54 protein-coding genes, 1 pseudogene and 1 riboswitch (2 of these 56 cut by a window edge) are annotated in these 57,671 nt (G+C 34.0%); of the genes and pseudogenes, 8 read left to right on the top strand and 47 right to left on the bottom strand.

The genetic code is table 11. The features are described from left to right. Together LrDSM24759_RS05075 and LrDSM24759_RS05070 are read left to right on the top strand one after the other, a co-directional pair. Positions 1-2,093, top strand: the 3' portion of a protein-coding gene (locus tag LrDSM24759_RS05075) for a mucin-binding protein (protein WP_117118413.1). The gene continues 1,294 nt to the left of window position 1, outside the view; 2,093 of the gene's 3,387 nt are visible here — the last part of the coding sequence; the start codon falls outside the window, past its left edge; it ends in the stop codon at positions 2,091-2,093. 145 nt (positions 2,094-2,238) lie between these two features. Beyond that, positions 2,239-2,529 (top strand): type II toxin-antitoxin system Phd/YefM family antitoxin, encoded by a 291-nt coding sequence (locus LrDSM24759_RS05070; RefSeq protein ID WP_117118407.1) that lies wholly within the window; start codon positions 2,239-2,241, stop codon positions 2,527-2,529. 44 nt (positions 2,530-2,573) lie between these two features. Here the strand turns inward: LrDSM24759_RS05070 and LrDSM24759_RS05065 are convergent, their stop codons facing one another. From LrDSM24759_RS05065 to LrDSM24759_RS05050, 4 genes are all read right to left on the bottom strand, one after another. Then, a complete protein-coding gene (locus LrDSM24759_RS05065; protein WP_117118406.1) occupies positions 2,574-3,917 on the bottom strand; it encodes a replication-associated recombination protein A in 1,344 nt (447 codons plus the stop codon). A gap of 4 nt (positions 3,918-3,921) precedes the next feature. Next, positions 3,922-4,995: a tyrosine recombinase XerS gene (gene xerS, locus LrDSM24759_RS05060; RefSeq protein WP_117118405.1), complete on the bottom strand. Its 1,074-nt coding sequence runs from the start codon at positions 4,993-4,995 to the stop codon at positions 3,922-3,924. 897 nt (positions 4,996-5,892) lie between these two features. Further along, positions 5,893-6,822 (bottom strand): glutaminase A, encoded by a 930-nt coding sequence (glsA, locus tag LrDSM24759_RS05055; protein ID WP_117118404.1) that lies wholly within the window; start codon positions 6,820-6,822, stop codon positions 5,893-5,895. Between the two features lie 92 nt (positions 6,823-6,914). Continuing rightward, positions 6,915-7,355: an 8-oxo-dGTP diphosphatase gene (locus tag LrDSM24759_RS05050; RefSeq protein ID WP_117118403.1), complete on the bottom strand. Its 441-nt coding sequence runs from the start codon at positions 7,353-7,355 to the stop codon at positions 6,915-6,917. A 130-nt stretch (positions 7,356-7,485) separates the two neighbouring features. Between LrDSM24759_RS05050 and LrDSM24759_RS05045 the strand changes: the two genes are divergently transcribed. Both LrDSM24759_RS05045 and LrDSM24759_RS07835 read left to right on the top strand, forming a co-directional pair. Further along, positions 7,486-8,199, top strand: coding sequence for a C39 family peptidase (locus LrDSM24759_RS05045; RefSeq protein WP_117118402.1), 714 nt, complete (start codon positions 7,486-7,488; stop codon positions 8,197-8,199). Between the two features lie 127 nt (positions 8,200-8,326). Then, entirely contained in the window at positions 8,327-8,440 is a 114-nt protein-coding gene (locus LrDSM24759_RS07835) for a type I toxin-antitoxin system Fst family toxin (RefSeq protein WP_117118401.1), read from the top strand. Between the two features lie 229 nt (positions 8,441-8,669). Here the strand turns inward: LrDSM24759_RS07835 and LrDSM24759_RS05035 are convergent, their stop codons facing one another. The 6 genes from LrDSM24759_RS05035 to LrDSM24759_RS05010 all read right to left on the bottom strand — a co-directional run bounded on the left by LrDSM24759_RS05035 (position 8,670) and on the right by LrDSM24759_RS05010 (position 13,252). After that, the gene (locus LrDSM24759_RS05035; RefSeq protein ID WP_194007997.1) at positions 8,670-9,410 is read right to left on the bottom strand and encodes an LrgB family protein; all 741 of its coding nucleotides are present in this window, start codon (positions 9,408-9,410) and stop codon (positions 8,670-8,672) included. Beyond that, positions 9,410-9,853, bottom strand: coding sequence for a CidA/LrgA family protein (locus LrDSM24759_RS05030; protein WP_117118400.1), 444 nt, complete (start codon positions 9,851-9,853; stop codon positions 9,410-9,412). Before LrDSM24759_RS05030 ends, LrDSM24759_RS05035 begins: the two co-directional genes overlap by 1 nt. An 88-nt stretch (positions 9,854-9,941) precedes the next feature. After that, positions 9,942-11,213, bottom strand: coding sequence for a peptidase T (gene pepT, locus LrDSM24759_RS05025; protein ID WP_117118399.1), 1,272 nt, complete (start codon positions 11,211-11,213; stop codon positions 9,942-9,944). 16 nt (positions 11,214-11,229) lie between these two features. Then, the gene (locus tag LrDSM24759_RS05020; protein WP_117118398.1) at positions 11,230-11,946 is read right to left on the bottom strand and encodes a YoaK family protein; all 717 of its coding nucleotides are present in this window, start codon (positions 11,944-11,946) and stop codon (positions 11,230-11,232) included. A 22-nt stretch (positions 11,947-11,968) separates the two neighbouring features. Continuing rightward, positions 11,969-12,652, bottom strand: a complete 684-nt coding sequence (locus LrDSM24759_RS05015) for a YoaK family protein (protein WP_117118397.1) — start codon at positions 12,650-12,652, stop codon at positions 11,969-11,971. Between the two features lie 9 nt (positions 12,653-12,661). Next, complete coding sequence (locus LrDSM24759_RS05010; RefSeq protein WP_117118396.1) at positions 12,662-13,252, bottom strand: peptidylprolyl isomerase; 591 nt, start codon at positions 13,250-13,252, stop codon at positions 12,662-12,664. A 102-nt stretch (positions 13,253-13,354) separates the two neighbouring features. On the opposite strand from LrDSM24759_RS05010, the gene LrDSM24759_RS05005 reads away from it, so the two are divergent. Further along, positions 13,355-14,227, top strand: coding sequence for a LysR family transcriptional regulator (locus LrDSM24759_RS05005; protein ID WP_117118395.1), 873 nt, complete (start codon positions 13,355-13,357; stop codon positions 14,225-14,227). A gap of 44 nt (positions 14,228-14,271) precedes the next feature. Here LrDSM24759_RS05005 and LrDSM24759_RS05000 read toward each other — a convergent pair whose 3' ends face one another. The 7 genes from LrDSM24759_RS05000 to parE form a co-directional block, all read right to left on the bottom strand. After that, a complete protein-coding gene (locus LrDSM24759_RS05000; RefSeq protein WP_117118394.1) occupies positions 14,272-15,234 on the bottom strand; it encodes an alpha/beta hydrolase in 963 nt (320 codons plus the stop codon). Positions 15,235-15,275: 41 nt separating this feature from the next. After that, complete coding sequence (locus LrDSM24759_RS04995; protein WP_117118393.1) at positions 15,276-16,280, bottom strand: alpha/beta hydrolase; 1,005 nt, start codon at positions 16,278-16,280, stop codon at positions 15,276-15,278. A gap of 131 nt (positions 16,281-16,411) precedes the next feature. Further along, entirely contained in the window at positions 16,412-18,925 is a 2,514-nt protein-coding gene (locus LrDSM24759_RS04990; RefSeq protein ID WP_117118392.1) for an excinuclease ABC subunit UvrA, read from the bottom strand. 53 nt (positions 18,926-18,978) lie between these two features. Next, positions 18,979-19,914, bottom strand: coding sequence for a manganese-dependent inorganic pyrophosphatase (locus LrDSM24759_RS04985; RefSeq protein ID WP_117118391.1), 936 nt, complete (start codon positions 19,912-19,914; stop codon positions 18,979-18,981). A gap of 40 nt (positions 19,915-19,954) precedes the next feature. Then, positions 19,955-20,902, bottom strand: a complete 948-nt coding sequence (locus LrDSM24759_RS04980) for a LysR family transcriptional regulator (protein ID WP_117118390.1) — start codon at positions 20,900-20,902, stop codon at positions 19,955-19,957. Between the two features lie 211 nt (positions 20,903-21,113). Continuing rightward, positions 21,114-23,597: a DNA topoisomerase IV subunit A gene (gene parC, locus LrDSM24759_RS04975; protein WP_117118389.1), complete on the bottom strand. Its 2,484-nt coding sequence runs from the start codon at positions 23,595-23,597 to the stop codon at positions 21,114-21,116. A 16-nt stretch (positions 23,598-23,613) separates the two neighbouring features. Beyond that, positions 23,614-25,563, bottom strand: a complete 1,950-nt coding sequence (gene parE / locus LrDSM24759_RS04970) for a DNA topoisomerase IV subunit B (protein WP_117118388.1) — start codon at positions 25,561-25,563, stop codon at positions 23,614-23,616. 94 nt (positions 25,564-25,657) lie between these two features. Here parE and plsY point away from each other — a divergent pair, with 94 nt between their 5' ends. Further along, positions 25,658-26,317: a glycerol-3-phosphate 1-O-acyltransferase PlsY gene (plsY, locus tag LrDSM24759_RS04965; protein WP_117118387.1), complete on the top strand. Its 660-nt coding sequence runs from the start codon at positions 25,658-25,660 to the stop codon at positions 26,315-26,317. Positions 26,318-26,419: 102 nt separating this feature from the next. Here plsY and LrDSM24759_RS04960 read toward each other — a convergent pair whose 3' ends face one another. The 13 genes from LrDSM24759_RS04960 to fakB form a co-directional block, all read right to left on the bottom strand. Then, positions 26,420-27,295, bottom strand: a complete 876-nt coding sequence (locus LrDSM24759_RS04960; protein WP_117118386.1) for an aldo/keto reductase — start codon at positions 27,293-27,295, stop codon at positions 26,420-26,422. 102 nt (positions 27,296-27,397) lie between these two features. After that, entirely contained in the window at positions 27,398-28,282 is an 885-nt protein-coding gene (locus tag LrDSM24759_RS04955) for an aldose 1-epimerase family protein (RefSeq protein WP_117118385.1), read from the bottom strand. A 20-nt stretch (positions 28,283-28,302) separates the two neighbouring features. Further along, positions 28,303-29,697, bottom strand: coding sequence for an ATP-dependent protease ATPase subunit HslU (gene hslU / locus LrDSM24759_RS04950; protein ID WP_117118384.1), 1,395 nt, complete (start codon positions 29,695-29,697; stop codon positions 28,303-28,305). A gap of 9 nt (positions 29,698-29,706) precedes the next feature. Further along, entirely contained in the window at positions 29,707-30,231 is a 525-nt protein-coding gene (hslV, locus tag LrDSM24759_RS04945; RefSeq protein WP_117118383.1) for an ATP-dependent protease subunit HslV, read from the bottom strand. Between the two features lie 2 nt (positions 30,232-30,233). Beyond that, the gene (gene xerC, locus LrDSM24759_RS04940; RefSeq protein WP_117118382.1) at positions 30,234-31,160 is read right to left on the bottom strand and encodes a tyrosine recombinase XerC; all 927 of its coding nucleotides are present in this window, start codon (positions 31,158-31,160) and stop codon (positions 30,234-30,236) included. Next, positions 31,161-32,474 (bottom strand): methylenetetrahydrofolate--tRNA-(uracil(54)-C(5))-methyltransferase (FADH(2)-oxidizing) TrmFO, encoded by a 1,314-nt coding sequence (gene trmFO / locus LrDSM24759_RS04935; RefSeq protein ID WP_117118381.1) that lies wholly within the window; start codon positions 32,472-32,474, stop codon positions 31,161-31,163. A 105-nt stretch (positions 32,475-32,579) separates the two neighbouring features. Next, positions 32,580-34,664, bottom strand: coding sequence for a type I DNA topoisomerase (gene topA, locus LrDSM24759_RS04930; RefSeq protein ID WP_117118380.1), 2,085 nt, complete (start codon positions 34,662-34,664; stop codon positions 32,580-32,582). 62 nt (positions 34,665-34,726) lie between these two features. Further along, a complete protein-coding gene (gene dprA, locus LrDSM24759_RS04925; protein ID WP_117118379.1) occupies positions 34,727-35,575 on the bottom strand; it encodes a DNA-processing protein DprA in 849 nt (282 codons plus the stop codon). Between the two features lie 55 nt (positions 35,576-35,630). Then, positions 35,631-36,386 (bottom strand): ribonuclease HII, encoded by a 756-nt coding sequence (rnhB, locus tag LrDSM24759_RS04920; protein WP_117118378.1) that lies wholly within the window; start codon positions 36,384-36,386, stop codon positions 35,631-35,633. After that, the gene (ylqF, locus tag LrDSM24759_RS04915) at positions 36,383-37,222 is read right to left on the bottom strand and encodes a ribosome biogenesis GTPase YlqF (protein ID WP_117118377.1); all 840 of its coding nucleotides are present in this window, start codon (positions 37,220-37,222) and stop codon (positions 36,383-36,385) included. Before ylqF ends, rnhB begins: the two co-directional genes overlap by 4 nt. A 12-nt stretch (positions 37,223-37,234) precedes the next feature. Further along, the gene (locus LrDSM24759_RS04910) at positions 37,235-38,656 is read right to left on the bottom strand and encodes a S41 family peptidase (RefSeq protein WP_117118376.1); all 1,422 of its coding nucleotides are present in this window, start codon (positions 38,654-38,656) and stop codon (positions 37,235-37,237) included. A gap of 15 nt (positions 38,657-38,671) precedes the next feature. Beyond that, positions 38,672-38,905 carry a YozE family protein gene (locus LrDSM24759_RS04905; protein ID WP_117118375.1) on the bottom strand — a complete coding sequence of 78 codons (234 nt, stop codon included), beginning with the start codon at positions 38,903-38,905 and terminating at the stop codon, positions 38,672-38,674. An 11-nt stretch (positions 38,906-38,916) separates the two neighbouring features. Then, a complete protein-coding gene (gene fakB / locus LrDSM24759_RS04900; RefSeq protein ID WP_117118374.1) occupies positions 38,917-39,771 on the bottom strand; it encodes a DegV family protein in 855 nt (284 codons plus the stop codon). Between the two features lie 126 nt (positions 39,772-39,897). Between fakB and trhA the strand changes: the two genes are divergently transcribed. Beyond that, a complete protein-coding gene (trhA, locus tag LrDSM24759_RS04895) occupies positions 39,898-40,563 on the top strand; it encodes a PAQR family membrane homeostasis protein TrhA (RefSeq protein WP_117118373.1) in 666 nt (221 codons plus the stop codon). A 30-nt stretch (positions 40,564-40,593) separates the two neighbouring features. Here trhA and LrDSM24759_RS04890 read toward each other — a convergent pair whose 3' ends face one another. Beyond that, entirely contained in the window at positions 40,594-41,799 is a 1,206-nt protein-coding gene (locus tag LrDSM24759_RS04890) for a CCA tRNA nucleotidyltransferase (protein ID WP_117118372.1), read from the bottom strand. Between the two features lie 88 nt (positions 41,800-41,887). Here LrDSM24759_RS04890 and LrDSM24759_RS04885 point away from each other — a divergent pair, with 88 nt between their 5' ends. After that, positions 41,888-42,778: a YitT family protein gene (locus LrDSM24759_RS04885; protein WP_117118371.1), complete on the top strand. Its 891-nt coding sequence runs from the start codon at positions 41,888-41,890 to the stop codon at positions 42,776-42,778. A 34-nt stretch (positions 42,779-42,812) separates the two neighbouring features. Here LrDSM24759_RS04885 and LrDSM24759_RS04880 read toward each other — a convergent pair whose 3' ends face one another. The 16 genes and pseudogenes from LrDSM24759_RS04880 to LrDSM24759_RS04805 all read right to left on the bottom strand — a co-directional run. Further along, entirely contained in the window at positions 42,813-44,072 is a 1,260-nt protein-coding gene (locus tag LrDSM24759_RS04880) for a tetratricopeptide repeat protein (protein WP_117118370.1), read from the bottom strand. Positions 44,073-44,170: 98 nt separating this feature from the next. Beyond that, positions 44,171-44,446: a non-specific DNA-binding protein Hbs gene (gene hbs / locus LrDSM24759_RS04875; protein WP_008470354.1), complete on the bottom strand. Its 276-nt coding sequence runs from the start codon at positions 44,444-44,446 to the stop codon at positions 44,171-44,173. Between the two features lie 192 nt (positions 44,447-44,638). Further along, entirely contained in the window at positions 44,639-45,946 is a 1,308-nt protein-coding gene (der, locus tag LrDSM24759_RS04870) for a ribosome biogenesis GTPase Der (RefSeq protein WP_117118369.1), read from the bottom strand. Positions 45,947-46,037: 91 nt separating this feature from the next. Next, the gene (gene rpsA, locus LrDSM24759_RS04865) at positions 46,038-47,228 is read right to left on the bottom strand and encodes a 30S ribosomal protein S1 (protein WP_117118368.1); all 1,191 of its coding nucleotides are present in this window, start codon (positions 47,226-47,228) and stop codon (positions 46,038-46,040) included. Positions 47,229-47,278: 50 nt separating this feature from the next. Next, entirely contained in the window at positions 47,279-47,956 is a 678-nt protein-coding gene (gene cmk / locus LrDSM24759_RS04860) for a (d)CMP kinase (RefSeq protein WP_117118367.1), read from the bottom strand. 111 nt (positions 47,957-48,067) lie between these two features. Then, the gene (locus LrDSM24759_RS04855; protein ID WP_117118366.1) at positions 48,068-48,751 is read right to left on the bottom strand and encodes a LysM peptidoglycan-binding domain-containing protein; all 684 of its coding nucleotides are present in this window, start codon (positions 48,749-48,751) and stop codon (positions 48,068-48,070) included. 72 nt (positions 48,752-48,823) lie between these two features. Next, positions 48,824-49,411 carry an ECF transporter S component gene (locus LrDSM24759_RS04850; RefSeq protein ID WP_117118365.1) on the bottom strand — a complete coding sequence of 196 codons (588 nt, stop codon included), beginning with the start codon at positions 49,409-49,411 and terminating at the stop codon, positions 48,824-48,826. 78 nt (positions 49,412-49,489) lie between these two features. Continuing rightward, positions 49,490-49,609: riboswitch (FMN riboswitch) on the bottom strand. Positions 49,610-49,706: 97 nt separating this feature from the next. Further along, positions 49,707-50,423 (bottom strand): pseudouridine synthase, encoded by a 717-nt coding sequence (locus tag LrDSM24759_RS04845; RefSeq protein WP_117118364.1) that lies wholly within the window; start codon positions 50,421-50,423, stop codon positions 49,707-49,709. A 15-nt stretch (positions 50,424-50,438) separates the two neighbouring features. Next, positions 50,439-51,023, bottom strand: a complete 585-nt coding sequence (scpB, locus tag LrDSM24759_RS04840; RefSeq protein WP_117118363.1) for an SMC-Scp complex subunit ScpB — start codon at positions 51,021-51,023, stop codon at positions 50,439-50,441. Beyond that, positions 51,013-51,759, bottom strand: a complete 747-nt coding sequence (locus LrDSM24759_RS04835) for a segregation and condensation protein A (RefSeq protein ID WP_117118362.1) — start codon at positions 51,757-51,759, stop codon at positions 51,013-51,015. Before LrDSM24759_RS04835 ends, scpB begins: the two co-directional genes overlap by 11 nt. Positions 51,760-51,762: 3 nt before the next feature. Continuing rightward, positions 51,763-52,110, bottom strand: a complete 348-nt coding sequence (locus LrDSM24759_RS04830) for a reductase (RefSeq protein ID WP_117118361.1) — start codon at positions 52,108-52,110, stop codon at positions 51,763-51,765. A gap of 15 nt (positions 52,111-52,125) precedes the next feature. Beyond that, positions 52,126-53,025 carry a site-specific tyrosine recombinase XerD gene (gene xerD, locus LrDSM24759_RS04825; RefSeq protein ID WP_117118360.1) on the bottom strand — a complete coding sequence of 300 codons (900 nt, stop codon included), beginning with the start codon at positions 53,023-53,025 and terminating at the stop codon, positions 52,126-52,128. Continuing rightward, the gene (locus LrDSM24759_RS04820) at positions 53,006-53,902 is read right to left on the bottom strand and encodes a CvfB family protein (protein WP_117118359.1); all 897 of its coding nucleotides are present in this window, start codon (positions 53,900-53,902) and stop codon (positions 53,006-53,008) included. Before LrDSM24759_RS04820 ends, xerD begins: the two co-directional genes overlap by 20 nt. Before the next feature lie 118 nt (positions 53,903-54,020). Beyond that, positions 54,021-55,451, bottom strand: a pseudogene (gene pyk, locus LrDSM24759_RS04815) (pyruvate kinase); the annotation flags it as partial. Positions 55,452-55,496: 45 nt separating this feature from the next. Continuing rightward, positions 55,497-56,456, bottom strand: a complete 960-nt coding sequence (gene pfkA / locus LrDSM24759_RS04810) for a 6-phosphofructokinase (RefSeq protein WP_117118358.1) — start codon at positions 56,454-56,456, stop codon at positions 55,497-55,499. Between the two features lie 174 nt (positions 56,457-56,630). Next, on the bottom strand, positions 56,631-57,671 hold the 3' end of the coding sequence (locus tag LrDSM24759_RS04805) for a DNA polymerase III subunit alpha (protein ID WP_117118357.1). It continues 2,079 nt past the right edge of the window; 1,041 of the gene's 3,120 nt are visible here — the last part of the coding sequence; the start codon falls outside the window, past its right edge — the gene reads right to left on this strand; it ends in the stop codon at positions 56,631-56,633.

Raw genomic sequence — 57,671 nt, 5'->3', positions numbered from 1 at the left:
CAACTGGAGGCAATGTCGTTAACACTAATGGAGGCGGTAATACTAATGCTTTGGCTTTATTCAGTATGCTTAGTGTTACCCCTCAAATACCTGATAAAGTAGAACAGCATACTTCAATTATTAAAGCAGGCGACCAAAACAGTGCTAAATTGACTGTTGTTGGTAAGCAAAAGATCAATATTAGTTATATTGATGACACTGAAGGCAAGCAGCTTGGTCAAACTGATTCAGTTGAAGGTTTACCTGGTGAAACGGCAGTTTATTCTACTGAAGATCGAATTAATGAATATAAGAAACAAGGCTATGACTTAGTCAGTGATGGGACTAAGTCTCCAGCTGGTCAAAGTACTTTAATTTACGATAATGACTATCAAACTGATCAAAACTTTGAAGTTCATCTGAAGCATGACACTAAACCTGTTGAAGATGATAGTACAGTAACTGAAACCATTCACTATATCTATAAGGATGGTACTACTGCAAGTCCCGATAAAGTTAAGACTATTAATTTTAAACGCACTGGTACTAAAGATCTTGTAACTCAGGATGTAACTTGGAATCCAGTTGAGCCGCAAACTTTTGTGAAAGTAGACTCTCCAGAAATTACCGGTTATACTCCTGATGTTGCAGCAATCGATGCAATTATAGTTAACTTTGGCGATCAGAACATTGAAAAGACTGTCACTTATATTGCCAATGATCAAAATGCGAAGATCACTTACATCGATGATACTGACAATAAAATTTTAAAAACCGATAATGCAGATGGTAAGTTTGGTAAATTAATTGAATTTCCTACTGATGTAGATGATCAAATTAAAACCTTTGAGGATGAAGGCTATGTAAAAGTATCTAATAACTTTGAATCCGATAAATATCAAGCAGATAATGCAAAAAATGTCTTCGAAGTTCATTTAAAGCATGGTTACACTACTCCTGAAAAGACTGTACGTCAGGCTACTTGGACTATCAATTATGTTGGTACAGATCATAATCCTGAATCTAAACAACAAAAAGTAACCTTCACCCGTACTGTTTATACTGATAAGGTAACTAATGAAGTACATGATTCAGGTTATGTTCCAGATAAGCAATTTGTAGATGTTAAATCTCCAGAGGTAGATGGGTATAGTATTTATAAGCTGGATGAAAATGCAGTTGTGCACCAAGATACTAAACTAGGTGAGAACGATAGTGACATTAATTATGTAACTACTGTGCCTTATCTTAAAGATCAACCAGGTACTGACTTGCCTGATCCAATGGAAAGTCGTCAATCTACTTGGACTATTCATTACGTTGGGTTAGATAAGAATCCTGATGATGTCGTTCAAATTGTCCAATTCATTAAGAAGGGTGACAAGTTTGTTCCAACTACTAACTTTAAGGATATTGATTCACCAAAAGTTGATGGTTATGATGTTGATATCAAGACTGCTCATCAAGATACTGTTTTAGGCGAAAATAATACTGATGGTAAATTTAAAACCAAGGTAATTTACACTAAACCTAAAGAATTCATTGATGTACCAGCCAAGATAGCTGATAAAAAGGGCATCCCAGGCAAGCCAATAGTACAACCAGAACTTCCTAAATTCGAAGGAGGAATTCCTGGTATTCCGTTAGAACAACCTGAATTACCATACAAGAATATTGGTATTCCTGGTCAACCTTTAGAACAACCAGATAAGCCAATTGCAGAAATCGGCATTCCCGGTGAACCTTTAGAACAACCAGATCTTCCAATTGCACCTATCCCAGACATAAACATTCCTGATATTCCAAATCCAGAAATACCTGAAAAACAAGTTCCTCAAAAACCAACACCAAGTAATCCAACACCGGATCCAGATCCAACTCCTGAAGTACCGGATGAAGACGTCCCTGTTAAATCAGGAAACATTACTTCAGATTCATTTGTTTCTGCAAGAACTAATCCAACTAAAGTAGTTCCTAAGAAATATAGAAATACTGAAAAACTTTTACCTCAAACTGGTAAAAAGAATTCCGTAGCACTTTCAATGCTTGGTCTAGCTACCTTGAGTTTGACCGGTTTAATGGGAATTGCTACAACTAAAAAGAAAAAACGCTAATAGTTATAGTTTTTTAAACACTTATCTCTAAAGGGGATAAGTGTTTTATTTTCGAGAAAAACATTGATGAACTAAAAATTTACAGTCTGGTCTGCATAACGTTAATATGTAGACACATAGCATTCTTAAACTAAGAGGTGAAAAGATGTACTATATACCTAACCAATTAAAAGTTGTCACTGCACGAGATTTACAAAACAACTTTAATAAAATTGCTGACGATATTAGTGAATACGACGATACTGTAGTGGTAGCAAGACCAAAGAATAAAAATGTAGTTATTATTTCTGAAAAACAATATAATTCATGGATGGAGACAAACTATCTTTTGAGTAGTGAGGCAAATAGAGCTGCGTTACAAAAATCAATCAAGGAATTCAAAACTGGAAAGAGTAAACTACTTACTCCTGAAGAATTTAAACAATATTCAAAATAATTACAAAAAAGGTGTTACCAGGGAATTAAACCTAGTAGCACCTTTTATTCTTGATAAGGATTAAAGTGTTCAAAATGAGATAAATCATTATTTTCTTTAAATGGCTTATCATAAATATATTCAAACAATTTTTGATATTGATAGTATAAAGTTTGTTCATTTTTGTTAGGAGCAGGTTCATAATAATGCTTGCCAATTAAGTCTTCTGGTAAGTAGGCTTGTTTAGCAACCTTCCTTGGTTGAGCAAACATATTTTTCATCACTCCCGCACCACGTAATTTATCTGCTCCACGATAATGAGAATCACGTAAATAAGTTGGCATTGGATGTTTATTAGGATGCTTGGCATCTTGTGCTGCTCGATGATAAGCTTGCATCACCGAATCGGAACGTGGACTAATAGCTAATAACATTGTTGCCATTGCTACATGAGTAGTTGCGCGAGGTAAGCCAATTTCCAAGGCAGTATTAGCCAAAGTAATTATTTGCGTTGCTCGAGCTGGATCAGCTAATCCTAGATCCAATGCACTCATATCTTTTAAACTCCGAACCACTGACTCCAAATCACCAGCTTCAAGCAAAACTGCTAAATAATAGAGCGCTGCATCGGCATCCGATCCTTCAACCGAATCACGCCAGGCAGATAAGTAATCATAGTGCTGTGTAGCATCTTTATCATAAGTTAAGTGTTGTTGTCTACTAAATGCCTTTACTTGTTCTACCGTTAATTTTTCATGATACATAGCAAAAAGCGTCTCAAGCACATTCAAACTAGTGCGCAAATCTCCATTACCAGTATTAGCAATCATATGAGCAATTTCACTTGGAATCTCATAATTGAATACTTGCTTAGCAGCACGTACAATCATTTTTTCGACATCATCAATCTTTAAAGCTTCAAATTCAAAGATCTGACATCTTGATCTAACCGCTGGTACCAAAGAAAGAATTGGATTTTCTGTCGTTGCACCAACTAATAAAATATGACCGTTTTCTAGGTAAGGTAATAAGTAATCTTGAATTGGCTTAGTTAAACGATGAATTTCATCCAATAGCAAAACAAACAATTCATGAGGATGGTGATGAATGATTTTAGTTAATTGCGATTTATTTTCAATACTGGCATTAAATTGTTCAAAAGGATAATGAAGTTCATTGGCCACTACATGGGCTAAGGTCGTTTTACCAGTACCAGGAGGTCCCCATAAAATTAATGAGGTAGGAATATGTTCATCGATAATTTGACGTAAAGGTTTACCTTCTGCTAGTAAATGTTCTTGTCCTACCATTTCTGAGAGGGAACTAGGTCTCATTTTAGCAGCTAATGGTTCTTTAAAATGGTTATTAGCTGATTCATCTTCTGGAAAAAGTGAAATATCTTCTGTCATAACTTTACTTACTTTCTTTATCTTTTTTACTAATCTTATTTAATGCTTCGCGTTGTTTGGTTTGATCAATATGGGTATAAAGATCGGTTGCTGAAGTTCCTTTTTGACCTAATTGCTGAGCAACTAATACTTGATCTTTGGTAACCGCATAAAGTTCACTAGCTACAGTATGTCGTAATTTATGAGGCGTAAGCGGATGGCCAAAGGCAGTTGAATATTTGCTAACCATTTTTTCAATGGCGTTGCTAGTTATCCGACGAGTCTTTCCATGCCATGTAGTTAAGAAAAATGCATTTTCACGATTCAACGGTGAATAAAATACTGTTCTTTTTTCAGCATAGGCTTTGATGTAGTCTAAAGTCCATGCAGCAATCGGAACACTATCATGCTGTCCACCTTTACGAGTAACTTCCAAATTAGCATTTTTTAAATTGATATCATCAACATCAACTCCAGCACACTCAGATACGCGAATTCCAGTGCCGAAAATCAATGCAATTATCGCTAAATCTCTGGTTTTATTTTTTAAAAAGGAAGTACGTGCGCGTGGACTACATTGCTTTTCATATTGAGAATTTAAAAAATCAAAGAAATCATACTTTAATTGCCCAGTATACATATGAGATTCAAGCATATGAGCACGATAATTAAGAGTTTGAGTATCATTTAAAGATTTTACTTTTAGCATTACATTCCGATAAAAGTATGGTTCACCATCTTGATGTTCAGAAGTAACAGTTAAGAACTTGAATAGTGAGCGCAAAGCATTTAACGAGCGGTTAATAGTAGTAGGAGAATTTAAATTTCCTTGCTGATTCTTAATATGCTTTAAATGGTCTACATAAAGCATTATTTGAGTTCTTTGTAAATGTTCAAGGGTAGTATAGTCAATAGCTTTATTATTCTTAGCAGAAGAAATATTCTCTTGTCTAAGCCAATCAAAGAAACGTCTAATTTCAGTTAAATATTGATACGAGGTAGCAAGTGAATGATTTGTAACTAAATTATATTCGTGTACAAATGAAGGCATTTGTTGTAATTCTGCTTTAATTAATTCAAGGTATTTACTAGTTTCCAACATAAAACTCCTAATAATGCATAATAAAAACATATGTTTGCATGCCTTAATTATAGCAAAAAAGTACAAAAAAAGTTCTGTATTGTGCGATACAGAACTTAATAATAATAGAAAAGAGGTTAAGCAATGAGTATTACTCTAAGCTTTAACCCTCAATTGTCACTTTTAATTATAATTCAAATACTCTTAAAATTTAAGTTTTAATTTAGGTAACAAGCCATATAAATGTTCATTAAAACTAATATTTTAATGAACAACATATGTAGATAACCTGATATATCAGCATTTCTACGGTATAATTTTTAGATTTATTCTATTACAGATGTATATTTTATAACTTTATATTGTCTTATTTGCTACATTAATCGTTCTAATATCTTGATTAATAGCTTTTATAGCAATAATCTTTATCTAATCATCTATAAGCTATGCTCTTTATCACTTAATACTATTGTTGCTAAAAATCTCAAATATTTCTATATTTATTGTTTTGATATTTTATGCATATATGAGCATTTAAATGAATTTAAACTGTATTTACATGAATAATTAATCAACTATGCAATTTATGAGCTAATAATAAATCCATTAAGAGATTAACTAATTATAGATATAAATGAAGTAATTCAGATATAAGAATATAAATAGAAAATAAAAATTATGCTAGTTAAAAACGATGTTGAAGCAATAAATAAAAATAATTAAATCAGTCTAAATAAAAATCGATTTGCTGAAGTAATTAGGACATCAACAAATCGATTAATAATTATCAATAAAATTAACTAAAGATCATTTATAAATAATACAGACTAAGAGAGCCTCTCTCGGAATCATATAATTTACTTTACATAATATATATTATACGAAGTTATATCAAAATGAGAGATACCTCTCTTTTTACTTGAAGATATTCAAATCAAGTTTATTTGCAACATCTTCAAGTAATGTTAAACCTGCAACACTATTTCCTTCATTATTTAAAGCGGGACTAAAGATACCAATTCCAAATTTATGAGGAGCAGCAGAAACTAAACCTCCACCAACTCCTGATTTAGTAGGTACACCAATTAAGCGTGAATAGGTACCAGATTGATTATATAAGCCAGTTGTCATCATAAGAGACTTGGTTGCAGTAGCACTTTCACTTGAAATTATGCGTTTTCCATCCCATGGTTTGATACCATCATTTGCTAAAACTGCACCTAAATTTGCTAGACTCTTAGTAGTTACCATAATTGAACATTGTTTAAAATATGTATCTAAGCTTGGTTCAACTTCAGCAATCATCATTTTTTCTGATTTAAGATAATATGCTAACGAACGATTTAAATCTCCAGTTCTTTTTTCAGAATGATAAATTGTATCATCTAAATAGATATCAGGATCATGACAAATTTCTTTTGCAAAAGTCAAAATTTCTTCAAAAGGATGAACGCAAGCTTGTTTGTCTTCAACTATTAAGGAAGTAGTCATGATTGCACCAACATTAACGAAGGGATTCAAAGGATGTTCATCTTTATTTATTTCCATATTTAAAATTGAGTTAAAAGCAAAACCAGTTTGCCGGGATCCGACATAATTAAAAACTTCCTTTAAACCTAATTTTTTAATTGCCCATAACAAGGTAATAACTTTTGAAATACTTTCTATAGCAAATCTAACTTCACTGTCGCCAGCCTCAATAATTTGCTGATTCTTTAAATCATAAAGGGCAATTCCCAGTTGGTTAGGATTAACTTGAGCTAATGCGGGAATGTAACTAGCTACTTTTCCTTCAAGTTGATTGGGTAAGTTTTTTGCAATTAAAGCATTTAAATTTAAGTTCATTAAATCTCCCTCTTTTTATTTATGTTTTTACTTTAATCTTAGAGCTTTTAATTTAAAAACCAATCGATAAGACTTATTAGTCATTGAAACAACTAAAAAAGTTCATCACGTTTCCCATCTAGCATATGCTCACTAATAGTCTCATCAAAATAAACTGGTAAATCATGATCAAAGTTATAGGCTAATTTTGAATTTAACAACTCATCTTTTGTCATCCAGGTCAGTTTACCCTCATTACTTTCCTGTACTTGCCCTTCAAATTTCGTAGCAATATAAAAAAAGACTAAATAACGATGATTTTCTTGATCATAAAATTGCTTAACACCGGCAAGTTTAGGGTTCTTAATTGTAAGTCCAGTTTCTTCTTCGACTTCACGTATCACTGAATCATGAAATGATTCATGTTCTTCAACATGACCACCAGGAAAAGTTAATCCGGGCCAAACGGGATCATTGCGATCCAATACCAAAATTTTATCTTTATTTTTTATCATACACATATTTGTTAAAGTAACAGGCTCTCTTCTACTCACTAACTTAGCTCCCCTCTCTTAATCTTTATAGTTATACATTATACCTTAGTGTAACTAACTTTTTCCTAGTCCTATATACTTTATCTGTTATAATAATTAAGAACAAAATTAAAATAGGAATTAAATAATTATGCGTAAAAAAAAGAAGACACATCGTGGTATTTGGATATCTGCCATCATTCTCCTCTTATTAACCGCTGGAGGAATTTTTATCGATTTAAATCACGAAAAAGTAATTGATGAATGGGATTGGCTTACAATGAAACCAGAACAACAACTTGATGTTCCCATTGAAAACCAATTTCCTGAGTATCCTAATGGCTGCGAAGTAACTGCCCTCTCAATGCTTTTAAATTACTATGATGTAAATGTTACTAAACGAACTTTAGCCCGGCATATTAAACATGTTCCTTCATTTGAAGGAGGTAAATATATGGGTAATCCTCATAAAGGATTTGTGGGTTATATGACAATTGCCAACGCTGGTTGGTGTGTTTATAATGAGCCGCTTTATGATGTAGCTCATAAATATACTAACCGCATTCAAAACTATACTGGCCATTCTTTCATGCAAGTAATGAAATTAGTTAGTGATGGTCATCCCGTGATGATTATTTCGACTCTAAAATTTAAACCAGTTAATGATATGCGTACTTGGCAAACTCATAGTGGTAAAGTAAAAGTTACACCTTCATCTCATGCTTGTGTGATTACTGGATATAATAAAAAGAAAAAAATTGTTTATGTAAATAATCCTTATGGTCATAAAAATCAAGCTGTTTCCTGGAAAAATATCGAAGGTAGTTTTAATCAACAAGGTAAGCAGGCTTTATATATGAAATGATAAAAGCATCCCTAATAGTAGATGAATTTTCTACTTGGGATGCTTTTTTATTCACTAAATCTAACTCAAAATATCACTTTAAGTTTGTTATAATTCTTTTAGCAACTATTACCTCCCTTGAAAGGAGGTGAATCTATTGAAGGATTTTTTAGCTTTAATTGTTGCTCCACTTTTCGTGGAAATAGTAATTTCACTATTCAATTACTGGTTGGATAATTGGCATAACAATAAAAAACATTAATAGTCGCTTCTATTCCAATCATGCCGTTTGATAATTGTGTCAAACGAATAAAAAAGCATTACCTTTTGTCATGATCAGGTAATGCTTTTTCGAATCTATTGAATTTAGATTTTTTAACTTGTTGCAAATTAAGTATACCATGTTTTAAATTAATTACACAAATTCTTATTTTCCATTTATTGTATTTAGTTTATATAAAATAAAAAGCAGTCTGTTACGACTGCTTAAATTACATAAATATTTTCATATATAGTGGAATTAAAATATCCATTGATAGTGAAGTCACCAAAACAGCAACTCCAGCCATTGCTCCTTGAACTTCACCTAAAGAAAGAGCTTCTACAGAACCAATAGTATGACCAGATGAACCAAGAGCTAAGCCAGTAGCAATTGGAGAAATCTTATCTAAGCGTAATGCCTTGATTAAATAAGTTGAACCAGCATATATAATTACTGAGTTAATAATACATGCCATGGCGGTTATTGCACTAATACCACCAGTACCTTCAGATATTGGCATTGCTACGGCAGTAGCAGCTGCTTGAGGCATTAATGAAGCGGTTGAAACTGCTGAAATTCCTAGTAAAGCACATAAGTGTTGAATCAAGAAAATTGCAATAAAACCACCTAAGAAACAGATGACTAAAATATCAAACCAATATTTTTTAACCAAATAGTTTACTCTATAAATTGGAATAGCAAAGGCAACTGTTGCCGGTTTAATGAACCAGGTTATAATATCAGCTCCTGGTAAATAGAACTTATGATAAACATAAGTTGGTGTTCTGCCAATTCCTTTTGCCCAAAGATAGATAATTGCAATTCCTAAAAGAATACCAAAGAATAAGGGATTAAAAAGGAAGAAGCCATGACTTGCTTTACTTAATCCAATACCAATCATATATACCATAAGTGAAATTAATACCCCTGTAATTGGTAAGGAAAGATTATTCACAATTGTTGTTTCCATTATTTTTCTCCTTCCTTTTCATTTTCTGCTTTGCCTTTAATTTTTTTATGAATATTCATTACTAGTGCTCCCACATAAGCAATTGAGGCCAAGATAATAATTGTTGAAACTATCGCAATTATAAATACCTTAATTCCTTCTTTTTTGATAATATCCATATGATCAATCAACTGAATCCCGGAGGGAATAAATAAGAAAGGCAAAATGGAAAGCATGGCATCGCCGGCCTTTTCTACCATCGGTAATTTAACAATATGAGTGACTAATAAAATATAGAGAATTATCATCCCCATTAATGGTGCTGGTACTACAAATGATTTAGGGAATAAATCAGAAATGATTTGAGCAAAGAATAAAATTACTCCAAAAATCCCCCATTGGACTAGCATCCGGGGAGCCGATGACTCCTTATTTTCTTTCTTTTCTTTTTTATCATTATTCATTAGTAATCTTCATCTCCAAGAATTAGATTATTTACTTACTTTTTATAATTGCTGTATATTGTCGCATACTTTATTTATTTTGTCAGCATTATTTTCTTCTTAGTGGTGTATTATCTCTCTTTTTATCTAAATCAACATGTAAGCTAGCGATAGTTAATAATGTCTTAGTTAATAAAACCATATTTTCAACTGTCACATATTCAAATCGACCATGAAAATTAGCACCGCCATTAAATAAATTAGGAGTTGGAATTCCCTTTTCAGTAATAAAATCACCATCAGTTCCGCCTCTAAACGGAACATAATTAATAGGTAATCCCAATTTTTCATAAGCATGCTTTGCAAGATTTACCACATAGGGATGTTTTTTGATTTTATCACCAGGAGAATGATATTGGTCATGCATTTCTAACGTTACCCGCTTCTTGCCATATTTTGCATTGAGCTTTGTAACAATACCTTTTACTAGCTCTTTTTTAGCTTTAAAATCTCCAGTATCAAAGCTTCGAATAATTAAATCAATTTGTGCATGATCTACATTACCCTCATTTGATAAAACTAAAATAAAACCTTGATAATCTTTACTTTTTTCTGGAACAAAGTCACTGGGTAATTGATTAATAAACTCATTAGCAATTAAATTGGCATTCACCATTAACCCATATGCTTCACCTGGATGGACGACCGTTCCTTTAATTTTAATTCTTGCACTTGCCGCATTAAATGTTTCGTATGTAATATCTCCTGGATTGCCATTATCCAAGGTATAAGTAAATTCAACCGGAAATCTTTCAACATCAAATCTAGCTGCGCCCTTTCCAATTTCTTCGTCAGGACCAAAAGCAAGCCATAAGTCACCATGTTTAATATCAGAATTTTCATTTAAATATTTGGCCATTCCTAACAAACCAGCAATGCCCGCTTTATCATCAGCACCTAATAAGGTATCACCTGAAGTAGTAATTAGTGTGTGGCCAATTACTTTCTTTAAAGAGGGAAATTCTTCAGTAGATAAGGTATAGCCATGGCCTAAATCAATATCTGTTCCATCGTAATGATGATGAATTTGAGGCTTAATATTTTCCGCATTAAAATCAGCCGTATCAACATGAGCCACAAAACCAATTGGCGTGATTTTCTCAGTTACATTACTTGGAATTCTTCCTACTACATAAGCATCCTTGTCCGAGTAAGAAACATCTTTTAAGCCTAAATTATCAAGCTCTTGCTCTAATTTTTTTAATAATACTACTTGTCTAGCAGTTGACGGGACAGTATTAGACTCCATCTCCGAGCGAGTATTCAGCTTTGCATATTCAATAAATTTATTCTCAATATAATCTTGATCAATCGTTTTCATTTGCTACTTCTTTTAATTAATCGTTATTACCCTTAAAATTATAATTTCTTCGATGCTTTAGCATATAAATATAAGTAAGGTTAATAATACTAATAATTATGGCTCCAATCAAAATTGTGTGCAAATGCATCAACCTTTGCAAACAGGCAGAAACAATTGCCCCTAAAGTAAAGGCAATTACTAACCACATATAATTACGAGCTGCTGTACCTTTAACCTTTTCTGCGCCAAAAAAGTATGCCGACCAAGCAATAACCGAGTTACTAAGGTTTCCTGTAGTAAAAGCATTACTATATGTCATTCCTTCGATTTTACTAAATGAAGCATTTTGCAAGGCCAAAGAGAATGAAATTGCGGGTACAATCAAATAATTTGGTACAGAAGCAGGTAAAAAACTAACAATTAAACAAACTAATAAGATTGGAAAAAGACAAAATACGCGCCAATAATTATTTTTTACATACTTATGAAATAGTCCCACCATTAGTAAGCCAATTGAAAATGCTAAGAAGGTTGAACCTCTAGTAAACATCCCTTCTAAGTTATCATTAACTAGTGATTCACCAAAGAAAATTACATTTGCTGTTTGTTCGGCCGATAAGGTATGACCTCTTTGAACAAATGTATAACAGTCCACAAAACCACCAGAAAAAGTTAAGGCACAAGCAAGTAGTCGTGATTCTGAAGGCTTTTTTTCAGTAAAGAGACCTTTTATTTTTGCAAATAATGTCATCTTTTTCCTTCCTTAATTTTGATTAAATTTTATGCTTTTGCACCAATAAAGAGACATAAACTATATTTATGACCCCTAAAATCACTACTCCAAACCAAATAGTCCTCAAAGAGAAATAATTTTGTAGTAATGCAGAAGCAATGGCTCCTACGGCAAAAGAAATAACCAACCACATATAGTTAACAGCAGCATTATACTTTGTCTTGTCTTCACCAAAAAAGTATGCTGACCAAGCAACCATCGATTTTTTCAAATTACCGGTTGTAAAAACATTGTTGTAGCCAAGTCCTTCAATTTTACTGAAAGATGCATTTTGAATAGCCATACAAAAAGCAATCGCCGGTACAATATAATAATTAGGAAATTCTTTAGGTAAAAATCCTACAATGGCACAGATTATTAAAATTGGGAAAAGGCAAAATACCCGCCAAAAATTATTTTTCACGTATTTGTGAAATAGTCCCACTACCAGTAAACCAATAGAAAAAGCTAAAAATGTTGTACCTCGTGTTAACATTCCTTGTATGTTACCTTGCGCTAAGGAATTAGCAAAAAAGATCACATTACCAGTTTGCCCGGCAGATAAAGTATGGCCACGTTGAATATAAGTATAAGCATCGACAAAGCCACCAGAAAATGTCAAAGCACTTGCCAAAATGCGCGATTCTGAAGGTTTATTTTCATTAAATAATTTTTTTAAATCCACAACTGTTACCTAATTATCTTCAATAGTTACCTTGTTAATAATGACATCTTCTTTAGGCTTATCATTTAGCTTATTTCGTGGAACTTTAGCAATTTTATCAACTACATCCATTCCTTCAATAACCTGACCGAAAACAGTATGTTTTTGATCGAGCCAAGGAGTACCACCTTGTTTGTAACGCTTGATAATTTCTTTAGGATAACCAGCTGGTTCCATTTCCCGAATATAACGTTTAGGCATATTTCTATTTTGGACAATAAAGAACTGACTCCCATTAGTGTTAGGACCAGCATTGGCCATGGATAAAGCTCCCCGGATATTAAAAAGTTCATCGGAGAATTCATCTTCAAAATTGCTACCCCAGATACTTTCACCACCAGTGCCATCGCCATTAGGATCTCCACCTTGAATCATAAAATCACTAATCACACGGTGAAAAATTGTACCGTCATAATAGCCTTTGTTAGCCAAGCCAATAAAGTTTTCTACTGTCTTAGGCGCTTGTTTTTCAAATAATTGAATGATAATTTGTCCCTGGCTTGTATCAATTATTGCCTTTGGCCCCTTAACATTTTCTAAATCTAATTGAGGTAATGTCATTATTTTTCCTCCTATTCTCTCATTAAATATTCTAACACTGGTTATATTAAATTAGAGTCTTTTAATCATAATAATTTAAGTGTTTGTTATAATGAAGGTATTATGGAAATAAGAGTCTTGCGATATTTTTTAAAAGTTTGTGAAGAAAAGAATTTTTCCCGAGCAGCTGAGAAATTACTGATCTCTCAACCTGCCCTCTCTAAACAGATTAAAGATTTAGAAAATGAATTGGGTGTTACCTTATTTATCAGGAGTCATAATCAACTTAAGATGACTCCTGAAGCCTATTTTTTACGCCAACGAGCCCAAGACATTATCAATCTTAATGATATTACTGAGCAAACTTTAAAAAAGGAAAAAGTTATTAGTGGTATTTTAAGAATTGGCGCCGGCGAAAGTCCTGAATTAGCTAATTTGATGAAAATCCTGGGAACACTGGGAAAAAATAATCAAGATGTTCAAATCGTTTTAGAAGATGGGAATGCCGATCAAATTGAAGCTAAAATTGAAAACGGCTTGTTAGATTTTGGAATTGTGATGGGCAATCGGAACCTAGATAATTTTAATAATATAGTGTTACCTCAGAAAAATGAGTTTGTCGCTTATTTTAATAAGAAGCTGAAGCTTTCTGAAAAAGATGTGATTACTGCTAAAGATTTAATTGGCTATCCCTTAGCCATTAGCAATCAAAGTCTGGTGAACAATAAATTTAAAATTTGGGCGCAAGACAATTTTGATAAACTTCACTTTTATGCCCTTTCTAATTTGGCCTACAATTCTGTTTTAATGGCTTATAAAGCTGATACTGTGACCATTATTTATAAGGACCTACCTGCAATTAAAGATGAAGACTTTATTTATCGTCCCTTATCACCTCAAATTTCTGATTTAAATACTATTATTTGGAAGAAAAATACGCAATTATCTGCTTTAGCTAATAAATTTTTAACCGAAGTAAAAAGACAGCTTTTATAATAAAGCTGTCTTTTTGGGTGGATTCTATAAGTTAATAAACTCCCTTATAAATTTTTATCAAAAAATGAACTTATTTTGTCAAAAGGAATAATCTTTACATTATCATAAAAATCAATATGCTGACCATGTGGTAATACAAGCTTCTCTTTTGGTTCAGCTAATTTTTTATAAACTTCATCAGTAAACGATTTAGAATGAGCCTCTTCACTTGTAATCATTAATACAGGTCTTGATGAAATGCTATCAAGATGAGTTGTAACACTAAAACTCATAAAGCTAGGGAAAGAAGTTGCGGTAATATTTGTTAAAGCATGTGAATTCCAGCCACGCTTCATCCCGTAAAAACTAAAGAACTCGGCATCAACAGGATTTAAATTAGGAGGAATTTTATCAGCTGGCTTTTCAGGATACATCAGTTGATATTTTTCTGGATCTGTCCAACGAGCTTTACTACCAGCTTGCAATTGTTTTTGTCGCTCTTCTCCCTTTACGGAACCTGCTAGAGAAGGAATATCGTACAATACACTTGTGACTACGGCTTTAATCCGCGTATCTTGACGGGCAGCACCTAGGGCAAAGCCACCACTAGCACAGATTCCAATAGCCCCAATTTTTTCTCGACCAACAAAATCAAGAGTGCCGAGAAAATCTACTGCTGCAGAAAAATCTTCAACATAAGTATCAGGTGAACCAGTATAACGTGGCATTCCTCCACTAAAACCATGATAAGCAGGATCAAAAGCTAAGACTATGAATCCTTTTTGGGCTAATTGGTTTGCATACACTCCTGGTCCTTGCTCTTTCACACCGCCAAAAGGAGGCCCAATTACAAGTGCCTTATGAGGCAAATCTTTATCGATATCTTTTGCATAATAAAGATCAGCCGCAATTTCAATGCCGTAACGTGTATAGTAATTTACATGCTCACGTTCAACTTTATCACTGAGTTTAAAAATATAATGCTCATTTTCCGCGGTCATCGGAAAAGCCTTAACTGAATGCTCCATTAAATCTTTCTCCTAACTAATTAAAATTGGATTTTATAATCTTAAAGATTCTTCTTAAAGAATTCTTCGAATTTATCAAAAGGAATCTTATCCATTTGATCGTACAAGTCCACATGTGTTGCATTAGGAACAATAACTAATTCTTTTTCATCGGTTAAGCGTTCGTAAGCTTCTTCAGCCATATAACGTGAATGAGCCTTTTCACCTGTTACAATCAAAGCTGGAGCTGTAATTTGATCAGACTTTTGTTGTAATGGGAAGTTGTAGTAACTCCAAGGAGTAGTTGCATCCCAAGCTGAATTAGAATTAATTGAACGTGGATGGAAAGCACGAACCTTATAATATTCAAAGAATTGTTTAGTTACATTATCTGCATCGGCAGGTAAACTTTCTCCAAATAATTTAGGCGCATAAATTGGATTATTCTCCTTATCAAAAGGTAATTCGTGAAGTCCACTGATTTGTTGTCCTTCATCAACTTCCTTCCAACGCATTTCAGCCAAATATTGCTTTTCTAATTTTCTTTGTTCATCAGTCTTTGTATTATTAAGGCCCTTCCACATTGAATCAGCCATGTCATACATGACACTTGTAGCAACTGCCTTAATTCGTACATCAATTGAAGCAGCAGTCAACACATGAGAACCTAAACCACAAATACCAATGGCACCAATGCGTTCACGGTCAACAAACTCTTGTTTACCTAAAAAGTCGACGGCACTACTATAATCTTCGACAAAAATATCACTACTTGCTACATCACGACGCTTACCGGAACTTTCGCCAGTCATTGATTGATCAAATGCCACAGTTACAAAGCCACGTTCAGCTAAAGTTTGGGCGTAGAGACCACTGGATTGTTCTTTAACTGCACCAAAAGGTCCTGAAATAGCAATTGCAGCATACTTCTTACTACTATCAAAATTTTCTGGAAGATATAAATGTCCTGCTAAAGTAAAACCATATCTATTTTCAAAACGAACATTTTGGACATCAATTTTTGGATTTATTTTAAAAACTCTTGTATCATTAGCTAGTTTACTCATAAATTGCCCTCCTATTTTTTTTTATAGACCATTATATAATGACTTTTTAATCACGACTAATACTTATAAGTTAGAGTAAACTATAACTTATTTTTATACCAAACCATCTATAAATTCAATCCTTTAACTTATTAATTAAACTTATTCCAATAATTGGCTAAATACTCAGTTGTTAAACTGGTTGGCTGTTTAATCAAGTCTTGAGTTAAGCCTGACGCAACAATCTTACCACCATTATCGCCTCCACGTGGTCCCATGTCTAAAATATAATCACTATTAGCAATCAAATTAAGATCATGAGAAATAGTAATAATAGTAGCTCCTTGATCAAGTAAACGTTGCATTACTTGTAATAAGACCTTAACATCGAGGGGATGTAAACCAATCGTGGGTTCATCAAACACAAATAAAGTGTTATCTTCTCTTTTACTTAAGTGACTAACTAATTTTAAACGTTGTGCTTCTCCTCCTGATAAAGCCGGTGTACTTTCTCCCAAGTGTAAATAACCCAAGCCCACTTCTTGTAGTAATTTTAATTCACGTTCAATTTTAGGAACGTCTTTGAAAATAGTTACAGCTTCATTAACATCAAGTCTTAAAAGATCAACAATTGAATAGTTATTCCACTTAACTGCTTGAACTTGCTTATTATAGCGATCACCACTACAAGTGGGACAAGTCTGCTGCATATCAGGTAAGAACTGAATGTCTAAAGTAACAATCCCAGTTCCTCCACAAGTAGGACAAGCACCTTCTTTATTATTGTAAGAAAAGTAACTTGGGGTATAATGCCTTTCTTTAGCCAGAGGCTGCTGGGCAAATAGTTTGCGCAGATTATCCATAATAGAAGTATAAGTCGCAATAGTTGACCGAGTACTTTTACCAATTGGGCTTGCGTCCACACTAACGACTTTATTGATAGTAGAAGAAAAGCTAGTTACTTGTGCCGGGAATTCCTGTTTATCTTTAGCTTCAATTGCTGGAACTAAAGAATCTAGAATCAAACTTGTTTTTCCAGCACCGGAAAATCCAGTAACAGCAGTTAGTTGATTCAGAGGGATTTCAGCTTTAACGTCCTTAAGATTAAAGTAATCTTTTACTTCAAACTTTATCTTTTCCTGCTTAACTTGGGTTGCAGGTGTACGAACCAAAATATCTGCTTGTCCATCAAGATATGGTCCAATCAAAGAAACAGGATTTTGACTAATTTTTTTAGGTGAAGCTTGGGCAATGACGTTTCCCCCTTCTTGACCTGACCCAGGACCAATTTCGATTATTTCATCAGCCGCTGCAATAATATCAACGTTATGATCAACAACAACTAAGGAATTTCCTTGAGCAACTAGTTTACGGATCACTTTTATCAAGCCATCAACATTAGCAGGATGAAGTCCAATTGAAGGTTCATCTAAAACGTATAACACACCGGTTGTTTCTGTCCTTAAAGTTCGAGCTAGCTGGATGCGTTGGAGCTCACCAGTAGATAAAGTATTTCCCGGTCGAGCCATAGTTAAATAATCTAAGCCCAAATCAAGTAGAGGCTGTAAATTATTAATAAACTCATTAATCAATTCACTTGCCATAGTATGCATATCTGCAGGCAAACTAGCCAGAAGCTCTTTACTCCATTGTGGTAATTCACCTAAAGGCATATTTTCAACTTCAAAAATATTTTTGCCATTAACCAGTTGTTTTAATAATTCTGGCTTTAAACGAGAACCACGACAAACTTCACAGGTTGAGTAAGAAAAAAACTCTGCAATTCGTTTTTGCGCCCGTTCACTTTTACTACTTTTTGCTGAACGTAAAACAGCTTGGTGAGCATTTTCGTAAAGAGCATTAAAATCATGAAAAACTCTGCCAGTTCCAGAAAGAAAATCCATTTTATATTTTTTCTCGGGACCATTTAAGACAAAATCTTTTTCTTTAGCAGTTAAATCTTTAAATGGAATATCAATTCTAACCCCTGCATGTTCGGCTACATTGGGCATAAAGTTTCTACCTGGTAATGACCAAGAAGCCACGGCACCATCCTTAATAGAAAGATTTTCATCAGGAATTAATTTACTTTCATCAAGTTGGCGAACTTTCCCACTACCACCACAATTTTGACAGGCACCATCAGAGTTAAAAGCAAAATCTTCAGCTCCTGGTACATAAAACTTGACCCCACAAGTTGGACAAGTGACTTGTCCCATTTCATTGCCTGATTTACTCATCGCTTGCGCAATTGCTAGACTAGGGTTTAAACGATGCCCATTAGGACAAACTGAGCTCCCTAATCTTGAAAAAATCAAACGCAAAACGTTAAAAGTTTCAGTTGTTGTTCCCACAGTTGCTCGCTCATTAGGAACACTTGGGCGTTGACGCAAGGCTAAAGCCGAAGGAATATGTTTAATACTATCTGCATCCACATTTGTTCCCTGCTTGATTCTTCTGCGCATATAGGTTGAAAGAGCATCTAAATAACGTTTGGAGCCTTCCTCATAAAGCGTTCCCATAGCCAAAGATGATTTTCCTGACCCAGACAATCCGGAAATAGCTACAAATTTATGTAAGGGAATATCTACATTAATATTTTTTAAATTATGGAGTCTAGCCCCTCGTACCTCAATATTTTTTGGTAAATCTACTTTGGTTGTCATAATTTTCCTTCTACAAAAAAACACCCCTTTAATGGGATGTTTTTAAAAATATCTTAACCTTCAAAAGCCTCTGTCAATGGAGGAACCACTTGCTTCTTACGTGATACAACACCAGGTAAAGCAACACTTGAATCTTCAAGTTTCTTATCAAAGGCCTTTTCAAAGATTGCTTTAGCTTCATCATTACCAACAACAATAGCTTCAGAATCTGAATCTAAAACATTAGTAATTACAAGCATAAACATATCGTAACCGTTTGCTTTACTTGCATCTTCCATTGCTTTAATAAAAGCAGCTTTTCTTTCCATAGCTTCTGGTAAATCAACTGTATTGATTTGAGCAATACGTACATTGTTACCGTTTAAGTCAAAACTCTTGGCATCTAAATCAATTAATTCTTCTTCAGACTTGTCAGCAATATTAGTACCAGCTTTAAGAAGAGCTAATCCATATTCTTTATAGTCAACACCAGCAATTTTTGCTAAAGATTCTACTGCTTCTTTATCTTTATCTGTAGTAGTTGGTGACTTTAATAATAAAGTATCTGAAATAATTGCAGAAAGCATTAAGCCAGCTAAATTCTTAGGAATTTCCATACCAGCTTCGTTAAACATTTCCCACATAATAGTACTGGTACAACCAACAGGTTCTGCACGGTAGTATAAAGGATCAGCAGTATTAAAGTTCATAATACGGTGGTGATCAACCACGTGAGATACCTTAACCTTGTCGATATCTGAAACACTTTGTTGAGGTTCATTGTGGTCAACAAGCATTACACTATCTACTTCGTTTGCTGCAGTTTCAATTACACGAGGTGCTTTAAATCCAAACTTATCTAAAGCATATTGCGTTTCATCATTTGGTTCACCTAGTGCTACTGCTTCAGTATCAAAACCATTTTGATTTTGGAAATAAGAATATGCAATGGCAGTTCCAATTGCATCAGTATCAGGATTTTGGTGTCCAAAAATTAATTCTTTTGCCATTATAATATGAGCTCCTTTATAAAAACATTCTGCTTATATTTTAGTTGAATGTTTCGGGCTCGTCTAGTCTTGTCGTATAGTCTTTTTCATCTAAAAAATTATCCCATTCAGTTAAAAAGTTATTCAAACGTGGAATTTGGGCCTTGTTCTTTCGATAGACAAAACAGCCTTGGAAATTTATAACTTCTTGCGTTTTAACTGGATTTAATGAAATATCTTTTTGATGAGCCTGATAATAACTATTAGTTACAAAAGTGTTTAAACCATTAGCCTGGGCAAAGTTAACTAATTCTTTTTCTCTAGAAAAACGAACTTTTATTTCATTTTGGGGAATTATGGAAGTATAGTAACGTTTAAAGATATGAGTTAAGTAAGACTTTTCAGTGTATGAAGCCCATTTCTCTTTAAGCATATCTTCTAAAGCATTATTTTTCTTGGGACTTAATAAAATAATTGATTCTTTATTAATCTCTTTAGTAGCAAATTGACGCATTGTTGTGGCATTTGCATTGATATCAGGAATATATAAGATCGCAAAGTCAATTTCATTTTTATCAATCTTATCCCAAAGTTCTTCCCGATTGTAAAAATTAACTATTAATCTTACATCTGGATATTTTTTACCAAATTTAATTAAAAATTCTTCAATTACTTTAGGTTCAAAAATATTTAAAATTCCAATAGAAATATAACCACTATCAGATTCGGTATATTGTTGGATTTCGTCAACTGTATTATGAACAGTATTGAATAAAGTTCTTGCAGTCTCTTCCATCTTACTACCGGCATCAGTTAAATAGAGTTTTTTCCCTACTTGACCAAATAAGGGGGAACCAACAGCACGTTCTAACTTTTTAATTTGTTGCGTTAATGCAGGTTGAGTTATCCCAAGAATTTGAGAAGCTTGAGTATAGCTCATACTGTCAACTAATTGTAAAAAATAGTGAAGTGATTTAGCGGATAAGACCGCGTCTGCGTTTGCTTTCACTTCTATTTACACCCTTTCTTTTTCTACTTAAATAGAAAATATTAAAATTTGTTTAAACTAATCATCCAATATCTATAATAACATCTGTTCTTTTATATATAAACTATTATTTCGGGTTTTCTTAATAATTAGTTAACTTTACTATCTTTTATATTTTTTCTTTAAACCACAAAAAAGACCATTTACATTCAGTAAATGGTCTTTTAGAGACTTATTCAAATAAATTACTTACATCATCTTTTTCATTGGTTAAAACTTTTCCTAATTTCAACGAGATTGGACGACCATCAGTAGTTGGATCTAATACAAAAGATCCATTCGAGTAACGATCTCCTAAAGGATAATTGTTAGTATCAATCTTAACTTGACGTTGTGAACTTGTAGTTAAAATAAGTTCATGATTTTGGCCATAACTAGATACCGCTGAAATACGATGCGGTTTAGTCTTTAGTTCTCTTAGAACCATTACTCCTCGCTTAGCACGGGTAACTTTATTAATAATATTTAATTCTAATTGTTTAAAGGCTCCACGTTGAGTAATTAGGCCAATTTTAATTTCATCGACGGTGTCGGGACTAGCTAGAACATAATCAACAATATAATCTTCGTCTTTCAAATTAACAGATTTTACGCCGGCTGCCCGTGCACCAGAGGTAGGAATTTCATCAATATCATAGCGAATTGCATAAGCCTGATTAGTAATTAATGTAATTTCTTGCTTACTATCTGCCTTAATCCGATCTACTCGTACTACCTTACTGTCAGATTTTTTTAATTTCATTGCAATAATAGCTCGTGACTTATAAGTTCTTGTTGGTTGCAAATCAGCTAGTGCAACTTGCTTAATGTAACCATCATTAGTCGCAAGTAAGAAATTATCAGTTGCCTTTAAATCATTAATTTCAAATACGCGAATAATTTCTTCATCTTGCGCTAAACCCAATTCTTGAGATAAGTGTTGACCAGTTTCTTTCCACTTTGTTTCTACTAATTCATGAACTGGACGATAAATTAAGTTTCCTTTGTTAGTAAAAAGATAAAGATTACTTAAGGTAGACATTGTTTTTTCAAATATGACTTCATCACCCGCTGGTAAACCATTATCAGTTTCATCAGTAGATTGGTAAGAACGTAATGATGAACGTTTTAAATAACCATCACGACTCACTAAAACTCGAACCGTCTCATCTGCAACTAAGGCCTTTTCATTAATTTCAATTTTAGCAGCCTTTTCAGTGATCTCTGTTCTTCTAGGGGAACCAAAGTCTTTTTTAACCTGGTTAAGTTCTTTAACCACAACTTTTTCTAAGACATCTTGATTGTTCAAAATATCTTCATAAGTTGCAATTTTTTCATTTAAATCAGCTTGTTCAGCCTTCAACTGATTCACATCAGTATTAGTTAAACGATAAAGTTGTAAAGAAACAATCGCTTCAGCTTGGTTAGGGGTAAAATCAAATTCTTTTATTAAATTATTTTTAGCATCTTTTTTATCTTTTGATGCTCGAATTGTCTTAATTACCTGATCTAAGATGTCAAGGGCATGAATTAATCCTTCAACTATTTCAAGTCTTTGCTTGGCCTTACCTAGATCAAATTCAGTTCGTTTAGTTACAACTTCTTTTTTATGTTCTAGATAAGAAGATAAGATCTTTTTAAGACTTACCTGAACGGGTGCCATATGATCAATTGCAACCATATTAAAGTTATAAGAAATTTGTAAATCAGTATTTTTAAAAAGATAGTTAAGAATATTTTGACTATCTGCACCCTTTTTAAGTTCAATTACAATAGACAAACCATGACGATCAGTTTCATCTCGAACTTCGGCAATGCCGTCAATTTCTTTATTTAAGCGAATTTCATCTATTTTCTTAACCATCATGGCCTTATTTACGCCAAATGGAATTTCTGTAACTACAATTTGTTGACGATGTCCCTTAATATCTTGAATACTAGTTTTTGAACGAACTTGAATTCGGCCACGCCCGGTTTCATATGCTTCTTTAATTCCCTTTTTACCTAAGACGATTCCACCAGTTGGGAAATCCGGTCCCTTAACAAACTGCATTAAATCATCTGTATTAGCTTCAGGATTTTTTAAAAGATATACAGCCGCATCAATTACTTCAGCTAAATTATGCGGTGGAATTTCAGTCGCATAACCGGCAGAAATACCTGTTGAACCATTAACTAGTAAATTTGGAAAATGACTTGGTAAGACCGTAGGTTCATACTCAGTATCATCGAAGTTCAAGATCATTGGTACTGTATCTTTATCAATATCTTGTAAGAGTAAGTTTGATATCTTACTTAAACGAGACTCAGTATAACGCATTGCTGCCGGTCCATCACCATCCATAGAACCATTATTACCATGCATTTCAATTAAAGGTTCCCGCATCTTCCATTCTTGAGAAAGGTGAACCAAAGCACCATAAATGGAACTATCACCGTGTGGGTGAAAATTACCCATCACATTTCCGACTGCCTTAGCTGCCTTCTTATAAGGCTTATCATAAGTATTATTATCTTTATACATCGCATAAAGAATACGTCTTTGAACTGGCTTTAATCCATCTCTAACATCAGGTAAAGCTCTTTCTTGAATAATATATTTGGAGTAACGACCAAAGCGTTCCCCCATTACTTCTTCAAGAGGTAATTCTTTGATTCGTTCTACTGTATCAGCCATTTATGCGCCTTACCTCCTATACTCTTTCGGTTTCCAAAATTGAGCCATCTTCACCCATTCGGAATTTAACATTTTCATCTATCCATTTACGACGAGGAGCAACCTTATCACCCATTAAAGTAGTTACTCGTTTTTCGGCTAATTGCGCATCATCAATTTTTACTCTAATTAAGGTTCTAGTCTCGGGGTTCATTGTTGTTTCCCATAATTGGTCAGCATTCATTTCACCTAAACCTTTGAAACGTTGTAAAGCAAAACCTTTTCCAAAATCTTTTTCTGCACTTGCAAGTTCTTCATCAGTCCAGGCATATTCAATCTTATTCTTTTTACCAGAACCCTTTTCTAATTTATATAATGGTGGCAAAGCAATATACACTTTCCCTGCCTCAATCATGGGACGCATATATCTGTAGAAGAAAGTTAAAAGTAAAATTTGAATGTGAGCACCATCAGTATCCGCATCAGTCATAATAATGATCTTATCGTAATTAGCATCTTCAATCTTAAATTCTGGCCCAACACCAGCACCAATGGTATGAATCATTGTGTTAATTTCTTCATTTTTGAAAATATCTTGCAATTTAGCCTTTTGAGTATTTAAGACCTTACCACGTAAAGGTAAAATCGCTTGAAATTTACGATCACGTCCTTGCTTGGCTGAACCACCAGCTGAATCTCCCTCAACCAAGAATAATTCATTCTTTTTAGGATTGCGTGATTGAGCCGGTGTTAACTTTCCAGATAAGATCTCTTTCTTACGACGTTTCTTACCACTTCTACTTTCATCACGTGCTTTTTTGGCAGCTTCACGAGCATCACGTGCTTTTTGCGCTTTTTGGACCAAGCTTTGAGCAAACTCACCATTCTCCATTAGGTAATAAGAAAGTTGTTCATAAACAATGGTATCAACCACACTCCGAGCTTGAGGCGTTCCAAGTTTTCCCTTTGTTTGACCTTCAAATTCCAATAATTCTTCAGGAATTTTAACAGAAAGAACCGCACTTAACCCTTCGCGATAATCTGAACCTTCTAGTCCCTTACCTTTTAAGAGACCTTGTTTTTTAGCATAATCATTAAAAGCCTTGGTAAATCCACTACGAGCACCAGCTTCATGACTACCACCATCAGCTGTTCGCACATTATTTACAAATGAAACAAAGTTTTCAGAATAACCATCATTATATTGACCGGCAAACTCTACTTCAATCCCATCTTGTTTGCCTGAAAAATAAAAGACATCTCCCATGGTATCTTTTTCTTCGTTTAAGTAAGATACAAAAGATTTAATCCCATCATCATATAAAAATTCATCATGATGTTCAGGTTCTCGTTCATCAGTTAAAGTAAACTTTACTCCCTTTAATAAAAAGGCAGATTCACGAATTCGTTCTTGAATGGTTTCATAATTGTAAGTGGTAGTAGAAAAGATAGTTGGATCTGGTTTAAAAGTGATCGTGGTTCCATTTTTATCTTTGGTTTTACCTAAATGCTTTAAGGTACCAACGGGGTGACCACCATTGCGGAATTCTTCTTCGTAAGCTTCACCACCACGAACAACACGTACTTTTAAATATTCAGATAAGGCATTCACTACAGAAGAACCAACACCATGCAATCCTCCAGATGTTTGATAGTTCTTTTCAGTAAATTTACCACCAGCATGAAGTACAGTTAAAATTACTTCGATCGTTGGTGCACCAGATTCATGCATCCCTGTTGGCATTCCACGCCCAAAGTCTTGGACCGTTACAGAATTATCCTGATGAATTGTTACATTTATTTCCTTTCCATAACCTGCCATAGCTTCATCAACTGAATTATCGACAATTTCATAAACCAATTGATTTAAACCATGACGATCAGTTGAACCGATATACATTCCGGGACGCTTACGTACAGCCTCAAGTCCATGTAGTATCTGAATGGATGAATCATCATAATTGTTTGTTACTTTTTTCTCAGCCAAATGAATTCCTCCGTTTTAAAAGTCAGCCATTTTCAATCCAACTACCTAAATCTTTGATAAAATAAAGCTAAGATTAGATTAAGGATGAAAATTAATGACTATTTTAGCTTATTGTCTAACATTTATTTTAGCATATTTAATTGGGTCGTTTCCCACGGGTGTTATTATTGGAAAAACATTTTTCCATGAAGATATTCGAAAATATGGTTCAGGTAACATTGGAACGACAAATTCTTTTAGAGTAATGGGTCCACTAGGTGGCTGCGTAGTCCTAGTAATTGATATTTTCAAAGGTACTTTAGCTACCGAATTACCTTTACTTTTTCACTTAGATGGACCCAAATATCTTTTGTTAGTTGCTGGTGTTTGTGCCATTTTAGGACATACTTACTCTATCTTTTTAAAATTCAAAGGTGGAAAAGCTGTTGCAACTAGTGCCGGGGTATTTTTAGGATATAATCTCAAATTCTTCGGTTTCTGTGCCCTTATCTTCTTACCAACCCTTTTTATTACTTCATATGTTAGTTTAAGTAGCCTAATTTCCATTACTTTAATTTTTATTGGTTCATTTTGGTTTCATGACATCTTTCTAACTATTATTGCCGGAATTATGATGATTATTCTCTTTATTCGGCATAAGGATAATATTAAACGCCTAATTAACCATCAAGAAAATATCGTTCCTTTTGGCTTATGGTATTGGTATAAAAAGGCACATCATGATTTACCTAAAAAAAATCAAACTCAAAAATAAAAAAGTTAGCTTAGTAGGCTAGCTTTTATTTATTATAGATAATAGAACATATGTTTGCAATGCGATAAATAAAAAAGAGATTCATTTGAATCTCTTTTTTATTTATTCAGAATCACGTAATTGCTTTAAACTTTCTCCAAATATATTATCAATGACAGCAGGATCACGATGGTCGAAAAATTGTGATACACCCTTGTCCAAGTGTTTAATTTTTTGCATTTCATCACCTGTTAATTCAAAATCAAAAATATCCATATTTTCCTTTTGGCGTTCATCATGAACAGACTTAGGAATAACAATGATACTTCTTTGAACAAGCCAACGTAAAATTACTTGACCAACTGTTTTATGATGTTTTTCAGCAATTTCTTTTAATACTTTATTATCAAAGATATTATCTTTACCTTCGGCAAATGGAGCCCATGCTTCTACAGCTACATCTCTGCCTTGGAAGAATTTTACATCATTAGTTTGTTGGAACCAAGGATTAATTTCAATTTGGTTTAAAGCTGGTTTATCTTCATGTGCTAATTCCAAATTCATGTATAAATCGGGATAAAAGTTAGATAAACCAATAGAACGGATTTTACCAGCACGCTTAGCAGCTGATAAAGCATTCCAAGCACCATACACGTCACCGTAAGGTTGATGTAAAAGCATTAAATCAATATAATCTGTTTTTAGTTCTTTTAAATCATGATCAATTGCTTTTTCTGCTTTTTCAAAAGATGCATTAGATACCCATAATTTTGTTGTTAAATATACGTCTTCACGCTTTAAACCACTTTTTTCTAGGGCCTCATGAAATACATCTTGATTATGATAAGCCTCAGCAGTATCAATTAAGCGATAACCATTATTAAAAGCCATTGTTAAGGCTTCAACGGCTTCATCATGGTTAGGGATTTGAAACATCCCAAAACCTAGTTGGGGAATCTTATTACCATCATTTAATGTAATTGTTGGAATATTACTCATTTTTCAAACTTCCTTTTTCTAATCTTTCATACTTATTGTAAAACTAAAAATAGCTAGAGTTAAAATTTAAGCACTTAAAAAAGAGGGTAAAAGCCCTCTTTTTTAATCCACATCATGAAAAGTAATAGTAAAACCAGATTGCCAAGTTTCTTTTGCTGGCAAAGAATTCATACCTTTTTTATCTTCTAAATTGCCAGAAGCATCTAATGTATCTGCAATTCCCCACCAGGGTTCAATGCAGGCATAATCTGCTGTTTTAGGATATTGCGACCACAGACCAACAAAAGGTGCATTATCCATCGTTACTATGATTTGAAAATTACTCTTTTCAGAAGCCAAAGTAACTTGATTTCGGTCTTTTAATTCAAACACCCAGGCATCATCTTTAAACATTAAATTACTAATCTTAAATAATCTGCTTGTATCAACCGTTTCTTGCTTATTCCAATCTAAAAGCGGCGCTTTTAAAGGAATCTTAATTCGATTTACAGCTGGACTAAATTTAAAATAATAGTCTTCTTTACTAGTTTCTTTATTAGTTGGAAGATTAAATCCCGGATGTCCACCTATACCAAAAATCATAGTTTTGGTATCCAGATTTATTACTTTAAACTCTTCTTTTAAGGTATTATTTTCCAAAGTATAAATCACTTGGAATTCAAATTTAAAAGGATAAACTTGGAGAGTTTTTTCATTTGATTTAAGTGAAAAAACAATTTTTGTTGGGACTTGTTCTTTAACTTCAAATACAGAGTCGCGTGCAAAGCCATGTTGACCTAAATTATAGACCTGACCTTGATACTTATACTGATCATCTTTTAAACGGCCAACAATAGGGAAAAGAACAGGAGCATGGCGTCCCCACACATCGGGATCTGCTTGCCAGATAAACTCCCGACCTGATTGATTATTTTTTACACTTTGAACTTCTGCACCCTTATTAGAAATCGTGACAGTTAAATTTTTATTTTTAATTTGATAATCCATGATTTTTCTTTTCTTATAGTTTATAAAATAAACTTAGTTAAATCCTTATTAGTTATCACATCATCTAACTTCTCAGTCACATACTTTTCCGTAATTGTAATTTCACCCATATTCATATCTGGGCCTTCATACAACACATCTTCAAGTAGTTTTTCTAAGATTGTTGTCAAACGACGTGCTCCAATATTATCAGTTCCTTGGTTAACTTGATATGCAATTTGAGCAATCTTATCAATAGCTTCTTGAGTAAAGATTAATTTAATTCTATCCGCATCCATTAGAGCTATATATTGTTTTAAGAGTGAATTTGCCGGATCTTTCAAAATCTTGACAAAATCTTCTTGTGATAAGGCATTTAATTCTACTCTAATTGGAAAACGTCCCTGCAATTCTGGAATCAAGTCACTAGGTTTACTTTCGGCAAAAGCACCAGCACCAATAAAGAGAATATGATCAGTAGAAACGGGACCATATTTAGTTGAAACAGTAGAACCTTCAACAATTGGTAAAATATCTCTTTGAACTCCTTCGCGTGAAACTTGACCAGAATTGCGTTTGTCACCAGCGGTAATTTTATCTATTTCATCAATAAAGATAATTCCATTTTGTTGTGCTTTTTCAATCGCGTCCTGATATAAGGAATCATAATTTACTAAATTCTTAGATTCTTGTTGGATTAAAATTTCCCGAGCTTCTGAGACAGGAAGAGTACGTTTTACCTTTTTCTTAGGTAGTAAATCACCCATTAAGCTGGACATATCCATTCCCATTTGGCCCATCATATCGCCCATTGGATTAGCCTTAGGAGTTTGTTCAACTTCTATCGTCACCTGACGATCTTCCAAAAGTCCTTGAGCTAATTGATCTTTAACACTTAAACGTTGATTACGAATTTCATCAGTAACTTCTTCGGTTTCTTGATTATTATCTAAGTTAAAATTACCTGAAAGCATCTGCATCATTTGTTGCATAGAGCTTTCACGGTTTTCTTTTTTAATACCAGGTACTAATAACTTTACTAATTGTTCATTTGCCTTTTGAGTAGCTGTTGCCTTAACACGCTCAAATTCTTCTTGTTCTTCCATTCGAACTGCTGCTTCAGCTAAATCACGCACCATTGATTCGACATTACGCCCAACATAACCAACCTCAGTAAATTTGGTTGCTTCAACTTTTACAAAAGGTGCATTAACAATTTTGGCTAAACGACGAGCAATCTCAGTTTTACCTACCCCAGTTGGTCCAGCCATTAAAATGTTTTTTGGCGTAATATCTTGTTGCATAGTCTTAGAAAGTTGGCTACGACGATAACGATTATATAAGGCAATAGCTACCTGCTTTTTGGCCTCATCTTGACCAATAATATATTTATTTAATAATTCTACAATTTGTTTGGGTGTTTTTTCTTGTGTCAAAATATTCACCTAGATTTCATCTGTAACTATTTGATCATCAGTAAAGACATCGATTCCGGAAGCGATTTTTACAGCTTCTTTTGCAATTTCATCTGCACTCATTCCACTACTATGACGGGTCATAGCAATTGCTGCAGCTTGAGCAAAATTACCACCTGAGCCAATTGCTACAACATCTTCGTCAGGTTCTAAAACTTCACCATTTCCGGAAATTAATAGTAAGTCCTTACCATCAAATGCAATAAGCATAGCCTCCAATTTTGCTAAAGCGGGATCTTTACGCCAACTTTGAGCTAATTCAACGGCCGCACGTCTTAAATCACCAGAATAAGTTTCTAGTTTACCTTCAAGCATATCTTGTAAAGTCACTGCATCAGCAACGCCCCCAGCAAAGCCAAGAACAACTTTATTGTTATAAATACGGCGAATCTTCTTTGCACTAGCCTTAGCAATCACCTTTTCACCTAAAGTTACTTGTCCATCACCAGCAATAGCTGTTTTTCCATTATATCTTACTGAACAAATTGTTGTCATAGTTAGTTTGCCTCGTTTTCTTTTTTATTTCTGGGAAAGAACTGATTATAATCCCGCTGTAAATGTTGCATATTGACATGGGTATAAATCTGAGTGGTAGTTAAAGATTCGTGACCTAGTAATTCTTGCACACTCCGTAAATCCGCACCATTATTCAACATTTCAGTAGCAAAAGTATGTCGTAACATATGAGGATGGACATTTGAGCCCACCCCTGCTTTTGCAAATACCTTCTTCATAATATATTCAATTCCACGTCCCGTTAAAGAATCCCCTTGATCATTTAAGAAGACATTATTTGAATCATCTTTTTGGCCTAATAAATTTGGACGACCATCTTTTAGATACTCAGCCAAAGCCTTTTTGGCCTTGTCACCAAAAGGAACATAACGATCTTTATTTCCTTTTCCATGAACTAAAATGATTTTTAAATCAAAATCAATTTGATCTAATTTTAAATCACTAATTTCACTTAATCGCATTCCAGTAGCATAAAATAATTCAAATAAAGCCCTATTTCTTAAAGTTAAAGCATCATGATTAGTTTGGGTATCTAATACCTTTCTTATTTCATTAGCATAAAAGAATTGGGGGAGTTTTTTTTCACCAATTCTAATAGTAATTGACACCATCGGATCATTAGATAAAAGATTTCGTTTATTCAAATAACGATAAAAAGAACGTAAACTAGATGCTTTTCGAGCTTGAGTAGTACGTGCAATCTTCTTAGAAGCTAAATGTTGCAAAAAAATCTCGATATCTCTAGTTTGAACTTGATCCCAACCAGAAAAACCACCATTTTTCTCCCAAAAACTTTTAGCCTGTTCCAAATCTCGAAGATAAGAATTAATGGTATTTTTACTATATCCACGCTCATTTTTTAAATAATCATTGAATTTATCCAAAAATTGATCATTTTGCTCAATCATTTAATCAAGATTTTCCTTTTTAAAATCAGCTAAATCTGCTAAAGCCTTTTTAGAAATTTCCAAATGTCTTTCTTGTTTATTTCTCACTTTATGATCCAATTTTGGAATCAATGCATAAGAAGCATTCATTGGTTGAAAATGCTTTGCACTCGTTGAAGTAATGTAGTGTGCCATCGAACCTAAGGCAGTAGTTTTTGGAAAAGTTAAAGTCGCCTCACCTAAAGCAAGTCGCGCAGCATTAATTCCCGCAACTAAACCTGATCCCGCACTTTCTACATATCCTTCTACTCCAGTCATTTGACCGGCAAAAAATAATCCCGATTGTTTCTTTGCTTCATAGGAAGGTTGGAGTACTTCAGGACTAGCAATATAGGTATTACGATGCATTTTTCCGTAACGAACGAATCTTGCATTTTCCAACCCAGGAATCATCGAAAATACTCTTTTTTGTTCACCATATTTCAAATGAGTTTGGAAACCAACTATATTATACATCGATGCTGAAGCATTATCTTGTCTTAACTGAATAACTGCATAAGGTTTTTTGCCAGTGCGAGGATCTTCTAGTCCAACAGGCTTCAACGGACCAAAAAGCATTGTCTTTTCTCCTCTTTGAGCCATTACCTCAATTGGCATACATCCCTCAAAGACATTACTATTTTCAAAACCATGTAATTCAGCCGCCTCAGCCGTAATAAGGTTTTGATAAAAATTAAGAAATTCTTCTTTACTCATTGGGCAATTGAGATATGCAGCTTCTCCTTTATCATAGCGTGACTTTTTGTAAACAATGTCATAATTGATTGAATCTGCATCAACAATTGGAGCAGCCGCATCAAAAAAGTGGAGAGAATCCGTTCCACAAAATTCTTGAATTTGATTTGCTAAGGACTCTGAAGTTAAAGGACCAGTAGCAATAATAGTTAATCCGTCAGTAGGAATTTTTGTAATTTCTTCATCATGAACTGTCACATTATCTAGCGATTCTAAAGTTTTTGTGATTTGCTTTGAAAAATTATCACGATCAACAGCCAAAGCACCTCCAGCTGGAACTGCATTTTCATCCGCTGCTTTCATAATTAAAGAATCTAACTGGCGCATTTCCTCTTTTAATAACCCAACTGCATTAGATAATTGATTAGAACGCATTGAATTAGTACAAACTAATTCTGCAAAATTACCTGTTTCATGAGCAGGCGTTAATTTATGAGGACGCATTTCATATAAATCTACTTCGATACCTCGTTTAGCTAGTTGCCAAGCTGCTTCGCTCCCGGCTAAACCAGCACCGATAATAGAAACTTTTTTGGGCATTTAACTACCTCACTCTCACTTTAAAATTTAATATATAAAAATAATATCATCAAACTTTGAAAAAGTAAGATGATACTATTGAACTTTTTAAATTCTTAAATAAAATTAATTTTCATCTTGGTCTTCACGATAATCACCATTAGGACAAAGAACTACAAGTCCTTTCTTAGTCTTCTTTTGAACTAAGAAATGGCCATCATTTGGACAATTTCGACCAATTGGCTGATCCCAAGAAACAAAATCACATTCTGGGTAACGAGAACAACCATAGAATTTTCTATTCTTCTTAGATTTCTTCTCTACTACTTCGCCTTTACCACATTTTGGACATTTTACGCCAACTTTTTTAACAATTGGCTTGGTATTACGACAGTCAGGAAAACGAGAACAAGCATAAAACTTCCCGTATCTTCCCATTTTAATAACCATTGGAGCACCACAAATATCACAATTAAATCCAGCTGGTTCATCTTTGATTTGAACCTTTTCAATTTGTTCGTCGGCCTTCTCTAATTCATGTGAAAATGGTTTATAGTATTCATCGACAACTTTTACCCAATTCTTTTGCCCTTCTTCGACATGATCAAGATCATCTTCTAATTGGGCAGTAAAATCGACATTTACAATATCAGGGAAAAACTCTTCAATTAACTGATCAACAATTTCTCCGAGTTCAGTTGGAACAATAGCTCGACCTTCAAGTTTAACATAATAACGCCGTTGAATAGTATCAATTGTCGGAGCATAAGTAGATGGACGTCCTACTCCATTTGCTTCTAACGCATGAACTAAGCTAGCTTCAGTATAGCGTGCTGGAGGTTGAGTAAAGTGTTGTCGATCATCAGTCTTAGATAATTTAACCTTATCTCCTTCCTCCAAATCAGGTAACTCTTTGCTCTTTTCTTTTTCATTATCATAAACTTTAGTAAAACCAGCAAACTTTAATTTTGAACCATTAGTTCTAAAAGTTACCCCATTTTGTTCGATATCAGCACGTACTGTATCATAAACAGCTGGTGTCATTTGACTAGCAATAAAGCGTGACCAAATCAGATTATATAAACGATACTCTTCAGGAGTTAGGTATTGTTTAATGGATTCCGGAGTTCTAAAAGCTGAGGTAGGACGAATAGCTTCATGAGCGTCTTGAGCTTCAGCATCATTTTTAAAGTTTTGCGGTTTCATAGAAGCAAAACTTGCACCATACTCTTCATGAATAAATTTTGAAGCTTCTTGACGAGCAACATTTGCAATACGCTTTGAATCAGTACGCATATAGGTGATTAATCCAACTGATCCCTTTCCTAAGTTAACTCCTTCATACAGAGATTGTGCAATACGCATTGTTCTTCTAGTACGGTAACCTAAGCGTTTATTAGCTTCTTGTTGCATTGTCGAAGTTGTAAAAGGAGCAGCAGGGTTACGACGACGTTCCTTTTTGACAACTTTAGTAATTTCAAAATCTTTCTTTTTATCTATTTTTGCTAAAACATCTTTAACCGCATCATTATTTGGTAAGTCTGTCTTCTTGCCGTTTAAACCATAAAAACTTCCCGTGAACTTTTTGCGCTTTTTAGCAAAATCAGCATCAATTGTCCAATACTCTTCTGGTTTGAAGTTTTTGATTTCTTTTTCTCGATCAATTACTAATTTTAATGCAACTGACTGAACACGACCGGCAGATAAACCCTTTTTAACCTTTGCCCATAGAATTGGTGATAAAGAATAACCAACAAGACGATCTAAAACACGACGTGCTTGTTGGGCATCTACGATATCCATATCAATTGAACGAGGATTTTTAAAAGCGTTTTTGACAGCATCCTTTGTTATTTCATTAAAAGCTACACGATTATTTTCTTTAGGATCTAGTCCCAAGGCGTGGGCAACATGCCATGCAATTGCTTCTCCTTCACGATCCGGGTCAGATGCTAAATAGACATACTTAGACTTTTTGGCTTCTTTTTTTAATTCTTTGATCGTATCGCCCTTACCACGAATGGAAATATATTTTGGCTCATAATCCTGGTCAATATTTACTCCCATTTGAGATTTTGGTAGATCACGAATATGACCTTTAGAGGCAATAACATGATAATTACTGCCCAAATATTTTTCAATTGTCTTGGCCTTATGCGGTGATTCGACAATTACTAAGTTTTTCTTTTTCTTCTTTTTAGTAGCAGGCATAAGATGCCCCTTCCTATTTATTCTTTCAATGTCTAAATTACCAGAAAATAGGCCAGTGTCAACTAAAGTCTCATCATTAAATCATCTTTTAAAATGGGATATGCTCCTGCTGCAATCAAGGCATTTGGCCCTTCAGACAACGAACTAGAGATGGGTCCTGGTACAGCAAAAATATTCCGATTTGCTTCTAAAGCATAATTAGCGGTAATTAAAGATCCCGATTTTTTCTTGGCTTCAGTTATAATTACATTTTCACATAAGCCAGCTAAGATACGATTACGCTCCACAAAACGAAAAGGTAAAGGTGGAGTATCAGGCAAGTATTCACTGATAATTAGACCTTTTTTCATTATATTTGTTTGTAAAGTTTGATTAGATTGGGGATAAAAGTAATTTAATCCATTTCCAATCACTGCAATTGTTTTACCATTATTTGCTAATGTCTGGCGATGAGCGATTCCATCTACCCCACGTGCTAGACCACTAGCAATTACCATATTTTGATTAATTAATTGAGGAATTAACTCTTTTAAAATCTGTTCACTATAGCTAGTAGGATAGCGCGATCCTACAATAACAGTAATTTTTTCTTTTAAGAGCTGCAAATTTCCGCGAGCAAATAAAACTAACGGCGGATGATAAATTTCTCGTAATTGTTCCGGATAAAGTTTATCAAAAATAGTAATTACTTCACATTGAAATAAAATTCTTTCAATACAATGATTTAAATTTTTATTTTTCATTGCATGTAAAACTTTCTTGCGTAGCTCTGATGATAACTCTAATTCATTAATTAAGTCAAAAGTTATTTCCTGTTTTTTATATCCCAATTTTTGAATAAGTTCTCGGTGATGCTTTGCCGTTATACCCTTTTCCAATTTTAAACGTAAACAAAATTCTTTTTGATTCATTAAAATAACCTCCAATATTCATTACGAAATAAGAGGTTATTTTCTTTAACTATTTTTATTTAAAAAAATCACTAACTGGAGCAAAAGAACGGCGGTGGATCGGAGTCGGACCATATTTTTCTAAAGCTCTTAAATGTTTGGCTGTGCCATAACCTGCATTATGTTGAAAGTCATAAGCTGGATATTTTTCACCATATGCATCCATTAATCCATCACGAAAAACTTTGGCTACAATGCTAGCAGCAGCAATGGAGTTAGACTTTGCATCCCCTTTAATTAGTTCAACTTGAGGCAAATCTACAGGAACATTCATTGCATCAACTAAAAGCGCATCTGGTTTAACCTTTAATCCCTGAACAGCATGTGCCATCGCTACTCGATCTGCTTCATAAATATTTATTTTGTCAATCAAATCATTATTTGCTAATCCCACACTTACTGCCACTGCTTGTTGTAAAATTTGAGGAAAGAGTGTCAGTCTTTTTTTAGGACTTAGTTTTTTGGAATCATTTACTTCAATCAAATTAAAATTTTGATCAATAATGACAGCCGCTGTAACTACCGGACCAGCTAATGGCCCACGACCAACCTCATCAACACCAGCAACTAATTGTTGCCGTTGCCAAAATCTTTTTTCATATTCAAAACGTTTGGCAAAATCCGCTTCCATCTTTATTTGACGAGCTTGCTGTCTTTCGTAACTAAGGAGTAATTTTTGCACTCCCTTGCGGGGATCAGCTTTTAATGATGTTAATTGTTCCTGGCTTAAATGAGAATTTTCAAGCAATTCCCTAACTTCTTTAATTGTCATCTTAAATCAAAAGTAATCCTTCCAATTTTTCCTTTACGTAAGCGTTGTAACATAAAGATAGCAAAGCGATCATAATCATCCCGCATGCCATAATTTTGGGTCATTTCAAGTAAAATATCGGGATCAGTAAGCTCCTCTATTCTTTCTTTACTGAGACGTGAAAATTTTACCAAATCATTTAAATAATGAGCCTTTAAAAATTTAATTACAAATAAAGCTACATCATCAGCATGAAAAATATCTTCTTTAATTGCACCACACGCAGCTAATTTATACCCGACTGTCTGATCTTCAAATTTAGGCCATAAAATTCCTGGTGTATCTAATATTTGAATATTTGTTTTTGTTTTTAACCAACTTTGTCCTTTTGTTACTCCAGGTCTATCTCCTACAATCGCCGCATTTCTTCCCACTAAGCGATTAATAATGGTGGATTTACCACAATTAGGAATTCCAGCTAAAGCAACTCTAATGATAGGATTCGAAGCCCCTTTGGCAATTAGTTTTTCAGTTTTTTCTTTTGCAGCCAATTTAATTAACTTAATTAAGGCGCTCATATTCGTATTGTGTTGGGCATCCATTGAAATAACAAAACTACCCTCTTTTTGGAAATAGTGAGTCCATAATTTAGTTTGAACTGGATCAGCAAGATCGCATTTATTTAATACAACAATATGCGGCTTTTTTTTAACTAAATTTCCAATCATTGGGTTGCGTGATGAAACTGGTAAACGCGCATCTAAAACCTCAATTATGACATCAATTAAATCTAATTTATCTTCTAATTGATTCTTTGCCTTATTCATATGGCCTGGATACCATTGAATTGTTGCCATAACGTTCCTCCTCTAATTCTTTAAACTTAAAGCCTTTTTAAGAGCTGGATTATCGTTTTGCAATTTTTGAGCAGCAGCAAGATATAATTGTTGCTCCACTTCTTGTGAAACTTCACCAGTTTGTGCTAAGTTATGATCTTTTTGAAATGCAAGTACAGCTTGTTTGGTCTGATTATCAAAAACACCAGTTAAATGATTTGATAAATACCCTAATCCATTTAAATATTGCTGCAAGATTGCAATATCAAGACCAGTCATATTTTCTTTCAAAGTTGTTTTTGCCTGAAACATTGGTAGTTCAGCTAGTGGAGAAGGTGATACATAATATGTAGGCTTCAAACCTTTATGATTAATCCAGTCTCCATTAGGAGTTAACCATTTAGCAATAGTATATTTATATTCTATTTGCCCACTAGTTCCAACTTCTTGTACAGTTCCTTTGCCATAAGTAGTCTGTCCTATAGTAATTGCACGCTTATTTTGAACAAGTGCAGCTGTAAAAATTTCACTTGCACTTGCAGTATTTTTATTGATTAAAATAATTGGTTTTAAATTTGTTTTAAAACCTTCAGCTAATTTACTACTTGATTTGATCACTTGTTTTTCGTGTCGACTTTGATACTGCATTAAAGTTTTGCCATTAGGGACAAAGTAAGCTGCAGCCGTTAAAGCATCTCCCATTACCCCTCCTGGATTATCTTGCAGATCAATAATTAGTTTAGGAGTCTTTTGGCGATTAATATTTTTGAGAGCAGTTTTCAAATCTTTAGCAGTATTACTATCAAACTGACTAATTGTGATAATCGTGGCATCATCTTGAGAACGTACGCTCAGCATTGATTGCTTAATAGTAGCTCGAGTAAGGGTCACATTAAAACGGTGATTATTTCGCATCAGTTCTAGAGTTACTTTAGTTCCCTTTTTACCTCTAATTTTTTGAGCAACTTGATCAAAATGAGAAGCAGAAACCTTGTAATTACCAATCTTAAGTAACTGATCACCTGATTTAATATTACTTTTAGCGGCAGGAGAATTTTTAACTAACGAATCAACTAATACTTTATTATCTTGCACCTTCATCTGAATGCCAACACCACTAAACGTACTTCCTTGAAGAACATTATTAATTTCTGTTTGATTTTGACCCACTAGTTGTTGAGAATAAGGATCTTTTAGACTATTAAGCATTCCATTGATTGCACCATCCTGAAGGGTCTTAGGAGATACTTTTTGATAATAATCAGCTTGTATTTGATTGTACATTTTCTCCACACCCGCTAAAGGAGCATGCTCTTCTTGGTATTTCTGGTAAGCAAACATTCCACCAGCACCAACACCTAAACTTATAACACTGGTCAAAATAAATTGAGCTGGTTTAGCTAAATGAAATTTCTTTTTCTGATTAGAAGATTGTTTTTCTTCTCCGTCCTTCATTAAATGCCTCAATTTCTATTTATTATGCATATGTTCAACATAAGATTCATATGCTTCATCAAAAATACTCATACTTGGCAAATAACTAGCATTGAGTTCTAAATATTCTGATATTTTATCGTAATCTTCTTCATGTTTTGGAAATTGTGAATCATGTTGGGCATTATTTGCAAATTGAGCAATTTCCGCATGAGAGTCGGGATTACGTTGTGTCATCAAAAATTGATAAAAACTTTCGCGATAAGCCATTTTATTTCCACCTATTTATCAAGATAATACAAAATCGCATAAGCGTCATTACCTGCATGAGTAGCAATAATTGGACTAGTTTGTTGGACCAAAACATCAATATTTGGATTGATTTCCCTAATTTTATTTGCTAACTCTTCGCATTCTTCTGGAGTATTTACATAAGAAATTCCCACTTCTTTGATCTCATCCTTATGTGCTTTAATATCATTTAATACTCGTTGATCAAAATTTTTAGAGAATTTTTTACCCCGGCCCTTTTTAGAAATATTTAGTTCACCATGAGGCATAGTTAAAGCAATTCGAATATTTAAAAGTGTCGCAATCTTACCAGCTAATGGTCCCAAACGACCACCCTTGATAATATTATCAAGATTGACGACCATCATTTCTAAGACTTGATTATCGCGAATCTTTTTTACATGCTCAATAATTTGATCCATTGATTTACCAGCTTGCGCATCTTTAGCAGCTGCCAAAACTTGAAATCCTTCAGCACGATCAGTTAATTCTGAATCAATAATCTTAATTTTATTTTCCTCACCAATTAATTGACTTGCCTGACGAGCTGCTTCAATGGTTCCACTTAATGAGCGTGCCAAAAAAATACCTATTACTTCGCTTCCATCTTTAGTTAGTTCTTTGAAAATTTCTTCAAACTTACCAATCGCCGGTTGACTTGTTTTAGGTAAAGTTTTTGCCGTATTCATGCGCTTGACAAATTGAGCACGTGAAAGATCTTCTCCATCAACAAAATTATGGCCATCGATGGTAATAGTTAATGGCACTACAGTAATATCGTATTTTTCAATTTCTTCATCTGTTAGTTGAACTGATGAATCTGTAACTACTTTAATTTTTGTCATTACTTAACCTTCATTTCTTACCTGTACATTTTGCAACTAAGTATTAAGTGATATGTTAAAATTTAGCTAATACTTTAAACAAGTATAACAAATAATTAAACTTGAGTTAAAAGGAATTAAAAATTAATGTCAATAAAACAACTTTTTAAAGAATCGCATCAACATTCTAAAACCTATTATATTTTAGATAATATTTTTAGCGCTGTAACTCATGGAATAGGTTTTAGCCTTTCAATTGCAGGACTTGTAATTCTTATTGTTCAAGCTGCCCAAACTGGTAACCCAATCCGTATTGTTAGTTTTACATTGTATGGTACTAGTTTAGTGCTCTTATATTTATTTTCTACGCTTTATCATAGTTTAGTCTTTACCCGAGCAGATAAAGTTTTTCAAATTTTTGATCATTCGTCAATTTTTATCTTAATTGTTGGTTCTTATATGCCATATACGCTCGTAACTATTGGTGGAGCTAAAGGTTGGTGGATGTTTGGTCTGATTTTGGCGATGGCAATTATAGGAATCCTATATTATATCTTAATTCCAGGTAACCATATTATTTTTAACACTTTAATCTATATTGGTATGGGCTGGTTAGTCGTCGTGGCTCTAGGTACATTGTACAATGCGCTTGGTCATACAGGATTTTGGCTTTTAGTTTGGAGTGGAATTTCCTATACTGTTGGGGCCATTTTATATTGTCTACGCCGAATTCCTTTTATCCATGTCATTTGGCATTTATTTGTAATGCTAGGCTCAATTCTAATGTATTTTTCCATTTTACTATATGTATAAAAAGTCACTGCAAAAACAGTGACTTTTTTATTATTCATTATTTAAGTGATTTGCTAAATACTGAGAAATTGCTTTTTGATCATTTACTAATTCACCTTCCACAATTTTCTCTATAATTTTATCTAAAATCTCACCTACTTGTGGTCCAGCTGGAATTCCATTTTTCAATAAAAAACTTCCATTAATGACAAGATCATGATTCTCTTTAATTGGTAAAGCTTCATAGCGGTCAATTAGGGCCTGGCCATTAATTGGTTGGCCTAAAATATGAGCCAAATCAATTGCCGAAGCAATGGTTGCCAAATCAACTTTAAATAGGTCGTAATTATTAGGATCTTGAGCTGAAATTAAATCAAAGAATTCTACTGTATTAGCAACTTGTCGTTCTAACGCATTCGAATTCTTCCACATTCTCATAAAATGAGCAATTTGATCATTCGGAATCTTCAATAAAATAATCATTAGCGCCCACAAGTTGGCTTCAGTGGATGGTGCAAAATTTAACTTTGGAAAAATTGCAAGTGCTTCTTTTTTCCCAGCAAAACCTGGAACTTCTTCTGATAAACCACTATCTAAAAATACTTGAAAGGCTTCTCTACTACCAGGTCCAATTCCCATTTTTACAAATTCATCACGAATTCGTTCAACTGAAATTTTGGCAAGCAATTCATGATTGTCATCGATTGCTTGGCGTGTTAATGGATCTAGCTTAAATTCTAATTGACTCATAAAACGAACTGCACGCATCATGCGTAAAGCATCCTCATGAAAACGATTCTCAGCTTTTCCCACTGCTTTTATGATTTGTTGGTTCAAGTCATTTAATCCATCAAAATGATCAATTACATTCCCTTCCACGTCCATTGCTAAGGCATTGATCGTAAAGTCACGTCTTTTTAAGTCTTCACTTAAATTTTGGACAAAAGTAACATGGTCAGGACGGCGATAATCTTGATATCCGGATTCTGTTCTAAAAGTAGTAATTTCGTAACTTTCACCATTGTTTAGGACGGTAACTGTTCCATGTTGAATACCAGTATCAATTGTTTTTTTGAAAATATTCTTTATTTCTTCTGGATATGCACTAGTAGCAATATCTACATCATGAATGTGACGACCTAAAATTAAATCACGAACACATCCACCAACAAAATAGGCCTCAAAGCCATTTTTATTTATCTCGTTTAAAACAGGTAGCGCTTGAGTAAAAACCTCAGGTAATTCAGTTATTTTCATAGGTACCTCAATTTCTAATTATCTTAGTATCTTTTAACAGCTTGTGGTCTTAAGTCTGTTAAAATAAGCACAGAAAGCAGGCGTCATAATGTCAAAAATTATCAACAAACACTTTTTATTTCAAATTCTAATGATTGCGATAGGTTGTAGTATTTACGCTTTTAGCCTTGACATTATTAGTATTCCAAATCGATTAGCCGATGGTGGAATTAGTGGACTAGCATTATTGTTTAGATTTTGGTTTCATATTGATCCCGGTTTCTCTACTCTAGTCCTTAACATCCCCTTATTAATTATTGGATATAAATTTATGGGTAAAAAGCTCTTAGCTCTTACTCTCTGGGGAACGGCATGCCTTTCCTTCTTTTTATGGTTCTGGCTTCACTATTCTATTATAAACCATTTGAATTTAAATCATGACCTTTTTATTGCAGCAGTCCTTGCGGGGCTTTTTTCAGGCTTTGGTATCGGAATTGTTTTTCGTTTTGGTGGTACAACCGGTGGAACTGATATTATAGCACGAATTCTTGATTTAAAACTAGGTATCCCAGTCGGTAAAACTTTATTAGCTTTAGATGCTTTTGTCCTGACCATCTCTCTTTCCTACTTGGATCTTACTCATATGATGTATACCTTACTGGCCAGTTTTGTTTTAGCCCAAATTACTGATTATGTTCAAGAGGGTTCATATGCGGCTCGTGGTTTATTAATTATTTCAGATAAATACCAGGAAATTGCCACCGAAATTGATCAACAGTTAGATCGCGGTTTTACTTTTTTAAATGGTGAAGGTGGTTTTCAGCAAGATGATAAAAAGATCATCTATTGCGTTGTTTCTCCTAGAGAAATATCAAATGTCCGTAATTTAATTCTAAATATTGATGAACATGCCTTTGTGTCAATTATTGATGTTCACGAAGCTCTAGGCCAAGGATTCACTTATCAACGCAAAAAGAAACATATTTTCTTTAAAAAATAAAAGCATGATTCTTACATTAAGAATCATGCTTTATTTATTTTTCCCTACTTAATTCATCGTAAAGACTTTGCATTTCAGAATCTTCTGGAACTAATTTAAGATATTTTTCTAAAATTGCTTTTACAATATCCCAAGCAGAAATTTCACGGAAGAAAGTCAGCATTTGTTTTAGAAAATCTGGATTTTCTTGAAAACTTGGATAGGCAGTTAAAAATTCACTCTTGGCTTTTTCATAGTCTTCTAGACGCTGATATGAAAGTGCTAAATTCCAATGTGCTTGCGGTTCAATTTCTTCTTCCTTTAAATCTTTGAAGAGGTCGATATTTTTTTCATCTTGGTTTTGATGGAGATAAAGATTAGAGAGTTCTAGCCGTAAGTCACTGTTTTCTGGAGCATGGGTTAAACCTTTTTGAAGTAATCGCTCAGCTTCCTCAATTTCATTTAAATTTGCTGCAGCCGTAGCTCCCAAAGAATATAAAGTTTCATCATAATCATTATAAGATAAACCAGTCTGAGCAACTCGTAAAACTTCTTCATTATTATCTTCATTACTGTAGGCACGGGCAAGTAAAGGATAAGCGTTAACAAAATCTGGTTGTGTTTCAATTACTTGGTCGAAATAATTGATTGCTCCTTTATTATCACCGGCAGAAAGTAAAATTAACCCAGCCTCATAAATTGCATCAATCGTTAATAAATCATTACTATTATCCTTGATTACCTTTGCTGCTGCTTCATAATCACCTAATTTAGCCAAGCATTCAGCGATGCGTTGCGAGAGCATTACTTCTCCAAAGGTTTTTTGCCTTTTAAATAATTCTTGATAATATTTGAGGGCTTCTTCGTAATCTCCACTTAAATAATCTAATTCTGCCAAACCAAAAGTTATTGCCTCTTCCTCTGGAGCTAATTCTTTTGCTTTAAGCAGTTTTTGGTGAGCTGTTTCAACTAACCCATTACTTTGATAATAATCAGCCTGAGCTAATAAACTTTCAATATAAGCATTACTTTTTGGACTAATATTATAAAGTAAAGTGAGCCCATCATCTTCTTGACCATCATTAATTAAAATTTCACCTAGATAAACTTTAAATAAATCCTCTTGGGGAAATTTAGCAATTAAAGCTTGATAAACTTCTTTGGCCAGATCAGTAAAACCCAAATCAGTTAAATTTTCAGCTAAAGAAGCTAAAATTTCTGGATCGTCATTATCGAGCGCCTTTTTCAATAAAATATTGGTTTCCGAAAAATTATGATTCTGAATTGCATCTAATAATTGTTCTGAATAAGTCATGATCAAATCACCTGTTTTATAAAATCTTTCTTATCCATTGTACACAAAAAAACACTAAACCCATAGTTTAGTGTTTTTTGTTAAATTTCAATTGTTAATTACTTAACTGCGTCTTTAAGAGCCTTACCTGGCTTAAATGCAGGAACCTTAGAAGCTGGAATTTGAATTTCAACACCAGTTTGTGGGTTACGACCCTTACGAGCTGCACGGTTACGTACTTCAAAAGTACCGAAGCCGATTAATTGAACTTTTTCACCCTTAGCAAGATCTTCTTGAATTGAGCTAAAAATTGCATCAACTGCTGCAGCTACGTCCTTCTTAGTTAAGTTAGTCTTTGAAGCTACTTCAGAAACTAATTCAGCCTTGTTTGCCATTCTTTTCACCTCCTGGAATTGAATCTAAATCAAAGATTCAAAACTTACTCCCTATTGGAAATAAGGAAGAATGATGACTACCAATCATTACTCTCTGAATAAAAATTTAGCATAGAAAGCTTGGTATCACAAGCTTTTTTACGAATTTTTTCTAAAAAAGCTTATTTTCATCATGCAAAATTGTATTTTATGTTATTTTCTTTTACGAGCCAAAATTTTAATCGGCGTTCCTTTAAAATCAAAGTTTTGACGTAATTGATTAATTAAGAAACGTTTATAGGAAAAGTGTAATAACTCTGGGTCATTTACAAACACAACAAAAGTTGGCGGATTAATGGCTACTTGAGTCATGTAGTATATTCGAAGACGTTTACCATTAACAAGGGGTGTCGGTGTAATTCTGGTTGCTTCTAATAAAAGGTCATTAAGGACACTAGATTGAATGCGGCGAGTCTGATTTTCATGAACTTCATCGACTAAGTTTAGAATATCAGGAATCCTTTGTCCTGTTTTTGCAGAAACAAAAATAATTGGAGCATAATCTAAGTATTGGAATTCTTGCCGAATAGTTTGTTCGAATTGCTTCATACTATGCGCATCTTTTTCAGGAAGATCCCACTTATTCACAACAATTATTACTCCTCGGCCTGCATCATGAGCATAGCCAGCCACATGTTTATCTTGTTCGCGAATACCGGTACTTGCATCCAAGACCAATAAAGTCAGATCACTATTTTCAATCGCACTAACTGCTCTTAAAACCGAATATTTTTCTGTTTTTTCGTATACTTTACCGCGCCGTCTAATTCCAGCTGTATCCACAATAGTATATTTTTGTCCATCATGTGTGAAGGAAGTGTCAATTGCATCACGTGTTGTTCCTTCCATATCAGCAACGATAACTCTTTGTTCGCCTAAAATAGCATTTACGATTGAAGATTTACCAACATTGGGACGACCAATTACACTAAAACGAATCGCATCGTCTTCATGCTGATTAGCTTTATCACCAAATTCGCCAACAACTGCATCGAGTAAATCTCCAATTCCAGTTCCATGACTTCCAGAAACCGGAATTGGATCGCCAAATCCTAAACTATAAAAATCATAGATATCAGTTCTTTGTTCGGGATTATCAGCCTTATTGACAGCCAAAATAACAGGCTTTTTAGTCCGGTAAAGCATTTTAGCAATAGTTTCATCCATATTGGTCATATGACTCGTTACATCGCCCAATAAAACGATAACATCAGCTTCATCAATTGCAATCTCAGCCTGTGCTTTAATCTGTTCTTCTATTTCACCAGATTCTAAAGTAATACCTCCGGTATCAATGAGAATAAATTCATGTCCCATCCATTCCGCTTTAGCATAAATACGATCACGAGTTACCCCTGCTTCATCTTCAACAATGGCAACACGAGATTTAATGATGCGATTAAATAAAGTTGATTTACCAACATTTGGTCGTCCTACAATTGCTACTATAGGTAAAGACATCTCTATCGCTCCCTTCTTACTTATTTTAATCTTTTATAATTATAAGCCAAATTAAAAAAGCCGACCGGAGTCAGCTTTTTTTGATTAAAAATTAATCATTATCTTTAAGTTGATCACCGACGATGTCTCCTAATGCAAAGCCATTGTCGTTGTCATTCATGTATTTATCAACACTTGAATCTGCATTACGACGAGGTGCTTCACTCTTAGCATTTGGATCAGCTTGCTTAATTGATAAGGAAATTCTTCTATCACTTGGATCGATGTTTAGAACCTTAACCTTAACCTTATCGCCAACCTTTAAGACATCACTTGGCTTTTCAACATGCTTATTTGAAATTTCAGAAACGTGAACTAAACCTTGAATTCCGTCAGTTACTTCGACAAAAGCACCAAATGAAGTTAAAGTCTTAACTTCACCTTCAATAATATCCCCTTCAGTTAAGCCTGAAGTTGCTTCTTCAAATGGGGATGGTAAAGTTTGTTTAATTGAAAGGGAGATGCGATTTCTATCATTATCAATACCGATAACCTTAACTTTAACATCTTGGCCAGCCTTCAATACATCACTTGGCTTGTCAATGTGCTTGTAAGAAATTTCTGAAATATGAACTAAACCGTCAACACCACCAACATCGATGAATGCACCAAAGTTAGTTAAACGAGAAACTTTACCTTCAACTGTATCACCAACAACTAATTGGTTTGCTACATTTTCGAAAGCTTCTTCTCTTTCTTTTTCAATTAAATCTTTTCTTGAAAGAATTAAACGGTTCTTATTTGGATCAATTTCAGTAATCTTTAAGTTCATCTTCTTACCAATGTAAGGTTTAAGATCTGAAACATAACGGTTAGAAATAAGTGAAGCTGGTAAGAAACCTCTTGTACCAACATCAACTAATAAACCTCCACGAACAGCACCAGTTACAGTACCTTCAACAGTTTGACCGTCTTCGTATACCTTTTCTAATTCCTTGTAAGCTTCTCTTTCCTTTAAGCGAGTAACTGAGAAGAAGAATTCACCATTTTCTTTATCGCCACCAGCTCTTCTAAGAACTAAAGCTTCAAAAGTGTCACCAGGTTTTACTAAATCACGTAAATCAGCATTTCTATCTGAAGTAAATTCGCGCTTAGTAATAACACCTTCAACACCGGCGTTTTCTACACCAACAGTGATTTGACCGTCTTCAACATCTAAAGCTTCAACATTTACGATGTTGCCGACTTCAACTCCTTGCATTTGCTCTAAAGCATCTAAAAATTGATTACTATTATCTGACATATGTACCTCCCAATATCATTTTCCATTTTAAATTAAATGAACAATTTTTTCTACTCTTTTGACTGTTTTTTTTGCTTTTTTTCAATCAATGTCGTAATTTTTGCTACAACTTCATCAATGGTGAGATTTGTAGTATCTAATTCAATAGCATCAGTCGCCTTTTTTAACGGTGAAATTTTTCGATGAGAATCTTTATAATCACGTTCTTCAATATCATGTTCAATCTCAGCAAGATCTTGATGGATACCTTTTTCTTTAAAATCTAAAAAACGTCTTTTAGCTCTCGAAGCCACACTGGCAATTAAAAATATTTTTACATCAGCATTAGGTAATACTGTTGTTCCAATATCTCTACCATCCATAATGACATTATTTTCTCCTGCCATTTTTCGTTGCAATTCCACCATTTTTTCCCTAATACCTGGTAAAGCTGATACTTGAGAAACATTAGCTGTTATTTCAGGAGTTCTAATGGCGAGAGAAACATCTTGACCATTAATAAAAACCTTTTGTTCTTTTTCACCATTCTTAAACTCAATCTTATTTTTAGCTAATAATTTTAAGATTTCCGCTTCATCACCATAATCTACATTACCCTTTTGGGCAATGAGTGTACAAGCACGATACATAGCACCTGTATCGATATAAATAAAATTTAAATTTTTAGCAACGATTTTAGCAACCGTACTTTTTCCAGCTGAAGCTGGGCCATCAATTGCAACCTGCATTCAAAATAAATCCTTTCCTAGTTCATTCACCACTAATTTTATCATAGTCTTTGATTAATAGATTGTATGCAAATGAAAAAGAGCCAAATCTATTGATTTAGCTCTTTAAAATTATTTAAGTTTAATACTTTGTCCAGGATTTAAAGTATCATCAGATAAACCATTTAATGATTTTAATTTTTCTACGGTAGTATTATTGTCAGAAGCAATTTTAGATAAAGAGTCTCCTGTTTGTACTTGGTAAGAATTATTGCTTTGCGAATTATTTTGAGTAGATGTTTGTTGTGAATAGTCATTGCTAGTTGCTGCTTGTCCAGAATTAGTAGATTGACTATATTCATTATTAGCTGCTTGATAATTCTGCGAAGTTTGAGTATTTGAAGTTGAGCTCTTTTGCTCACTAGGAGTAGACTTTTTAATTGCTTTCTTTGATACTGTTTTAGCCGATTTATGAGACTTGGAAGAAATCTTGGAAGATTCTACCTTCTTTTCCGCTAAATTCGTATTTGATTTATGCATTTGATTATTAATAATAGGAACCAAGGCAATAATTAAAATTGCAATAATAATCAAACTTGCCCAAATCTTAGTTGAACCCTTAGATTTTTCATCTTTTTTACTATTCTTTTGTGATGATGAGGCTGCTTCACGTCGACGTACTGGAGTAATTTGGTCACTACTACTTTTATCATCCTTAACTGGAGCATGATTTTTATGATGACGCATTTCACTACGAGTTTGTGAAGGCCGTTCAACATGCTTAAGTAGTTCTTCTTCACCTGAATGGTTATTCATCCATCTTCTCCTATCTGTAGCTTATTCAACTATTAATTTTATCATAGGAGAGTTAATCCTGCAGAATCTTTTTTAAAATCTAGATTCAATGAAATGAGTTAATGTTGGATAAACAGATTTCATTAATAAAATAATTAAAACCCCATTTATAATTCCTTTAATTAAATTAAAAGGAATGATACCTGCTACAATTGCATGTAAAACTTTATGACTAAATCCTAAACCGACAATATTGAAATATAGCGGCATTAAGAAAAGGTTTGCTATTGTCATTACAATAGTTAAACAGATAGTACCGACTATTAAGCCCAAAACTTGTGATTTAAGTTTTAGTTGTCCCTTTTTAGCGATAAAGTAAAAGGGATAAACATAGGCTAAGGTGGCAATAAAGCTAGCTAAATCACCTAAAACAGATAAAGGATTAAAACCAGACAGAGCAGCTTTCAATAAAATCTTGAAGAGAGCTACCATGGTTCCACCAAAAATACCAAAAATCATAGTGGCAATGGCTACCACAACATCTGAAACATCAAGTTTCAAATAATCAATTCCTGGAATAATTGGAATCTCAATTTGCATAATTAAAAATGCAATTGCACCTATCATGGCCCAAACAAGCCAAAATTTCAATTTATCACGTGATGAACGATAACTATTCATACTTTACCTCTTTCTTTACAAAAAGGGTCAATTGCTTCAACGCAAACAGACCCTTTACTCTTGAGATAATGTAAAAAAGTCTGTCTTCTCTCATCTAGACTCTACTATCGGTACAGAAATAATCTGATTCAACCAAAACACTTGGCTCGCGGACTGTAAACCGCCGGTCGGGAATTACACCCTGTCCTGAAGACAATTCATCCTTTAAATTACCTTTTAATCTTAATACTAAGTAAATTATTTGTAAATTATTCTTAAATCCAAAATAAAAAGTAATCTATATCCAGATCACTTTTTACTTAAGTTTTTTTAATTGAGCTACTTCTTGATGGGTTAATTCACGGTACTGACCAGAAGTTAAGGAGTTTAAGGTTAAAAATGCATATTTTTCACGTGATAATTTATCCACCAGATGTCCTACTGCTTGAAACATCTTTTTTACTTGGTGATAATGACCTTCATGAATAGTTAACTGCACGATTTGGGTATTTTTTTTACGATCCGTTTTCACAATATTTACCTTAGCAGGTGCAGTTTTTCGTCCATCAATTCGAACTCCATGTTTTAAGGCATATATTTCCTCTGGTTTTAAAATTCCCTTTATTTTTGCCGTATAAACTTTAGGAACTTCGTGTCGCGGATGCATTAACTTATTAGCTAATTCCCCATCATTTGTCATTAATAATAAACCCGAAGTATCATAATCCAACCGTCCGATAGGATATAAACGGTAAGGTAACTCTTCAAAGAAATCAGTAACCGTTTTTCTCCCTTTATCATCACTAGTTGTTGAAATTACTCCACGAGGTTTATATAAAAGATAAGTGTGTAAACTTTCACGTTCAATCGGTACACCATCCACTTCAATGGTATCTTTATCATCTACTTTGGTACCGAGTTCAGTAACTGTTTGCCCATTAACTTTAACTTGGCCAGCACTAATCATTTTTTCCGCTTTGCGCCGAGAAGCAATACCTGCTTGAGCAATTGCTTTTTGTAATCTTTCTGCCATTTACTTACCTCGCTTCTATTCAATCTCCTGATTCTGATTATCCTTCTCGTTAAATAAGTCTAATTGTTCATTATCTTCATATACATCAGTAAAATTCTCAATTAATGGCAAATCACTTAAACTAGAATAATTAAAATATTGTAAAAAGTAATCAGTTGTAACATAAAGGTTAGGATGTCCAGGAACATCTTTTTTTCCATCAACTTTTACCAATCCTCGCCAAACTAAAGTTTGAATAGCTCCTGACGAATTCACTCCCCGAATATCATCAATTTCAACCCGGGTAATCGGTTGTTCATAGGCAACAATTGCTAAAATTTCAAGAGCGGATTGGCTTAAATTCTTAGAAGAATCTTTTTGGAAATATTGTGAAATAACTTCACTACATGCTGGATCTGTTACTAATTTAAAAAGATTATTTACTTCAATTAAACGAATCCCACAATTGAGATCTTCGGCCAATTTATTTTTTAAGCCATTGGTTAATTCCCTTAATGCGCTTGGTGTAATTGATAATAACTGACATAAATCGGCTTGTTTGACCCCCTCATCTCCGGCCGCATATAAAATTGCTTCTAATTCAGCTGTTTTAGTCGCCATTAAGTTCTTCCCTTTCTATGATTAAATCACCGAATTCACGCTCTTGCTTTACTTTTACTTTGTGATGCCGTGATAATTCTAAGACTGCCAAGAACAAAGAAATTACAGAATCCAAACTTGTAAAATTATCTACTAGAGTAAAAAAGCTCAATTTGCTATTGCTTTGGACTTTTTCTTCCAAAAATTTAACCATATCTTCAATGGAAGTTTCATGAACTTCAACCTTAGCTGCATCTGGCTGACGTAATTTAAAACGTTTAATAATAAGTGCAAAAGTACGAGCTAGTTCTTCACTTTTGATTTCCCCTAAAGGTAAAGGATCAATCTCTTTTTTAGGTTCAATTGAAGGCTCTTTCGCTAAAGTAAAGGGGACTTCATCATTTCTTTCCTTAAGGTAGGAAGATATTTTTTGAAATACAGAATATTGAACTAATTGTTCAACTAATTCGGTACGTGGATCTTCTTCCAGTTCTTCTGCTTGATCATCAAAATCATTCTTTGGTAATAAATATTGTGATTTGATGCGTAAAAGAGTTGAGGCCATCACAAAATATTCACCAGCAATTTGTAAATTTAATTTTTGCCAGTGAGCAATGTAATCAAGGTATTGAGCCGTAATTTTAGCAATGGGGATATCATAGATATCAATTTCTTGGGATCGAATTAAGTGTAATAAAAGATCTAAGGGTCCCGAAAAATTAGGAAGGTCTAGGGTTAAATCTGTATTTTCATTCATTATTTATTCCGTATATTTCAGCAACATAGTCCAATTAGGTAAAGTAGAAATTTTTTGATTGGGATAGAGATTATTCAATTCAGTCATAATCTCTTGGATTACCTCTTCAGTACGATAACTTGGTGCTAAAGAAAGATAACGGATAATTACAAAATGAGAAGTTAATTGAATTCCCACAATCCCTAAACAGTTGCCATTCTTATTAGTGTAAGTTAAAACATCGAATTGATTATTTTCAGTATTATAAAGCTTCATTTCATCAGCTAAATTTTGAAAATTTTTAAAGTCAGGTAAATAAGATAAATAACCCATTACTTGTTTTTCAAAATTCTTTTTATATTTACTAAGCATAAAATCCCTTCTAAGCTAAGCACGTGGATGAGTATTACGATAAACCTCCATAATATGTTTTTGAGTTAAATTAGTATAAATCTGAGTAGTAGATATATCACTATGTCCTAATAATTCTTGAACTACTCTTAAGTCAGCACCATTTTCTAGCAAATGAGTCGCAAATGTGTGTCTTAGAGTATGAGGGGTCACATTTTTAGTAATCCCAGCAGTTTGACAATATTTTTTAATTAATTGCCAGACAGCTTGACGACTAAGTTTTCCTCCACGCTGATTAAGAAAAATAGTATCTGTAAAAGAGCCAACTTTTAGAATTTGCTTTTGTCGTACTTGCTTATCATACTCATCAATCCAGGAAAGTGCAACATTGCTAATGGGAACTAACCTTTCCTTTGAACCCTTTCCTAAAACTTTAATTAATTTGATGTCTTGATGCAAGTCCCCCATCTGTAGATTAATTAACTCACTCACCCGCATGCCAGTGGCATATAAGGTTTCTAAAATGGCACGATCCCGAATTCCACTAGCCTTTTTAATATTAGGTTGTTCTAAAAGTTTATCAACTTCTGCTTCACTAAGAGCTAAAGGTAATCGCTTTTCCTGCTTTGGTGAGTCTATTTTCACTAAAGGATCACTTTTAATAATATCTTGACGTAAAAGCCATTGATAAAATTTGCGCAAACTTGAAAGCATGCGACTGATTGATGAAGTTGCTTTCCCTTCATCACGAAGTTTCCCTAAAAATAGATCTATTTCTACTGCTTCCACTTCCCAAGTATTTTGCTTTTCTTTAACTAAGAAATCTAAAAATGTTTGGAGATCTTGTCGATAAGAAGCAATAGTATTTTCACTTAAGCCACGTTGAACTTGAGCATATCGAAGATAATCTGCGAGATTATCTTGTAGTGTCATCATCTTTATCCTCACTACTTTCATTTAAGCTGATGGTGCCACTATCTTTATCTTCGGTAATTAAATTTGCCTTTAATAAATGACCTAAAGCACGTTTAAAGGCCGACTTAGAAATTCCAAAATGTTGTTTAATTTCACTGGCATCACTTTTATCATAAAAAGGCAAAGTCTTAGTAGCCTCACGTCGCAAACTCATTAAAATCATTTGCGCATCATCATCAATTTCTTCATGTGCGCGTGGCATCACACTCATATTGAGGCGTCCGTATTGACTTACACCAATAACTCTCGCCTTAACTTTTTCACCTAAACGCAGTGGACGATAAGTTTCAGAATTATGAACAAAGGCTAAATAATATTGATCAGTAATCAGAAATGCTCCAATCTCATAAGTTTTGTAGACAGTACCCATTAAATTTTTATTTTCTAAATTACTTGGAAAATTAGCTGCTAACTGTTCAAAGATATTTTCATCAGCCATTTTAGCCCAGATTCTTTCTTTTTCATCAGTTTCTAGGCGTACTAATAAACGATCATCTTTTCGTGGCCATAGATCTTTATCTAAAGGTAAATCATCTAAACTAATAACAATGTCTTTATCATTTAATCCTACATCAACAAAGACACCCAAGTCTCTTCTAACTTCGGTAACAGTACTCCACCCATACTGATCTTGTTGAGCAAAGGGATAAAATTGCGTCATTTCTTTTTTACCATCTTTATTTTCATAGATGAAACCCTGAACAGTATCACCTAACTTAATTGGATCTTCTTGAGTGATTTCTAACTTTTTTAATTCGAAAGTTAAACCATTGACTTGTACATAATAGGCAGTTTCATTTTTATCAATTACTTTGCCCTTAGTTATTTCACCTAACATATTCTTCCTCAATTCTTTTACTTCTGTAAGCATAGTATAAGTTAAAAAGACTAAAAAAGGCAAAAATAAAATAGCCAGCTTGCGCTGACTACTTTATTAATTATAAATTTAATTATTTAACTTTTCTGATAGTCATTAAGTTAGTCTTACCAGTTTCACCTAATGGTAAACCAGCAACGATGATGATGTCATCGCCAGCTTCAGCAAGACCATTTTCTTTAGCTAACTTCATAGCTTCGTTAAGAGCAGCATCAGTATCAGCAGGTTTATCTGCAAGAACTGGATCTACACCCCAAACAATACCTAATGAGTGTTGTACCTTTTCATCAAATGTCATTGCAAGAATGTTAGCATTTGGACGGTACTTAGAAATCATGCGTGCAGTGTAACCTGAAGCAGTGATAGTAACAATAGTCTTAATACCTAATTCTTCAGCAGTTCTAACAACTGATTCACCAATTGCTTCAGTGATGTTTGAACCCTTGTAAGCTTCAAATCTTTGAAGTGCTAAAGTGTTACGGTCATCAAGCATTTGCTTTTCAGTACGTTCATCAATTTCAGCCATTGCTTGAACAGCCTTAACTGGGTAAAGACCGTTTGCTGATTCACCTGAAAGCATAGTTGCGTCAGTACCATCTAAAACAGCGTTAGCAACGTCAGAAACTTCGGCACGAGTTGGACGTGGGTTTTCTTGCATTGAATCAAGCATTTGAGTAGCAGTAATAACTGGCTTACCTAAAGCATTACACTTTCTGATGATTTCTTTTTGTACAAATGGAACGTTCATAAATGGAATTTCAACACCCATGTCACCACGAGCAACCATAATACCATCTGAAACTTCTAAGATTTCATCAATGTTGTCAATACCTTCTTGTGATTCGATCTTAGGGAAGATCTTAACGTATTCACAGTTACCTTCTTTAAGTAAGTTACGGATGTCTAATACGTCTTGAGCTTTACGTACGAATGAAGCTGAAATAAAGTTAATACCTTGCTTCATACCAAACTTGATGTCATCAGTATCCTTTTCAGTGATACCTGGAAGACGGATTTCAACGCCAGGTGCGTTAACACCCTTCTTAGAACCAATTACACCAGTGTTTTGTGCTTCACAAACAAGTTCACGGTTAGCGTCATCTTTATCAAGAATAAGTAAGTCAACTAAACCGTCATCGATTAATACGTGACCACCCTTTTTGGTGTCATCGTATAAACCATCGTAGGTAACGTAAATCTTGTCCTTGTCACCCTTCTTAGTAGCATCCATAGAAATTCTGATCTTATCACCAGTGTTAAGAGTGAACTTACCATCTTTTTGTTCAGTAGTTCTGATTTCAGCACCCTTAGTATCAAGGTCAATTCCAAGTAAAATACCAGTTTGCTTTTCAACATCACGAACCATTTGCATACGAGCTGCGTGTTCTTCGTGATCACCGTGTGAGAAGTTGAAACGGAATACGTTTGCACCAGCTTGAGCTAACTTAGTAACAGTTTCAATATCATTTGAGGCTGGTCCTAAAGTACTAACAATTTTAGTTTTCTTCATTTGAAAAAATCTCCTACTTTAAATATAAATCAAAAACTACCTAACTTATTTAGCTAAGTCTTTGTTTAATGAGTATAATGACAAATTACCTTGGTGTTTTGCATCAAACAAGTCAAGCATATTATGGTGAGTTAACTTATTACCTTGAATACCAACAGCTAAACCACCTTGGCCATCCAATAATAATTTAACAGCATAAGCTCCCATTTCACTTGCTAATACACGATCACGTGTAGTTGGGCTACCACCACGTTGCATATGTCCTAAAACATTGGCACGGGCATCGAAATCACCATATTGAAGTAATTCCTTAGTAAACTTATCAGCATCCATGACACCTTCAGCTAATACAACTAAGCCATGCTTCTTACCATTTGCAAAACCTTGCTTTAAGTTTTCAGCAATTTCTTTAATATCATATGGTTCTTCTGGGATAACAATTGCATCTGCACCAGTTGCAACACCAACATGAAGTGCGATATCACCACAATCACGACCCATAACGTTTACAACAAATACACGTTGGTGACTTGTTGCAGTATCACGAATCTTATCGATCGCATCCATTGCAGTATTACATGCGGTATCAAAACCGATTGTGTAATCTGTATATGGAATATCATTATCAATCGAACCAGGAAGACCAACTGCATTATAACCATGTTCAGTTAATCTTAATGCACCATGATATGAACCGTCTCCACCAATAACAACTAATGCTTCAATACCATGTTTCTTTAATTGTTCGATTCCCTTTAATTGAGTTGCTTCTTCTGCAAACTCTGGGAAACGAGCTGAATAAAGAAAAGTACCACCGCGGCCAATTTTATCGGCCACAGTTTCTGAAGTCATTTGAAAAATGTCACCAGCTACTAAACCAGCATAACCGTAACGAATTCCAAATACTTCTAAACCATTAGCAATGGCGGTGCGAGTAACGGCTCTAATAGCAGCATTCATACCAGGAGCATCTCCACCACTAGTTAAAATACCAATCCGTTTCATGAATTCACCTCTAAGATAATCTGTTTACTCACATCGACTTTATAGTACCATTTTTTCTTGCTCATGTCTGCACTAAATAAATTAAATTTCTTGATAAATCACACAGGTTATAATTGTTTCCGCTTCCATCGCCTTTCTCTTTGTGATTTTATTAATTTAATTATTTAAAATAATTTATTCTTGATAATTTACTTGCTTAGCCGAAGTTAATAAATACTGTTTTTTAGTTTGATCATACCGGTCGGCTTGGGTTCTAACTTGCAAAAGATAAATTTGACCAATTTTTAAAATAGAATCAAGTTTTTCATAGGATTTAGGAAAAATAGTAAATTCGGCTTCACCCTGACTATCAGCAAAGGTTGCAAATGCCATTACATCCCCTTTTTTGGTTCGAATGGGTTTTAATTTGATTAATTTTCCTACTCCTACTCCTTCTTCATTAATCCCAAAATCTTTTAATACTTTAGCTCCAAATCGACGAGCATATTTTTGCACCGCAATTAAAGGATTCATTGTCGTCGCAAATCCCATTACTTCATCTTCCATTTGCGCCTTTTCACTATTGGTAGGAGGAGTTACATCAACTGGTTTAGGTTCTAGAGTTTCAAATAAAGAAGTATTGTTTCCCGACATTTTCACGGTATCAACAAGGTCACTACTAATCGCTAGTAAGTTATTGCGGTTAGCTTCTAAACTATCAAAGACTCCAACTTTGATTAAATTATCAATGGCATCCTGACTCAAAAATTTGGGATCAATCTTTAATAAAAAGTCCGAAAGTGATTTTACTGGCTTTTTCAATTGCAAAATTTCATCAATCAAATCGTTTCTCAATCCTCTAATTGCTCGAAACCCCACAATAATTTGATTATTTTTTAAAGTAAATTCTTTACTTGCTTCATTAATATCGGGTCCCTTAACTTTAATTCCTAGACTTTGAACCTGGGTTAAAAAGCTATTAACTTTATTGCGGTTACCCAAGTTACTGTTTAATAATGCGGTATAAAAAGCAGCTGGATAATGAACTTTTAAATATGCTAACCAAAAAGCAATTTCACTATACGCCACCGCATGCGAACGGTTAAAGCCGTAATTAGCAAACTGGCCAATATAATCATAAACTTTTTCAGCTACTTGCTTAGGTCGACCTAAATTTACTGCCCCCGTAATAAATTTTTCGCGCTGTTTTTGCATAGTAGTTAGATTTTTCTTAGA

This window comes from Lactobacillus rodentium (assembly GCF_003423665.1).
GTDB lineage: Bacteria > Bacillota > Bacilli > Lactobacillales > Lactobacillaceae > Lactobacillus > Lactobacillus rodentium.
The sequence above is the reverse complement of the archived record's forward strand: the minus strand, read 5'-3'. Positions and strand labels throughout refer to the sequence as shown.

Excerpts from the sequence above, each read along its gene's own strand:
- LrDSM24759_RS05070 (WP_117118407.1), top strand. The coding sequence starts at position 2,239 with ATGTACTATATACCTAACCAATTAAAAGTTGTCACTGCACGAGATTTA.
- LrDSM24759_RS05065 (WP_117118406.1), bottom strand. The coding sequence starts at position 3,917 with ATGACAGAAGATATTTCACTTTTTCCAGAAGATGAATCAGCTAATAAC.
- glsA (WP_117118404.1), bottom strand. The coding sequence starts at position 6,822 with ATGAACTTAAATTTAAATGCTTTAATTGCAAAAAACTTACCCAATCAA.
- LrDSM24759_RS05045 (WP_117118402.1), top strand. The coding sequence starts at position 7,486 with ATGCGTAAAAAAAAGAAGACACATCGTGGTATTTGGATATCTGCCATC.
- LrDSM24759_RS05035 (WP_194007997.1), bottom strand. The coding sequence starts at position 9,410 with ATGGAAACAACAATTGTGAATAATCTTTCCTTACCAATTACAGGGGTA.
- LrDSM24759_RS05030 (WP_117118400.1), bottom strand. The coding sequence starts at position 9,853 with ATGAATAATGATAAAAAAGAAAAGAAAGAAAATAAGGAGTCATCGGCT.
- pepT (WP_117118399.1), bottom strand. The coding sequence starts at position 11,213 with ATGAAAACGATTGATCAAGATTATATTGAGAATAAATTTATTGAATAT.
- LrDSM24759_RS05020 (WP_117118398.1), bottom strand. The coding sequence starts at position 11,946 with ATGACATTATTTGCAAAAATAAAAGGTCTCTTTACTGAAAAAAAGCCT.
- LrDSM24759_RS05010 (WP_117118396.1), bottom strand. The coding sequence starts at position 13,252 with ATGACATTACCTCAATTAGATTTAGAAAATGTTAAGGGGCCAAAGGCA.
- LrDSM24759_RS05005 (WP_117118395.1), top strand. The coding sequence starts at position 13,355 with ATGGAAATAAGAGTCTTGCGATATTTTTTAAAAGTTTGTGAAGAAAAG.
- LrDSM24759_RS05000 (WP_117118394.1), bottom strand. The coding sequence starts at position 15,234 with ATGGAGCATTCAGTTAAGGCTTTTCCGATGACCGCGGAAAATGAGCAT.
- LrDSM24759_RS04995 (WP_117118393.1), bottom strand. The coding sequence starts at position 16,280 with ATGAGTAAACTAGCTAATGATACAAGAGTTTTTAAAATAAATCCAAAA.
- LrDSM24759_RS04990 (WP_117118392.1), bottom strand. The coding sequence starts at position 18,925 with ATGACAACCAAAGTAGATTTACCAAAAAATATTGAGGTACGAGGGGCT.
- LrDSM24759_RS04985 (WP_117118391.1), bottom strand. The coding sequence starts at position 19,914 with ATGGCAAAAGAATTAATTTTTGGACACCAAAATCCTGATACTGATGCA.
- parC (WP_117118389.1), bottom strand. The coding sequence starts at position 23,597 with ATGGCTGATACAGTAGAACGAATCAAAGAATTACCTCTTGAAGAAGTA.
- plsY (WP_117118387.1), top strand. The coding sequence starts at position 25,658 with ATGACTATTTTAGCTTATTGTCTAACATTTATTTTAGCATATTTAATT.
- LrDSM24759_RS04960 (WP_117118386.1), bottom strand. The coding sequence starts at position 27,295 with ATGAGTAATATTCCAACAATTACATTAAATGATGGTAATAAGATTCCC.
- LrDSM24759_RS04955 (WP_117118385.1), bottom strand. The coding sequence starts at position 28,282 with ATGGATTATCAAATTAAAAATAAAAATTTAACTGTCACGATTTCTAAT.
- hslV (WP_117118383.1), bottom strand. The coding sequence starts at position 30,231 with ATGACAACAATTTGTTCAGTAAGATATAATGGAAAAACAGCTATTGCT.
- xerC (WP_117118382.1), bottom strand. The coding sequence starts at position 31,160 with ATGATTGAGCAAAATGATCAATTTTTGGATAAATTCAATGATTATTTA.
- trmFO (WP_117118381.1), bottom strand. The coding sequence starts at position 32,474 with ATGCCCAAAAAAGTTTCTATTATCGGTGCTGGTTTAGCCGGGAGCGAA.
- topA (WP_117118380.1), bottom strand. The coding sequence starts at position 34,664 with ATGCCTGCTACTAAAAAGAAGAAAAAGAAAAACTTAGTAATTGTCGAA.
- dprA (WP_117118379.1), bottom strand. The coding sequence starts at position 35,575 with ATGAATCAAAAAGAATTTTGTTTACGTTTAAAATTGGAAAAGGGTATA.
- rnhB (WP_117118378.1), bottom strand. The coding sequence starts at position 36,386 with ATGACAATTAAAGAAGTTAGGGAATTGCTTGAAAATTCTCATTTAAGC.
- ylqF (WP_117118377.1), bottom strand. The coding sequence starts at position 37,222 with ATGGCAACAATTCAATGGTATCCAGGCCATATGAATAAGGCAAAGAAT.
- LrDSM24759_RS04910 (WP_117118376.1), bottom strand. The coding sequence starts at position 38,656 with ATGAAGGACGGAGAAGAAAAACAATCTTCTAATCAGAAAAAGAAATTT.
- LrDSM24759_RS04905 (WP_117118375.1), bottom strand. The coding sequence starts at position 38,905 with ATGGCTTATCGCGAAAGTTTTTATCAATTTTTGATGACACAACGTAAT.
- fakB (WP_117118374.1), bottom strand. The coding sequence starts at position 39,771 with ATGACAAAAATTAAAGTAGTTACAGATTCATCAGTTCAACTAACAGAT.
- trhA (WP_117118373.1), top strand. The coding sequence starts at position 39,898 with ATGTCAATAAAACAACTTTTTAAAGAATCGCATCAACATTCTAAAACC.
- LrDSM24759_RS04890 (WP_117118372.1), bottom strand. The coding sequence starts at position 41,799 with ATGAAAATAACTGAATTACCTGAGGTTTTTACTCAAGCGCTACCTGTT.
- LrDSM24759_RS04885 (WP_117118371.1), top strand. The coding sequence starts at position 41,888 with ATGTCAAAAATTATCAACAAACACTTTTTATTTCAAATTCTAATGATT.
- LrDSM24759_RS04880 (WP_117118370.1), bottom strand. The coding sequence starts at position 44,072 with ATGACTTATTCAGAACAATTATTAGATGCAATTCAGAATCATAATTTT.
- hbs (WP_008470354.1), bottom strand. The coding sequence starts at position 44,446 with ATGGCAAACAAGGCTGAATTAGTTTCTGAAGTAGCTTCAAAGACTAAC.
- der (WP_117118369.1), bottom strand. The coding sequence starts at position 45,946 with ATGTCTTTACCTATAGTAGCAATTGTAGGACGACCAAATGTTGGTAAA.
- rpsA (WP_117118368.1), bottom strand. The coding sequence starts at position 47,228 with ATGTCAGATAATAGTAATCAATTTTTAGATGCTTTAGAGCAAATGCAA.
- cmk (WP_117118367.1), bottom strand. The coding sequence starts at position 47,956 with ATGCAGGTTGCAATTGATGGCCCAGCTTCAGCTGGAAAAAGTACGGTT.
- LrDSM24759_RS04855 (WP_117118366.1), bottom strand. The coding sequence starts at position 48,751 with ATGAATAACCATTCAGGTGAAGAAGAACTACTTAAGCATGTTGAACGG.
- LrDSM24759_RS04850 (WP_117118365.1), bottom strand. The coding sequence starts at position 49,411 with ATGAATAGTTATCGTTCATCACGTGATAAATTGAAATTTTGGCTTGTT.
- LrDSM24759_RS04845 (WP_117118364.1), bottom strand. The coding sequence starts at position 50,423 with ATGGCAGAAAGATTACAAAAAGCAATTGCTCAAGCAGGTATTGCTTCT.
- scpB (WP_117118363.1), bottom strand. The coding sequence starts at position 51,023 with ATGGCGACTAAAACAGCTGAATTAGAAGCAATTTTATATGCGGCCGGA.
- LrDSM24759_RS04835 (WP_117118362.1), bottom strand. The coding sequence starts at position 51,759 with ATGAATGAAAATACAGATTTAACCCTAGACCTTCCTAATTTTTCGGGA.
- LrDSM24759_RS04830 (WP_117118361.1), bottom strand. The coding sequence starts at position 52,110 with ATGCTTAGTAAATATAAAAAGAATTTTGAAAAACAAGTAATGGGTTAT.
- xerD (WP_117118360.1), bottom strand. The coding sequence starts at position 53,025 with ATGATGACACTACAAGATAATCTCGCAGATTATCTTCGATATGCTCAA.
- LrDSM24759_RS04820 (WP_117118359.1), bottom strand. The coding sequence starts at position 53,902 with ATGTTAGGTGAAATAACTAAGGGCAAAGTAATTGATAAAAATGAAACT.
- pfkA (WP_117118358.1), bottom strand. The coding sequence starts at position 56,456 with ATGAAACGGATTGGTATTTTAACTAGTGGTGGAGATGCTCCTGGTATG.